The 53,855-nt window shown below is 61.6% G+C and carries 62 protein-coding genes (1 of these 62 running past the window's edge); 31 read left to right on the forward strand and 31 right to left on the reverse strand.

Annotated elements, in window-relative coordinates; all coding sequences use genetic code 11:
- The 6 genes from ACESMT_RS10200 to ACESMT_RS10225 all read right to left on the reverse strand — a co-directional run.
- Window positions 1–618 (reverse strand): Fe2+-dependent dioxygenase (locus ACESMT_RS10200; protein WP_372826474.1); only part of this gene is annotated, 618 nt, incomplete at its 3' end.
- 13 nt (window positions 619–631) lie between these two features.
- Window positions 632–2,950, reverse strand: coding sequence for a TonB-dependent receptor (locus ACESMT_RS10205; RefSeq protein WP_372826475.1), 2,319 nt, complete (start codon window positions 2,948–2,950; stop codon window positions 632–634).
- 410 nt (window positions 2,951–3,360) lie between these two features.
- On the reverse strand, window positions 3,361–3,837 hold the full coding sequence (gene bfr / locus ACESMT_RS10210; RefSeq protein WP_372826477.1) for a bacterioferritin: 477 nt from the start codon (window positions 3,835–3,837) through the stop codon (window positions 3,361–3,363).
- 189 nt (window positions 3,838–4,026) lie between these two features.
- Window positions 4,027–5,598: an alkyl hydroperoxide reductase subunit F gene (gene ahpF, locus ACESMT_RS10215; RefSeq protein ID WP_372826478.1), complete on the reverse strand. Its 1,572-nt coding sequence runs from the start codon at window positions 5,596–5,598 to the stop codon at window positions 4,027–4,029.
- Window positions 5,599–5,695: 97 nt separating this feature from the next.
- Window positions 5,696–6,259 carry an alkyl hydroperoxide reductase subunit C gene (ahpC, locus tag ACESMT_RS10220; RefSeq protein ID WP_372826479.1) on the reverse strand — a complete coding sequence of 188 codons (564 nt, stop codon included), beginning with the start codon at window positions 6,257–6,259 and terminating at the stop codon, window positions 5,696–5,698.
- Window positions 6,260–6,526: 267 nt separating this feature from the next.
- Entirely contained in the window at window positions 6,527–7,300 is a 774-nt protein-coding gene (locus ACESMT_RS10225) for a TOBE domain-containing protein (protein ID WP_372826480.1), read from the reverse strand.
- A 99-nt stretch (window positions 7,301–7,399) separates the two neighbouring features.
- On the opposite strand from ACESMT_RS10225, the gene modA reads away from it, so the two are divergent.
- The 3 genes from modA to modC are packed head-to-tail and all read left to right on the forward strand — an operon-like array spanning window position 7,400 to window position 9,932.
- Complete coding sequence (gene modA / locus ACESMT_RS10230) at window positions 7,400–8,155, forward strand: molybdate ABC transporter substrate-binding protein (protein ID WP_372826481.1); 756 nt, start codon at window positions 7,400–7,402, stop codon at window positions 8,153–8,155.
- Between the two features lie 14 nt (window positions 8,156–8,169).
- A complete protein-coding gene (modB, locus tag ACESMT_RS10235) occupies window positions 8,170–8,859 on the forward strand; it encodes a molybdate ABC transporter permease subunit (protein WP_372826482.1) in 690 nt (229 codons plus the stop codon).
- On the forward strand, window positions 8,856–9,932 hold the full coding sequence (modC, locus tag ACESMT_RS10240; protein ID WP_372826483.1) for a molybdenum ABC transporter ATP-binding protein: 1,077 nt from the start codon (window positions 8,856–8,858) through the stop codon (window positions 9,930–9,932). The genes modB and modC overlap by 4 nt, the downstream gene beginning before the upstream one ends.
- A 317-nt stretch (window positions 9,933–10,249) precedes the next feature.
- Here modC and ACESMT_RS10245 read toward each other — a convergent pair whose 3' ends face one another.
- Complete coding sequence (locus ACESMT_RS10245; RefSeq protein ID WP_372826484.1) at window positions 10,250–11,071, reverse strand: pyruvate, water dikinase regulatory protein; 822 nt, start codon at window positions 11,069–11,071, stop codon at window positions 10,250–10,252.
- Between the two features lie 175 nt (window positions 11,072–11,246).
- On the opposite strand from ACESMT_RS10245, the gene ppsA reads away from it, so the two are divergent.
- The 10 genes from ppsA to dnaB all read left to right on the forward strand — a co-directional run bounded on the left by ppsA (window position 11,247) and on the right by dnaB (window position 20,579).
- The gene (ppsA, locus tag ACESMT_RS10250) at window positions 11,247–13,742 is read left to right on the forward strand and encodes a phosphoenolpyruvate synthase (RefSeq protein WP_372826485.1); all 2,496 of its coding nucleotides are present in this window, start codon (window positions 11,247–11,249) and stop codon (window positions 13,740–13,742) included.
- Between the two features lie 134 nt (window positions 13,743–13,876).
- Window positions 13,877–14,173, forward strand: coding sequence for a hypothetical protein (locus ACESMT_RS10255; RefSeq protein WP_372826486.1), 297 nt, complete (start codon window positions 13,877–13,879; stop codon window positions 14,171–14,173).
- Window positions 14,170–14,760, forward strand: coding sequence for a tetratricopeptide repeat protein (locus ACESMT_RS10260; protein ID WP_372826487.1), 591 nt, complete (start codon window positions 14,170–14,172; stop codon window positions 14,758–14,760). Before ACESMT_RS10255 ends, ACESMT_RS10260 begins: the two co-directional genes overlap by 4 nt.
- A 127-nt stretch (window positions 14,761–14,887) precedes the next feature.
- Window positions 14,888–15,148, forward strand: coding sequence for a DUF4212 domain-containing protein (locus ACESMT_RS10265; RefSeq protein WP_372826488.1), 261 nt, complete (start codon window positions 14,888–14,890; stop codon window positions 15,146–15,148).
- 2 nt (window positions 15,149–15,150) lie between these two features.
- The gene (locus ACESMT_RS10270) at window positions 15,151–17,268 is read left to right on the forward strand and encodes a sodium:solute symporter family protein (RefSeq protein ID WP_372826489.1); all 2,118 of its coding nucleotides are present in this window, start codon (window positions 15,151–15,153) and stop codon (window positions 17,266–17,268) included.
- A 245-nt stretch (window positions 17,269–17,513) separates the two neighbouring features.
- A complete protein-coding gene (gene rpsF / locus ACESMT_RS10275) occupies window positions 17,514–17,882 on the forward strand; it encodes a 30S ribosomal protein S6 (RefSeq protein ID WP_318404947.1) in 369 nt (122 codons plus the stop codon).
- Between the two features lie 46 nt (window positions 17,883–17,928).
- Window positions 17,929–18,240 (forward strand): primosomal replication protein N, encoded by a 312-nt coding sequence (gene priB / locus ACESMT_RS10280; RefSeq protein ID WP_372826490.1) that lies wholly within the window; start codon window positions 17,929–17,931, stop codon window positions 18,238–18,240.
- Window positions 18,241–18,250: 10 nt separating this feature from the next.
- Complete coding sequence (rpsR, locus tag ACESMT_RS10285; RefSeq protein WP_077592883.1) at window positions 18,251–18,535, forward strand: 30S ribosomal protein S18; 285 nt, start codon at window positions 18,251–18,253, stop codon at window positions 18,533–18,535.
- Between the two features lie 10 nt (window positions 18,536–18,545).
- Entirely contained in the window at window positions 18,546–18,998 is a 453-nt protein-coding gene (rplI, locus tag ACESMT_RS10290) for a 50S ribosomal protein L9 (RefSeq protein ID WP_372826491.1), read from the forward strand.
- Between the two features lie 168 nt (window positions 18,999–19,166).
- Entirely contained in the window at window positions 19,167–20,579 is a 1,413-nt protein-coding gene (gene dnaB / locus ACESMT_RS10295; protein ID WP_372826492.1) for a replicative DNA helicase, read from the forward strand.
- A 110-nt stretch (window positions 20,580–20,689) separates the two neighbouring features.
- On the opposite strand, the gene ACESMT_RS10300 is transcribed toward dnaB, so the two are convergent.
- The 16 genes from ACESMT_RS10300 to ACESMT_RS10375 all read right to left on the reverse strand — a co-directional run bounded on the left by ACESMT_RS10300 (window position 20,690) and on the right by ACESMT_RS10375 (window position 31,824).
- Entirely contained in the window at window positions 20,690–21,106 is a 417-nt protein-coding gene (locus ACESMT_RS10300) for an RNA-binding protein (protein WP_372826493.1), read from the reverse strand.
- Between the two features lie 149 nt (window positions 21,107–21,255).
- Window positions 21,256–23,058 carry a M14 family zinc carboxypeptidase gene (locus ACESMT_RS10305; RefSeq protein ID WP_372826494.1) on the reverse strand — a complete coding sequence of 601 codons (1,803 nt, stop codon included), beginning with the start codon at window positions 23,056–23,058 and terminating at the stop codon, window positions 21,256–21,258.
- Between the two features lie 340 nt (window positions 23,059–23,398).
- Window positions 23,399–23,671, reverse strand: a complete 273-nt coding sequence (locus ACESMT_RS10310) for a pyocin activator PrtN family protein (RefSeq protein WP_372826495.1) — start codon at window positions 23,669–23,671, stop codon at window positions 23,399–23,401.
- 13 nt (window positions 23,672–23,684) lie between these two features.
- Window positions 23,685–24,779 (reverse strand): RNA-directed DNA polymerase, encoded by a 1,095-nt coding sequence (locus ACESMT_RS10315; RefSeq protein WP_372826496.1) that lies wholly within the window; start codon window positions 24,777–24,779, stop codon window positions 23,685–23,687.
- Between the two features lie 317 nt (window positions 24,780–25,096).
- Window positions 25,097–25,471 carry a four helix bundle protein gene (locus ACESMT_RS10320; RefSeq protein WP_372826497.1) on the reverse strand — a complete coding sequence of 125 codons (375 nt, stop codon included), beginning with the start codon at window positions 25,469–25,471 and terminating at the stop codon, window positions 25,097–25,099.
- A gap of 64 nt (window positions 25,472–25,535) precedes the next feature.
- Entirely contained in the window at window positions 25,536–26,072 is a 537-nt protein-coding gene (locus ACESMT_RS10325) for a DUF1566 domain-containing protein (protein ID WP_372826498.1), read from the reverse strand.
- Window positions 26,073–26,130: 58 nt separating this feature from the next.
- Entirely contained in the window at window positions 26,131–26,574 is a 444-nt protein-coding gene (locus ACESMT_RS10330; protein WP_372826499.1) for a hypothetical protein, read from the reverse strand.
- On the reverse strand, window positions 26,571–27,161 hold the full coding sequence (locus tag ACESMT_RS10335) for a hypothetical protein (RefSeq protein WP_372826500.1): 591 nt from the start codon (window positions 27,159–27,161) through the stop codon (window positions 26,571–26,573). Before ACESMT_RS10335 ends, ACESMT_RS10330 begins: the two co-directional genes overlap by 4 nt.
- A complete protein-coding gene (locus tag ACESMT_RS10340; protein ID WP_372826501.1) occupies window positions 27,161–27,460 on the reverse strand; it encodes a hypothetical protein in 300 nt (99 codons plus the stop codon). Before ACESMT_RS10340 ends, ACESMT_RS10335 begins: the two co-directional genes overlap by 1 nt.
- A complete protein-coding gene (locus ACESMT_RS10345; protein ID WP_372826502.1) occupies window positions 27,457–29,763 on the reverse strand; it encodes a ParB/RepB/Spo0J family partition protein in 2,307 nt (768 codons plus the stop codon). The genes ACESMT_RS10340 and ACESMT_RS10345 overlap by 4 nt, the downstream gene beginning before the upstream one ends.
- On the reverse strand, window positions 29,760–30,002 hold the full coding sequence (locus ACESMT_RS10350; protein WP_372826503.1) for a hypothetical protein: 243 nt from the start codon (window positions 30,000–30,002) through the stop codon (window positions 29,760–29,762). The genes ACESMT_RS10345 and ACESMT_RS10350 overlap by 4 nt, the downstream gene beginning before the upstream one ends.
- A gap of 8 nt (window positions 30,003–30,010) precedes the next feature.
- A complete protein-coding gene (locus ACESMT_RS10355) occupies window positions 30,011–30,418 on the reverse strand; it encodes a hypothetical protein (protein WP_372826504.1) in 408 nt (135 codons plus the stop codon).
- A 29-nt stretch (window positions 30,419–30,447) separates the two neighbouring features.
- Window positions 30,448–30,831, reverse strand: a complete 384-nt coding sequence (locus tag ACESMT_RS10360; RefSeq protein WP_372826505.1) for a hypothetical protein — start codon at window positions 30,829–30,831, stop codon at window positions 30,448–30,450.
- Window positions 30,824–31,297, reverse strand: coding sequence for a hypothetical protein (locus tag ACESMT_RS10365; protein WP_372826506.1), 474 nt, complete (start codon window positions 31,295–31,297; stop codon window positions 30,824–30,826). The genes ACESMT_RS10360 and ACESMT_RS10365 overlap by 8 nt, the downstream gene beginning before the upstream one ends.
- A 21-nt stretch (window positions 31,298–31,318) precedes the next feature.
- Entirely contained in the window at window positions 31,319–31,600 is a 282-nt protein-coding gene (locus tag ACESMT_RS10370) for a hypothetical protein (protein WP_372826507.1), read from the reverse strand.
- Window positions 31,597–31,824, reverse strand: a complete 228-nt coding sequence (locus ACESMT_RS10375; protein ID WP_372826508.1) for a hypothetical protein — start codon at window positions 31,822–31,824, stop codon at window positions 31,597–31,599. Before ACESMT_RS10375 ends, ACESMT_RS10370 begins: the two co-directional genes overlap by 4 nt.
- A 133-nt stretch (window positions 31,825–31,957) precedes the next feature.
- Here ACESMT_RS10375 and ACESMT_RS10380 point away from each other — a divergent pair, with 133 nt between their 5' ends.
- Complete coding sequence (locus tag ACESMT_RS10380) at window positions 31,958–32,683, forward strand: hypothetical protein (RefSeq protein WP_372826509.1); 726 nt, start codon at window positions 31,958–31,960, stop codon at window positions 32,681–32,683.
- A gap of 18 nt (window positions 32,684–32,701) precedes the next feature.
- Here the strand turns inward: ACESMT_RS10380 and ACESMT_RS10385 are convergent, their stop codons facing one another.
- Entirely contained in the window at window positions 32,702–33,064 is a 363-nt protein-coding gene (locus ACESMT_RS10385; RefSeq protein WP_372826510.1) for a helix-turn-helix domain-containing protein, read from the reverse strand.
- A 27-nt stretch (window positions 33,065–33,091) separates the two neighbouring features.
- Here ACESMT_RS10385 and ACESMT_RS10390 point away from each other — a divergent pair, with 27 nt between their 5' ends.
- Complete coding sequence (locus ACESMT_RS10390; RefSeq protein ID WP_372826511.1) at window positions 33,092–33,469, forward strand: helix-turn-helix domain-containing protein; 378 nt, start codon at window positions 33,092–33,094, stop codon at window positions 33,467–33,469.
- A gap of 68 nt (window positions 33,470–33,537) precedes the next feature.
- On the opposite strand, the gene ACESMT_RS10395 is transcribed toward ACESMT_RS10390, so the two are convergent.
- Window positions 33,538–33,795 (reverse strand): hypothetical protein, encoded by a 258-nt coding sequence (locus ACESMT_RS10395; RefSeq protein ID WP_372826512.1) that lies wholly within the window; start codon window positions 33,793–33,795, stop codon window positions 33,538–33,540.
- A 307-nt stretch (window positions 33,796–34,102) separates the two neighbouring features.
- On the opposite strand from ACESMT_RS10395, the gene ACESMT_RS10400 reads away from it, so the two are divergent.
- From ACESMT_RS10400 to ACESMT_RS10415, 4 genes are all read left to right on the forward strand, one after another.
- On the forward strand, window positions 34,103–34,492 hold the full coding sequence (locus ACESMT_RS10400) for a hypothetical protein (RefSeq protein ID WP_372826513.1): 390 nt from the start codon (window positions 34,103–34,105) through the stop codon (window positions 34,490–34,492).
- Entirely contained in the window at window positions 34,489–34,758 is a 270-nt protein-coding gene (locus ACESMT_RS10405; protein ID WP_372826514.1) for a hypothetical protein, read from the forward strand. Before ACESMT_RS10400 ends, ACESMT_RS10405 begins: the two co-directional genes overlap by 4 nt.
- Window positions 34,759–34,797: 39 nt before the next feature.
- A complete protein-coding gene (locus tag ACESMT_RS10410; RefSeq protein ID WP_372826516.1) occupies window positions 34,798–37,455 on the forward strand; it encodes a VapE domain-containing protein in 2,658 nt (885 codons plus the stop codon).
- 271 nt (window positions 37,456–37,726) lie between these two features.
- Entirely contained in the window at window positions 37,727–38,212 is a 486-nt protein-coding gene (locus ACESMT_RS10415) for a hypothetical protein (protein ID WP_372826517.1), read from the forward strand.
- A 66-nt stretch (window positions 38,213–38,278) separates the two neighbouring features.
- On the opposite strand, the gene ACESMT_RS10420 is transcribed toward ACESMT_RS10415, so the two are convergent.
- The 6 genes from ACESMT_RS10420 to ACESMT_RS10445 form a co-directional block, all read right to left on the reverse strand.
- Window positions 38,279–38,554 (reverse strand): hypothetical protein, encoded by a 276-nt coding sequence (locus ACESMT_RS10420; RefSeq protein WP_372826518.1) that lies wholly within the window; start codon window positions 38,552–38,554, stop codon window positions 38,279–38,281.
- 14 nt (window positions 38,555–38,568) lie between these two features.
- Window positions 38,569–38,976, reverse strand: coding sequence for a hypothetical protein (locus tag ACESMT_RS10425; RefSeq protein WP_372826519.1), 408 nt, complete (start codon window positions 38,974–38,976; stop codon window positions 38,569–38,571).
- A 3-nt stretch (window positions 38,977–38,979) separates the two neighbouring features.
- Window positions 38,980–41,901, reverse strand: coding sequence for a hypothetical protein (locus ACESMT_RS10430; RefSeq protein WP_372826520.1), 2,922 nt, complete (start codon window positions 41,899–41,901; stop codon window positions 38,980–38,982).
- A gap of 135 nt (window positions 41,902–42,036) precedes the next feature.
- Window positions 42,037–42,270, reverse strand: coding sequence for a hypothetical protein (locus ACESMT_RS10435; protein WP_372826521.1), 234 nt, complete (start codon window positions 42,268–42,270; stop codon window positions 42,037–42,039).
- Window positions 42,267–42,656, reverse strand: coding sequence for an ArdC-like ssDNA-binding domain-containing protein (locus ACESMT_RS10440; protein ID WP_372826522.1), 390 nt, complete (start codon window positions 42,654–42,656; stop codon window positions 42,267–42,269). The genes ACESMT_RS10435 and ACESMT_RS10440 overlap by 4 nt, the downstream gene beginning before the upstream one ends.
- Before the next feature lie 132 nt (window positions 42,657–42,788).
- Complete coding sequence (locus tag ACESMT_RS10445) at window positions 42,789–42,989, reverse strand: XRE family transcriptional regulator (RefSeq protein ID WP_372826523.1); 201 nt, start codon at window positions 42,987–42,989, stop codon at window positions 42,789–42,791.
- Window positions 42,990–43,165: 176 nt separating this feature from the next.
- Between ACESMT_RS10445 and ACESMT_RS10450 the strand changes: the two genes are divergently transcribed.
- From ACESMT_RS10450 to ACESMT_RS10505, 12 genes are all read left to right on the forward strand, one after another.
- The gene (locus ACESMT_RS10450; RefSeq protein ID WP_372826524.1) at window positions 43,166–44,011 is read left to right on the forward strand and encodes a hypothetical protein; all 846 of its coding nucleotides are present in this window, start codon (window positions 43,166–43,168) and stop codon (window positions 44,009–44,011) included.
- Between the two features lie 26 nt (window positions 44,012–44,037).
- The gene (locus ACESMT_RS10455) at window positions 44,038–44,520 is read left to right on the forward strand and encodes a hypothetical protein (RefSeq protein WP_372826525.1); all 483 of its coding nucleotides are present in this window, start codon (window positions 44,038–44,040) and stop codon (window positions 44,518–44,520) included.
- Window positions 44,517–46,697: a phage terminase large subunit family protein gene (locus ACESMT_RS10460; RefSeq protein ID WP_372826526.1), complete on the forward strand. Its 2,181-nt coding sequence runs from the start codon at window positions 44,517–44,519 to the stop codon at window positions 46,695–46,697. Before ACESMT_RS10455 ends, ACESMT_RS10460 begins: the two co-directional genes overlap by 4 nt.
- Before the next feature lie 11 nt (window positions 46,698–46,708).
- Complete coding sequence (locus ACESMT_RS10465; RefSeq protein WP_372826527.1) at window positions 46,709–47,083, forward strand: Mor transcription activator family protein; 375 nt, start codon at window positions 46,709–46,711, stop codon at window positions 47,081–47,083.
- 11 nt (window positions 47,084–47,094) lie between these two features.
- Complete coding sequence (locus ACESMT_RS10470; protein ID WP_372826528.1) at window positions 47,095–47,355, forward strand: hypothetical protein; 261 nt, start codon at window positions 47,095–47,097, stop codon at window positions 47,353–47,355.
- Window positions 47,356–47,391: 36 nt separating this feature from the next.
- A complete protein-coding gene (locus ACESMT_RS10475; RefSeq protein WP_372826529.1) occupies window positions 47,392–49,017 on the forward strand; it encodes a phage portal protein in 1,626 nt (541 codons plus the stop codon).
- 89 nt (window positions 49,018–49,106) lie between these two features.
- Window positions 49,107–51,302 (forward strand): ClpP-like prohead protease/major capsid protein fusion protein, encoded by a 2,196-nt coding sequence (locus tag ACESMT_RS10480; protein ID WP_372826530.1) that lies wholly within the window; start codon window positions 49,107–49,109, stop codon window positions 51,300–51,302.
- Between the two features lie 44 nt (window positions 51,303–51,346).
- Complete coding sequence (locus ACESMT_RS10485; protein ID WP_372826531.1) at window positions 51,347–51,853, forward strand: capsid cement protein; 507 nt, start codon at window positions 51,347–51,349, stop codon at window positions 51,851–51,853.
- 31 nt (window positions 51,854–51,884) lie between these two features.
- Window positions 51,885–52,181, forward strand: a complete 297-nt coding sequence (locus ACESMT_RS10490) for a hypothetical protein (RefSeq protein ID WP_372826532.1) — start codon at window positions 51,885–51,887, stop codon at window positions 52,179–52,181.
- The gene (gpU, locus tag ACESMT_RS10495; RefSeq protein WP_372826533.1) at window positions 52,181–52,630 is read left to right on the forward strand and encodes a phage tail terminator protein; all 450 of its coding nucleotides are present in this window, start codon (window positions 52,181–52,183) and stop codon (window positions 52,628–52,630) included. The genes ACESMT_RS10490 and gpU overlap by 1 nt, the downstream gene beginning before the upstream one ends.
- Window positions 52,631–52,648: 18 nt before the next feature.
- Entirely contained in the window at window positions 52,649–52,879 is a 231-nt protein-coding gene (locus ACESMT_RS10500; protein ID WP_372826534.1) for a hypothetical protein, read from the forward strand.
- A gap of 46 nt (window positions 52,880–52,925) precedes the next feature.
- On the forward strand, window positions 52,926–53,855 hold the 5' portion of the coding sequence (locus ACESMT_RS10505) for a hypothetical protein (protein ID WP_372826535.1). 42 nt of this gene lie beyond the right edge of the window; only the first 930 of its 972 coding nucleotides appear in the window; its start codon is at window positions 52,926–52,928; its stop codon lies off the right edge, out of view.

Raw genomic sequence — 53,855 nt, forward strand, 5'->3', positions numbered from 1 at the left:
CTCGTCGTCGCCGTACTTTTGCCTGAGAGCCATCAAACTCAGGTCCATGTCGTACAGATGACGACGGCTTTCCTGATCCTTGACCACGCTCTGCATGAACATGTAGCAGGCCAGGCGTTCACCACGGGTGACCGGTTCCACCTCGTGGATGGACCCCGAGGGATACAGCACCAGGCTGCCCGCAGTCAGCTTGACCTTGTGGGTGCCGCAGGTGTCTTCGATAGACAGCTCGCCGCCGTCGTATTCGGCCGGTTCAGACAGAAACAGGGTGGCCGATACATCTGTGCGCAGGCAACTGCCGTCGGGCAGGTAGCGCAAAGTGCTGTCGGTGTGCCAGCCGTAGCGGTTGGTGTTGCCGGTGTATCGGTTGAAGTTGGGCGGGAGGATTTTGTTGGGCAAGGCGGCCGTCATCAGCGTGGAACTGCGATTCAGGGCACGCATGACGATCAACCTCAACTCCGGTAGGACGTCGGAGTCTTCCGGGATCTGCAAATTGTGTTTGGCCAGCATGGCCTGCGGGCCGGCACTTTGGTGCTGTGCCCAAGCAGCCCGCTGGAGCCGGTCGCGAATGGCGGCCAGCTCCGGCGAGGTCAGCACTTGATCGATGGTGACCAGCACGCTGCGTCAGTCTTTAAAAATCGTGCCGCAGCGTGGCAATGAGTTGGCGCCCGTTGCCCGGAATGCCCTGACCCCCCCCCTCGGCCACTTGCGAGATGTATTTCTTGTCAAAGGCGTTGTAGAGGTTGATGCGCAGTTGCGTCTTTGGCGTGAACTTGTAGGTGGCATACAGGTCTGCGACCGTGTAGTTCGGGATGGCTACCTTGAGTGTTCCCGTGGCGGTGGCCTGCACACCGCTGGTCTGCCTGGCAACGTACTGCAGACCACCGCCCAGCGCCAGTTGCGGCGTGAAGTCATAAGTGGTGAAGACATTGAACGAGTGCTGTGGTGTGCCGCCCAGTTCCTGACCCACGGCAAACGGCCTGCTGGGGGAGGCCAGCACCTTGGAGTCGAGGTAGGTGTAGCCCGAGTAGAGGCGCCAGGCCTTGGTGACCCGGCCGACGGTCAGTACCTCAAAACCCTGGATGCGCAGCTTGCTGTCCAGAATGGAGTTGTCGCCCCCGCTCTGGCCGGGGAAGCGTGCGTTCGATTTGCTGATGCGAAACACTGCAGCATTGACATCCAGATCGGAGCCGACTTCCCACTTGGTGCCCAGCTCGAAGGCGGTGGTTTTTTCCGGCTCGATGTTGAAGGTTTTGGCATCGGCCACTCGTGCAGTCGCCCCGCCGGCCAACTGAATCTGGTTACGGTCAAAGTTTCCCGAGATTTCAAACGCGTTGCCTGCCGACGCGTACAGTGACGTGCTGGGCGTGAGTTTGTGAACCAGGCCCAGGCTGTAGCTCCAGGTGGTGTCGGTGCGCTCCAGCGAGCGGTTGTCGCCGGGTACGGGCAGGTTCTGGCGACCGCTCTCGCTGGCCCTGGCCTTGACCCGGTCCCAGCGCAAACCTGCATTCAACTCCCACTTCGGTGCCAGTTTCACGGTATCGAGCGCATACAGCGCGAGCTCGCTGGTTTCAAAGGCGTACACCGTGCTGTCGTAGGGCGCATTCGGTCGCGAACGTGCCACTGGGTTGTACAGATCGGTCAGAGGCCCATTGACATCGGGGCGGCGACGGTTCTCGTAGGTGAAGCGGCCTATTTCCATGCCGGTCACGACATCGTGTTGCAGGCCGCCGGTGTTGAGCGAGAACAGCAGATCGGTCTGGTTGGAGATGCCCTCATCCTTCTGGTCGCGGGGTTTGAGCCCGCCCCGGACCCGGGCGCCTTCAAAGTTGGGAGACGTCGTTGGAATGTCGCGGATGCGGGGCGACGATGTGATGGAGTCGTTGCTGACGACGCTGTAGCGCGTCTGGTTTTTCAGCGTGCTGCCATTGGCCAGGCGGTGCTCGATGGTGAGGCCGAACTGGTCCACATCGACGTCTTTGTAGTCGTCCACATGGCCGTAGAAATTGCTGAAGTCCAGCCCGGGCGGCAGCAGGCCAGTGCCGCGCGAATGGGCGCTGCGCCGATCCCGGTCAAACGGGAGACCCGCATCGGGCAGGTCGCGTTGCCGGACATGCAGGTAGTCGGCCGTAACCCGGGTCTTTTCCTTGAGACCCCAGGTGTAGGCACCGTAAAAGCCGTACCGCTTTTCGTTCGCGATATCGCGCCCCGGAATGTCGGAAGCGTGTGTCATCAGGTTGAGCCTGAATGCGCTGTTGTCGTCCACCGGCCGATTCATGTCGAGCGTGGCGCGCCGGTAACCATCGCTGCCGAGGCTTGCTTCGACCCGGTTGTACTCTTTGGTCTGTGGCTTCTTGGTGACGAAGTTGATGGTGCCCCCAGCAGAACCTCGGCCGGAGAACGCGGAGTTGGGGCCTTTAACCACTTCAAGCTGCTCCACATAGAAGGGGTCGCGGAAGTAGTTGCCCAGATCGCGAACGCCATTGACATTGATGTCGTCGCGGGCGTTGAAGCCGCGAATCTTGAGCTGGTCGCCGCCCGGCGGGTTGCCCTCACCAGCTTGCAGGCTGATACCCGGAATGTTGCGCATCGCGTCCTTCAGCGAGGTCACGTTTTGCTCCTGGAGCAAGTCAGCAGGGAGCACCGTGATGATGCGCGGTATGTCCTTGAGCTCCCGCGTGTACTTGATGCTGTCAAACTGCGTGCCGCGAAAATCGATCACGTCGACGGTTCCCAGCGTCCTGGCCGCGTCGGGATTCGCTGGCGCCTGTTGCGCGTACGCTGCACCTGATCCGATGATCATCGAAGCGGCCAAGCCACGCGCGCTCTTGCGGAATGCCGCATTCAGAATGACTGCTTGATGATGCTCTATCACCAGCCGGACTTGAGGAGCGACGGCGGTAGCCAGCGATGGCATGGAGAGCTCGGACCGAGAAAACTGAAAGCGCATGATGGGTATTCCTTTGCAAACGGGGGTTGAATGTCAATACCGCGGTTTGGCTTGGAACGAAGGAACACGACAATTGGGATGTCGACAATACGTTCTGGCTGGACAGTCGATGAACCCGTGCAATATAACACGAATGACAATGATTCGTAATAACATGCAAAAGTTGTCGCAGCGCTTTTGCGGCCGCCCAGGGCCACGGTCCCCGCTTCAGGGACTTGGAAATGGCAGAAATACCATCGGAGCGTCATCGCGAGGCTGCAAGGCAGTGGCGATCCTATGCTGGTGCTCCCGAAGACAGTCGATTGCCGCGCGTTAGCCTGTCCTGAGCCAGTTGAAGAGCTCGCAATGACGAAAACAGCTATGTTTGAAGTTTCCGTGTCCCTTAGATATATGCATCTGCAAAGTTGCGTTCAGCTCAGCTCGCCCATCTGGCTTTGCAGGTAGTTCTGGATGCCGACCTTGGAGATCAGCTCGATCTGGGTTTCCAGGAAGTCGATGTGTTCTTCCGTGTCGTCCAGAATGCCTTGAAGCAAATCGCGCGAGACGTAGTCACGCACACTTTCGCAGTGGGCCATGCCGTCCTTGATGGTGGCCTGGGCACTGGTTTCTGCTTTCAGGTCGCAGGCCAGCGCTTCAGGCACGTCTTCGCCGATCATCAGCTTGCCGAGGTCCTGCAGGTTCGGCAGGCCGTCGAGCATGAAAATGCGGTCCATCAGCTTGTCGGCATGTTTCATCTCGCCGATGGATTCCTCGTATTCTTTCCTGGCAAGTTTGTCCAGGCCCCAGTGTTTGTACATGCGGTAGTGCAGAAAGTACTGGTTGATGGCGGTCAGCTCGTTCTTGAGCTGGGCCTGCAGGTGGGTGATGACTTGAGCGTCGCCTTTCATGGCATTCCCTTGTTTGTTGTGTTGTCGATGCCGCATTGTCCCCCTGCATCAGCTTCAACTCAAGCATTCCTGCACACGTGCGGTCTGCTTGCGTGTGAGTGTCATAACTGTTCGTATTGCGCGGGCCGCAGGCGCAAAAACGGCCAAGACCGTCAGGCGACAGGCTTGGCCGGGGAGGCGCAGGGCCGCTCAGTGCGCCGTAGCGGGACTGCGGATCAGGTAGTCAAAGGCACCGAGCGCCGCCTTGGCGCCGTCGCCTGCCGCGATGATGATCTGCTTGAAGGGCACAGTGGTCGCGTCACCCGCGGCGAACACGCCGGGCACCGAGGTCTGGCCGCGCGCATCCACGATGATCTCGCCGTATTTCGAAAGCTCGACCACGCCTTTGAGCCAGTCGGTGTTGGGCACCAGGCCGATCTGGATGAACACGCCTTCCAGCGGCACGGTTTTGAGGTCGCCACTGGCGCGGTCCTTGTAGACCAGGCCGGTGACCTTCTGGTCGCCGGTGATCTCGGTGGTCTGGGCGTTGGTGAGCACCTCGACGTTTTTCAGGCTGACGAGCTTGCGCTGCAGCACGGCGTCGGCGCGTATTGCGGTGTCGAACTCGATCAGCGTGACATGGCCGACGATGCCGGCCAGGTCGATGGCCGCCTCAACGCCCGAGTTGCCGCCGCCGATCACGGCCACACGTTTTCCCTTGAACAGCGGTCCGTCGCAATGCGGGCAGTAGGCCACGCCCTTGTTCTTGAATTCCTGTTCACCAGGCACGTTGATGTTGCGCCAGCGCGCGCCGGTCGAGATGATGACCGACTTGCTCTTCAATGAGGCGCCGCTTTCGAGCTGGATCTCGATCATGTCCTTGCCGGGGCCGGTGTTGGGCACCAGCGCCTTGGCGCGCTGCAAATTCATGATGTCCACGTCGTAGTTGCGCACATGTTCTTCAAGTGCATGCGCGAATTTCGGGCCTTCGGTTTCCTTGATCGAGATGAAGTTCTCGATGCCCAGGGTGTCCAGCACCTGGCCGCCGAAACGCTCGGAAGCCACGCCGGTACGTATGCCCTTGCGCGCGGCATAGACGGCCGCCGCAGCGCCGGCCGGACCACCGCCGACGATCAGCACGTCGAACGGGTCTTTCGCATCGATCTTTTTTGCTTCGCGCTCCACGCCGCTGGTGTCGATCTTGGCGAGGATTTCTTCCAGGCTCATGCGGCCCTGGCCGAACTCGGTGCCGTTCAAAAAGACGGTCGGCACGGCCATCACCTGGCGCTCCTTGACCTCGTCCTGGAAGGTACCGCCCTCGATCATGGTGGCGCGAATCCGCGGGTTCTGCACCGCCATCAGGTTCAGGGCCTGCACCACGTCCGGGCAGTTGTGGCAGGTCAACGAAACGTAGATCTCGAATTCAAAATCGCCATCGAGCGCGCGTATCTGGTCCAGCACAGCCTGCTCGACCTTGGGCGGGTAGCCGCCGATCTGCAGCAGCGCCAGGATCAGCGAGGTGAATTCGTGGCCCATGGGCAGACCGGCGAAACGCGGGCCGTGGTTTTCACCCGGGCGATTGATGGAAAACGAGGGTTTTCGGTAGGGGTCGTCCCGGCTCTCGGTGAGTTTGACCAGTGGCGAAGAATCGGCCACGTCCTTCAGCAGCGCTTGTACCTCGCCCGAGGCCTCGCTGTCGTCGAGCGAGGCGACGATCTCGATCGGCTGCGTGGCGCGTTCGAGGTAGGTTTTTAGTTGGGCTTTGGTGGCTTCGTCGAGCATGGCGGACTCACTTCTCAAGTAAATGTCGGTGCAAAAAGGGAACAAAAAAGCCCGGGGCACACCGAAGTGTGCAGTGCCCGGGCTTGGACGACGGGACTTAGATCTTGCCGACGAGGTCGATGGACGGCGCAATCGTCTTGGCGCCGTCGTTCCACTTGGCGGGGCAGACCTCATTCGGGTGGGCTGCCGTGTACTGGGCCGCCTTCAGTTTGCGCAGGGTTTCCTTGACGTCGCGGGCGATTTCGTTGGAGTGCACTTCGGCGGTTTTGATGATGCCGTCGGGGTTGACCACGAACGTGCCACGCAGGGCCAGGCCTTCTTCAGGGATGTACACGTCAAAAGCCTTGGTCAGCACGTGGGTCGGGTCGCCCACCAGCGGGAAATTGGCCTTGCCCACGGCAGGTGACGTCTGGTGCCACACCTTGTGGGAGAAATGGGTGTCGGTGGTCACGATGTACACCTCTGCGCCGGCCTTCTGGAATTCGGCGTAGTTGTCAGCCGCATCTTCGACTTCGGTCGGGCAGTTGAAGGTGAAGGCAGCCGGCATGAAGATCAGGACCGACCATTTGCCCTTGAGGGATTCGTTGGAAACCTCGATGAACTTGCCATTGTGGAAGGCTTGGGTTTTAAACGGTTGGACTTGGGTATTGATCAGGGACATTTACTGGTTTCCTCTATTGATAAGTTGACAAAAAAGTTGCCGACAAGGGATAGCGTAAGGCCTGCTAGGTGATTAATCCAATTAATTGAGTTTATTCACTTCATTTATTAAGGCTATGACGAAGATTCAGCAATGAGAATTATTCTCATATAATCCTCAGCCTTTTTAGCGGCAGAGTCCCCCGCGCAGGCCAGGAGCCGGCCGTACTTGGGGTGCCGAAAGCGATTTGCAGCCGACGACTCCCAGGCCCGACGGGCTCCTTCACCTTCAGGCGAAGAGGGCGATCACCACCGCCGCTTCGTCGATCAGCGCGGTTACGCGGGTCCCGGGTTTGATGCCGCTGGCCGACGCCGCAAACCCCACAAGTTGCAGCCCGGCATCGAGTTGCAGGGACACTTCGTCGCCTGCGGCGCCCCGGCTGATGCGCACGGCCAAGCCGCCCAGGTGCTGGCGGCCGGCGGCTGGCGCTTGGGTCGGGTCTGCGGCGTTCACCATCACTGCTGTGGCTTTGCACAGCGCCAGCACCGCCAGGCCTTTTTTGAGGCCCAGCAGCTCCGCGCTGGCCTTGGTGATGCGTGACACCAGCAGGGCCTGGTCAGCCATGCGCAGGTGAACCCGCACCATCTGGCTCTGCGCTTCGAGCTTGTGGACCTGGCAGGGCAGTTGGTTGCGCATGCTGGTGCGCACGCCGATAGGGATCAGCGCAGGGACGTCGGCGCCCGAATCGGCGCGGGCCAGCACGTCGCGGCGTGATGCGGCCAGCCGCCCGGCGACCGCCAGCAATTGCCGGCCGGCATCGGTGACGCTGGCGCCGCCGCCGCCTGCGCCGCCCACAGCCCGCTCCACCAGCACACCACCTGACAGATTGGTCAGGGTGTCGATGGCCTGCCAGGCCGCTTTGTAGCTGACCCCGGCCTCACGGGCCGCCTGCGAGATGGAGCCGCTTTCGCCGACCAGGCGCAGGATGTCGATGCATTTGTCGGCCGGCTCGTGGCTCAGGGCACTGCCAAAGAACAGCGTGGCGGAGGCGGCTTTTTTCATGGGTTCATTTTGGCGCGAAGGCGCACCGGCATCGCTATTCTAAAATAGAATAGCGAAAATTTCGACCCATTCTGGCTCGGCTATTTCCAGGAGTCTTCAATGCGTTCAGTTGCCTCGCGTTGCTTCATCGTTGTGCTCGGCCTGCTGTTTGCCGCGCCGGTGCTGGCTGGCGACGTGCAGGTCGCGGTGGCGGCCAACTTCACCGCGCCCATGAAAATAATCGCTGCCGACTTTGAAAAAGACACCGGCCACAAGGTGGTACTGACCTTTGGCGCGACCGGCAGGTTTTACGCGCAGATCACCAACGGCGCGCCTTTCGAGGTTTTCCTCTCCGCCGACGACGACGCACCAAAAAAACTGGAACAGGCGGGCGCTGCCGTCAGCGGCAGCCGCTTTACTTACGCCACCGGCAAGCTGGCGCTGTGGTCGGCCCAGCCCGGCCTGGTCGATGCGCAGGGCGAAGTGCTCAAAAAAGGCAATTTCAGGAAGCTCGCGATTGCCGCCCCGAAACTCGCGCCTTACGGCGCGGCCGCGATGGAAACCATCCGTCAACTCGGCCTGCAGGCCGCGCTGGCGCCCAAACTGGTGACCGGCGAAAGTATAGGTCAGGCCTTCAGCTTTGTTGCTACCGGCAATGCCGAGATTGGCTTTGTGGCGCTGTCGCAGGTGGTTGAAGGCGGCAAGCTCAGGAGCGGCTCGGCCTGGCTGGTGCCCGACAACCTGCACGCCCCGATCAGGCAGGACGCCGCGCTGCTGACCAGAGGCAAGGACAACCCGGCCGCCCGGCAGCTCATGGCCTTCCTGAAAACCAACAAGGCCAGGGCGGTGATCCGCTCCTTTGGCTACCAGCCTTGAAGCGGTACTGACACATGCTTGATGACGCAGCCTGGCAGGCCATTGTACTGACGGCCAAGCTCGCCACCACCACCACCGTGGTCTTGCTGCTGGCCGGCACACCGCTGGCCTGGTGGCTGGCGCGCACACGCTCCTGGCTCAAGGGACCGGTGGGTGCGCTGGTGGCGCTGCCGCTGGTGCTGCCGCCGGTGGTGCTGGGTTTTTACCTGCTGGTGCTGATGGGTCCGCAGGGACCGGTCGGTGCGCTCACACAATCGCTGGGCTGGGGTTTGTTGCCTTTCAGCTTTGCCGGGCTGGTGGTCGGTTCGGTGTTTTATTCGCTGCCCTTTGTGGTGCAGCCGCTGCAAAACGCCTTTGAAGCCATCGGCGAACGCCCGCTCGAAGTGGCGGCCACCCTGCGCGCCTCGCCGCTGGACACCTTTTTGACCGTGGTGTTGCCACTGTCGCGTCCTGCCTACCTGACGGCCGCCGTCATGGGTTTTGCGCACACCGTGGGCGAGTTCGGCATCGTGCTCATGATGGGCGGCAACATTCCGGGCAAGACGCGCGTGATGTCGGTGCAGATTTACGACCATGTCGAAGCGCTCGAATACACGCAGGCGCATTGGCTGGCTGGCGGGCTGCTGGTGTTTTCTTTCTGCGTGTTGCTGGCGCTGTATGTGTTGCAGCCCGGGACCGGACGGCGCCGCGGGCAGGGCGCATGAGCAGCATCACGGCCGCATTCCGGCAGACCTACAAGGATTTTTCGCTGGACGTGGACCTGGCGCTGCCCGGGCGCGGCGTCACGGCGATCTTCGGCGTGTCGGGCTCCGGCAAAACCACGTTGCTGCGCTGCATCGCAGGCCTGGAGCGCGCGCAGAGCGGCCGGGTCGAGGTCAACGGTGTCCTCTGGCAGGACGACGCGGCCGGCATCTTCATGCCGGTGCACCGGCGGCCGCTGGGTCTGGTGTTTCAGGACGCCGGCCTGTTTGTGCATCTGGACGTGAGGCGCAACCTGGACTATGGCCTGCGCCGCGTGCCGGCGGCGCAGCGCCGCGTCTCGCTGGACCAGGCGATCACCTTGCTGGGCCTTGAGGCACTCATGCAGCGCCAGAGCAGCACGCTGTCGGGCGGCGAGCGCCAGCGTGTGGCGATCGCGCGTGCGCTGGTCACCAGCCCGCGCCTGCTGCTGATGGACGAGCCGCTGGCTTCGCTGGATCTTCAGCGCAAGGCCGACGTGTTGCCCTACCTGGAGCGCCTGCACCGGGAACTGGACATTCCCATCCTCTATGTCAGCCACGCGCCGGACGAGGTGGCGCGGCTGGCCGACCACCTGGTGCTGCTGGAGGCGGGCCGCGTGACGGCCGCCGGGCCCACACGCGAACTGATGACCCGGCTGGACCTGCCCCTGGCGCATGGCGATGCGGCTGCCGCCGTGATCGAGGCCACGGTGACACGCCTGGAGCCGCAATGGCATCTGAGCCACCTGTCGTTCCCCGGCGGGGAGGTCAGCCTGCCTGGCCAGTCGCTGCAGCCCGGCCAGCGCGTGCGTGTGCGCATCCAGGCGCGTGATGTCAGCCTGACCTTGTTGCCGCAGGAAGGCAGCAGCGTGCTCAATGTGTTTGCCGCGCGTATCACCGGCCTGTCTGAAGACAGCCCCGGCCAGGTGATGGTGAGCCTGGATGCGGGCGGCAGCACGCTGCTGGCGCGTATCACGCGCAAGTCGGCGGCGGCGCTGCAACTGCAGCCGGGCAGTGCGGTTTATGCGCAGGTCAAAGGCGTGGCGGTGCTGGGTTGAATTGGTTTGATATTTAAAAGATAGCAGCTTACGCAGGTGGAATAAGGGTCGTAGCCATTTCTGCATGAAAATAGTAACTACCCCGCTGCTTGTGCGCCGCTTGCCCTCACCCCTGCCCTCTCCCAGTGGGAGAGGGAGCAAGACGGGACTCGTTCCCCTCTCCCAGAGGGAGAGGGAGTAAGGCGGGACTCGTTCCCCCTCCCAGAGGGAGAGGTAGCAAGACGGGACTGGTTTCTCCCCTCCTTCTGAGAGGTAGTAAGAAAAGGGACTCTTTTCCCCTCTCCCTCTGGGAGAGGGTTAGGGTGAGGGCCCCCGGTTCAGTATTCCAGCCGCTCGGGCCGGATCTCCTGCAGGATGGTCGTGGCGATCTCTTCAATCGACTTGGTGGTGGTCGACAGCCAGCGAATGCCTTCGCGCCGCATCATGGCTTCGGCCTCGTGGATTTCGTCGCGGCAGTTGTCCAGACTGGCGTATTTCGAATTGGGTCGCCGTTCGTTGCGGATCTGCGCCAGGCGCTCTGGCGCGATCGTCAGTCCAAATATCTTTTTGCGGTGCGCCACCAGCGCAGGCGGCAACTGGCGGCGCTCGAAGTCTTCGGGGATCAAGGGGTAGTTTGAGGCCTTGAGCCCGTACTGCATCGCCAGGTAGAGCGAGGTCGGCGTCTTGCCGCTGCGGCTGACGCCCACCAGGATCACGTCCGAGCCGGCCAGGTCGCGGTTGCTCTGACCGTCATCGTGCGCCAGCGAGAAGTTGATGGCCTCGATGCGGTCGTCGTACGCCTTGCTTTTGGACGCGTCCGAGAAGCGACCCACGCGGTGGCTGGACTTCAGTCCGAGTTCGGTTTCCAGCGGCGCGACAAACATGCCGAACATGTCCAGCAACATGCCCTGGCAGTTGGCCTTGAGCACTTCCAGGATTTCCATGTTCACCAGTGTGGTGAAGACAATCGGCTTCTGGCCTTCAAGCTCGGCCGTGTGGTTGATCTGGCGGATCACCTGGTGGGCCTTGTCCACGCTGTCGATGAAAGGCAGGCGGACATGGCGCGGCTTGAACTCGAACTGCGCCAGGATGGCGTTGCCAAAGGTTTCGGCGGTGATGCCGGTGCCGTCGGAGATGAAAAACACGGTGCGGTTGGACATAGGGGGCCTGGTTTGATGGCAAAGCGCCTACACGAACCATGCAGGCGACCTCTTACAATCGGGCAATTATCCAGATTTGCGACACCATGCCCCGCCACGACCCCCTCCAACTACAACAAGGTTGTCCGCCGCGCATGTGTTCCGCCCCGGTTTTTAAACCTCCCGGAGTATTTTTATGTCCAACCTTTTTGAGCCGACCGCCCTGGTCGTACCGTTTGAAAATCTGAGGATGACGGATGTCGAGGCCGTTGGCGGCAAAAACGCCAGCCTCGGCGAGATGATCTCGCAACTGCCTACCGGCCCCGAGGGCGTGCAGGTGCCCACCGGCTTTGCCACCACGGCCCACGCCTTTCGCGCCTTCCTGGCGCATGACGGTCTGGACAACAAGATCAACGCGCTGCTCGATGCGCTCAACACCGACGACGTGCGCGCGCTGGCTGAAACCGGCAGCAAGATACGCGCGCTGGTCGAAGCCCAGCCCTTCCCGAAGGAACTTGAACAGGCCGTGCGCGATGCCTTTGCCACGCTTTGCGGCGCCGATGCCGTGCGCAGCGCCGGGCCGCCCCAAGCAAGCACAGCCCCCTCGGGGGGCAGCGACGCACACGCAGTGGCGAGCGTGGGGGCCAACAATCAGGCCAGTTTTGCCGTGCGTTCATCGGCCACGGCCGAAGATTTGCCCGACGCCTCGTTTGCCGGCCAACAGGAAACCTTTTTGAATGTCGTCGGCATCGAGGACGTGCTGCACAAGATGAAAGAGGTGTTTGCCAGCCTCTACAACGACCGCGCCATCAGCTACCGCGTGCACCAGGGTTTTGCCCATGCCGACGTGGCCCTGTCGGCCGGCGTGCAGCGCATGGTGCGCAGCGACCTGGGCGCGGCTGGCGTGATGTTCACCATCGACACCGAAAGCGGCTTCGAAGACGTGGTTTTCATCACCTCCAGCTATGGCCTGGGCGAGACCGTGGTGCAGGGCGCCGTCAACCCCGACGAGTTTTATGTGCACAAACCCATGCTGAAAGCCGGTAAACGTTGCGTGATCCGTCGCAACCTCGGCTCCAAGCTGCTGCAGATGGAGTTCACCACACCGGAAGAGAAAAAATCCGGCGGCAAGCTGGTCAAGACCACCGACGTGCCGGCCGAGTTGCGCAACCGCTATTCGCTCAGTGATGCCGACGTCGAGCAGCTTGCGCGTTATGCCGTGATCATCGAGAACCACTATGGCCGTCCGATGGACATCGAGTGGGGCAAGGACGGCACCGACGGCAAACTCTACATCCTGCAGGCGCGGCCCGAAACAGTCAAAAGCCAGTCCAAGGGCAAGGCCGAACTGCGTTACAAGCTCAAGGCCAACCAGGGCAAAGGCACGGTGCTGGCTGAAGGCCGCGCCATCGGCCAGAAGATAGGCACCGGCCCGGTCCGCATCGTGCATGACATCAAGGACATGGACCAGGTCCAGCCCGGCGACGTGCTGGTGACCGACATGACCGACCCGAACTGGGAGCCGGTCATGAAACGCGCCAGTGCCATCGTGACCAACCGCGGCGGGCGCACCTGCCACGCCGCCATCATCGCGCGCGAACTGGGCATCCCGGCCGTGGTCGGCTGCGGCGACGCCACCGAAACCCTGAAGACCGGCATGCTGGTGACCGTGAGTTGCGCCGAGGGCGATACCGGCAACATCTATGACGGCTTGCTGGAAACCGAGGTGACCGAAGTGCTGCGCGGCGACATGCCGCCGATAGACATGAAGATCACCATGAACGTCGGCAACCCGCAACTGGCCTTTGACTTCTGCCAGATCCCCAACCACGGCGTGGGTCTGGCGCGGCTTGAGTTCGTCATCAACAACAACATCGGCGTGCATCCCAAGGCGATTCTCGACTACCCGAATGTCGATGCCGACCTGAAAAAAGCGGTCGAGAGTGTGGCTCGTGGCCACGCTTCACCGCGCGCTTTTTATGTCGACAAGGTCGCCGAAGGCGTGGCGACTATCGCAGCGGCTTTCTGGCCCAAGCCGGTGATCGTGCGCCTGTCGGACTTCAAGTCCAACGAGTACCGCAAGCTGATTGGCGGTTCCCGCTATGAGCCGGAAGAAGAAAACCCGATGCTGGGCTTTCGCGGCGCGTCGCGTTACCTGAGCGCTGACTTTGGCGAGGCCTTTGCGATGGAGTGCGAGGCGCTGCGCCGCGTGCGTGACGACATGGGACTGGTCAACGTCGAGGTCATGGTGCCTTTTGTTCGCACCCTGGGCCAGGCCAAAAAAGTCACCGACCTGCTGGGCCAGCATGGCCTCAAACGCGGCGAGGGCGGCCTGCGCGTGATCATGATGTGCGAGGTGCCCAGCAATGCCATCCTGGCCGACGAGTTCCTCGAGTTTTTCGACGGCTTCTCGATTGGCTCCAACGACCTGACCCAGCTCACCCTGGGCCTGGACCGCGACTCCGGCCTGGCCATCCTGGCCGAGGACTTCGACGAGCGCGACCCGGCCGTCAAGGCCATGCTGAGCCGCGCCATCCAGGCCTGCAAGCGCCAGGGGAAATACGTCGGCATCTGCGGCCAGGGCCCGAGCGACCACCCGGACTTTGCACAGTGGCTCAAGGACGAGGGCATCAGTTCGCTGTCGCTCAATCCTGACACGGTGATCGCCACCTGGAAACAGCTCGCGAGCTGACACGGACCCGGGGACAGCGGATACCAAGGGAAACCCCTAGGAGGGTTTCAGCTAGGTCCGCGTGTCCCCGTGGTCGTTTGTAAGAACTTGGTAAGGGCTGGGGCAACAATCAAGGCATTGTTGCCAAAGGCCCTATGCTTTTTACTGTTTCCACGATCAAACTGATAGCCGAGATCGCCTTGCTCGCGCTGTTCGGGCAATGGGTATTGGGTTTGCTGGCGGGCGCCAAAAGAGACACCAACCTGTTCTACCAAATCCTGCAAATTGTGGGCAAGCCTTTTGTGGTGGCTGCCCGCTTCATCACCCCCAAACAAATCATTGACCGCCACGTACCGCTCGTGGCTTTTTTGTTGCTGCTGTTTGCATGGATAGGAGCCACCTTGATGAAAATCCGCATCTGCCTGGAAATCGGGGTGGCCTTGTGCAAATGAACACCGTGCTGGGTTACTGGTATCTCAAGCTGCAGGCCTTGATCCTGCTGGTGTTTGGCCGGGAGGCGGCAGCACTCGGCAAGTTTGACCAGATGCTGCTGCTAAAGCCGAACGACCGTTATGCGTTGGCAAGCCGGGCCCATGTGCTGGCGCAGCAGGGCGACAAAACGGCCGCCATTGGTGCGCTTCAAAGGCTGGTGGCCGGTTACCCCGGGCAGGCCGCAGCCTGGTTCAACCTGGCTTTCATGCTGGAAGACAACGGCGAGCAAGACGGGGCGGAGCCAGCCTTTCGCCGCGCGCTGGAGCTGGAGCCCAAGATGGACCGGGCCTGGTACGGCTTGGCGCTGCTGCTGATTCGCGAGCGCCGCTTCGATGAAGCGGTGCAGGCACTCAAGAAAAATACAGAACTGCAACCCATGAGCCCGTTCGGCTGGTATCAGCTGGCCCGGGTTCATGTAGACAGGCAAGACCCTGATGAGGCGGTGAAGGTCATTCGCCACCTCAAACGGTTTGAGCCTAAAGTGGCCGCCCAGCTGGAACGCGAGACGGGACTGAGCGCTGCTCAGCCGGGAACGCTGACCAACTGAGTGGTTATTTGATGGCCGGGGTCTGAGCCCAGGCTCATAAGACGCGATCTGGCTTGCAGGCCACGCTAGGGGACTGGTGGTGATCGTGATGTGCCCGAAAGGGTGTTGTTGATTGGAGGCAAGTGTTATGCAGTTGACTGACAACCATCGCCGTTATTGGCGGAAGAACCTGAACATCACGGGCATCCTGCTCGTGATCTGGTTCGTCGTGACCTTCGTCGTGAGTTATTTCGCACGCGAGTTGAGCTTTAATTTCTTTGGCTGGCCTTTCAGCTTCTGGATGGGAGCGCAGGGGGCCCTGGTCATTTATGTGTGCATCATCGGGTATTACGCCTGGTACATGGGCAAGCTCGATATTGAGCACGGCGTCCAAGAAAGCGAGGAGTAATCATGGCTGGAATATTTGGTAACGATGCTGGCACCAACACTGCCGCATCCAACGCTGCCTTCAAGAAGGGCCTGGGCAAGGTCTACAAGTGGTACACCGGGGGTTTCCTGTTCTTCGTGGTGGTTCTGGCCATCCTCGAACAGATGGGCTTGTCCCGCCAGTGGATTGGCTTGATCTTCCTGTTGGCCACCATCGGTCTGTATGCCGGCATCGGCATCATGAGCCGCACGACAGACGCGGCCGAGTATTACGTGGCAGGACGCCGCGTACCGGCGGTGTACAACGGCATGGCCGCGGGCGCCGACTGGATGTCTGCGGCGTCCTTCATCGGCATGGCCGGCACGCTCTACCTCACCGGTTACAGCGGCCTGGCCTTCATCATGGGATGGACCGGCGGTTATTGCCTGGTGGCGCTGTTTCTGGCACCTTACCTGCGCAAGTTCGGCCAGTTCACCATTCCCGACTTTCTGGGTGAACGCTACGGCGGTAACCTGCCGCGTTTCATCGGCATCTTCGCCGCGATTCTGTGCTCTTTCACCTATGTGGTTGCGCAGATTTACGGCGTCGGCCTGATCACGGCGCGTCTGACCGGGGTAGCTTTTGAGCTCGGGATTTTCCTGGGCTTGGGCGGTATTCTGGTGTGTTCGTTCCTGGGCGGCATGCGTGCTGTGACCTGGACGCAGGTCGCGCAGTACATCATCCTGATCGTGGCCTACATGCTTCCGGTGGTGTGGCTGTCGGTCAAGCAGACCAGCGTTCCCATTCCGCAAGCGATTTATGGCTTCCAGCTGCAGAAAGTGACCGCCAAGGAAAAAGAGCTGACCGCCAACGCCAAAGAGGTGGAAGTTCGCGACATATTCAAGCAGCGTTCAGCAGCCTTGACTGAAAAACTCAAGGATCCAGCAGCAGCATTGGCAGTTGACAAGGCCGCAGCCGAAAAAACCGTGGCGGACCTGAAAGCCGCGAATGGCGCACTGTCTGAAATTTCTGCCGCTGAAAAATCACTGGCTGCTGTACCGAAAGATGCGGCTGCTGCGAAAGTTGCCTGGACCCGGGCCAAAGCGGCTGCCGACACCAAGGCCAGACCACTGAACGGCATGCCACCCCACGCCCAGCAGTTTGCCGGTGATCCGAATGGCGATGCAGCCGCCCAGAAAGCCTATGACGTATCACGTCGCAACTTCCTGGCGCTGATCTTCTGTCTGATGGTCGGAACCGCCGCGCTGCCGCACATCCTGATGCGTTATTACACGGTGCCCAGCGTGAAAGAGGCACGGCAATCAGTCACCTGGTCGCTGTTCTTCATTTTCCTGCTGTACTTTACGGCCCCTGCGCTCGCGGTGCTGGTCAAGTACGAGGTATTCACCGTGCTGGTGGGGACGCCGTTTGACCAGTTGCCGGCCTGGATTGCGGACTGGAACAAGGTTGACCCGTCACTGCTCTCGGTGGTGGACATCAACAAGGACGGCCTCTTGCAGCTCAATGAAATGTCCATCGGTGGCGACATCATCGTGCTGGCAGCCCCGGCTATTGGCGGTTTGCCCTATGTGGTGTCCGGTCTGGTGGCTGCGGGTGGCCTGGCTGCGGCGCTGTCAACGGCTGACGGCCTGCTGCTGACGATTGCCAACGCGCTGAGCCACGACCTGTACTACAAAATGATCGACCCGAACGCTTCGACTGCACGCCGTGTGACCATCTCCAAGGTCCTGCTGCTGGTGGTTGCGTTGTGCGCCGCCTATGTGGCAGCCCAGAAGCCGGCCGACATTCTGTTCCTGGTCTCTGCGGCGTTTTCGTTCGCGGCTGCAGCGTTCTTCCCGGCGCTGGTGCTGGGGATTTTCTGGAAACGTGCCACGGGTATTGCCGCTTCGCTGGGCATGGTCGCCGGCCTGGGTACCACGTTCTTCTACATGATCACCACCCAGCCCTGGATGCGCGGCCTGTTCGGCATCACTTCGCCGATCCAGCTCTGGTGGGACATCCAGCCGATCTCGGCCGGTCTCTTCGGTGTGCCCGTCGGCTTGGCCGTGATCATCCTGGTCAGCTTGGTCACACCGGCGCCTAGCCGCAAGATCCAGGAACTGGTCGAGCATGTGCGTTACCCGACGCTGCGTGCTGCCTGATGCGGCAGGTCACCGTGAGGTAATCTGACTTTCGTCAGATAGAAAGCCCGGCAACGGAAGTTGCCGGGCTTTTTTCATGGGCGAGTGTTTTTCCATCGGTCTTTCTGATGCTTCGACAAGTTCGGGTCCATCAGAGGTGAAGCGACCGACCGTGGGGACGATATCGCGTGGTATATAATCATGGGCTTCGCCTTGCTGCACCCTTCACGACGCTGGGGCAGCTTTATCAACCACAAGGAGAGTTTATGCGTCATTACGAGATCGTCTTGCTGATCCACCCGGATCAAAGCGAGCAAGTCCCAGCCATGCTGGAACGTTACAAGGGCATGATCACCGCCGGCGGCGGAAAAGTGCACCGGGTTGAAGATTGGGGCCGTCGCCAGCTGGTGTACCTGATCCAGAAACTCGCCAAAGCGCATTACCTGTGCATCAACATCGAAGCCAGCCAGGCCGTGATGGACGAAATTGAGCACGCGTTCAAGTTCAACGATGCCGTGTTGCGCCACCTGACTGTGCTGAAAAAGAAGGCTGAAACTGGCCCGTCCCTCATGATGCGCAACGTCGAGAGGGAAGAAGCCCGCAAGGCCCAGCAGCAGGAGTATGCAGCGTCGTAAGACGCGACACGCTGTTCCACGACGCACTGCCGTGCAATGACCCGCAGTGAACCACGTTGAACTGACCGCCTGTATCGCCGAGGCAAGTCCTCTGCGCTACACACCCGCTGGAATCCCCGCCGTCAATGTCGTACTCGACCACGAATCCGACATTCTCGAAGCAGGCTCCACCCGGCAGGTCAGGCTGACGATGAAAGCGGTTGCCTTTGGCACGCTGGCTGAACAAGCAGGCCGGCTCCCCATGGGCAAGGCCTTCATGTTCACCGGTTTTCTGGTCAATGCAAGAGGCAGCAAGAGTGTCGTGTTTCACATCCAAGCTTTTCAACCAGTTTCTGATCAAGTTCTGAACCCCCTTTAAGGAGTCCATCATGCCCGGACCAAAACGTTTCAACAAAGACAAGCGCCCCAAGCGCAACACCCAATCCCTGCTGTTCAAGCGCAAGCGCTTTTGCCGCTTCACCGCCGCAGGCGTTGAAGAAATCGACTACAAGGACATCGACACCCTGCGCGATTTTGTGGCTGAAAACGGAAAAATCATCCCCGCCCGCCTGACCGGCACGCGTGCGATTTTTCAGCGCCAGATCAACACCGCTGTCAAGCGCGCTCGCTTCCTAGCGATGCTGCCGTACAGCGACCAACACCGCAGCCTGTAAGGAGCCGACCATGCAAATCATTCTGCTCGACAAAGTCGTCAACCTCGGCAACCTGGGCGAAGTCGTCAAAGTCAAAGACGGTTACGCACGCAACTTCCTGATCCCTTCTGGCCGCGCCCGTCGCGCAACTGCCGCAGCGATCAAGGAATTTGAAGTCAAACGCGCCGAACTCGAAAAAGCCGCCGCCGCCAAGCTGGCAGCGTCGCAGGCCCAAGGCGAAAAACTCGGCGGTACCACTGTCAAGCTCACGCAAAAGGCCGGTGTGGATGGCCGCCTGTTCGGCTCCGTGACCAACCATGACATTTCTGCCGAACTCACCAAGCAGGGTTTTCCTGTGCTGAAGAGCCAGGTACGCATGCCCAATGGTCCGCTCAAGACCGTTGGCGACCACCCTGTGACGGTAGCGCTGCACACGGATGTGGCTGTGGACATCACGGTGACGGTGTACGGCGAAACCGCTTAAGAAGCGTCGCTGCTCCCAAAAAAGCCGCTCGCTGAGCGGCTTTTTTCTTGGGGCGTCAATTCACATCTTTTACAGGGTTGCACCCCTGTTGTCCACGACTTATAAACAGACTTGTGCAATGACGCCGAGCGACCCCCGCGCTAGCATCTGGAGCTGTCAAGGAAACCCATGTCTGCCGTACTATCTACCGCTTCCGACCCCCGCTACAGCCCCGACCGGCAAATTGCGCAGCTGCGCATCCCGCCGCATTCAATAGAGGGCGAGTCCAGCGTGTTGGGTGGCCTGTTGCTGGACAACGGCGCCTGGGACCGTGTTGGCGATTTGCTGACGGACGAGGATTTTTACCGCTACGAACACAAGCTGATCTACGCAGCGGTTGGCGCGCTGATCAACGCGACCAAGCCGGCCGACGTGATCACCGTGTACGAACACCTGCAAAACCAGGGCAAGGCCGACGACGTGGGCGGCCTGGGCTACCTCAATTCGCTGGCCCAGTACGTACCCAGCGCCAGCAACATCCGCCGCTACGCCGAGATCGTGCGCGAGCGTTCCATCCTGCGCAAGCTGGTGGCCGCCAGCGACGAGATTGCCACCAACGCCTTCAACCCGCAGGGCAAGGCCGTGGCGATGATCCTCGACGAGGCCGAGCAGAAGATTTTCAAGATCGGCGAGCAGGGCTCGCGCATGAAGCAGGGGTTCCAGAGCATGGATACCCTGGTGGTGAGCCTGCTGGACCGCGTGACGGAGATGTCGGAGAACCCGAACGACGTGACCGGCGTACCCAGCGGCTTTTACGACCTGGACAAGATGACCTCGGGCTTCCAGGCCGGCGACCTGGTGATTCTTGCGGCACGACCGTCGATGGGAAAAACCGCGCTGGCCATCAACATTGCTGAACATGTGGCGCTCAACGAAGGCCTGCCGGTGGCGGTGTTTTCGATGGAGATGGGCGCGTCCCAGCTGGCGGTGCGTATCGTTGGCTCCATCGGACGTATTGACCAGACCCATTTGCGCACCGGCGCGCTGACCGATGAGGAGTGGCCGCGCCTGACAGAAGCCATCGAGAAGCTGCGCAATATCTCGCTGCACATCGACGAAACGCCCGGCCTGACCGTCAGCGAGCTGCGCGCCAACGCCCGGCGGCTTGCCCGTCAATGCGGCAAGTTGGGTCTGATCGTCGTGGATTACCTGCAGCTCATGAGTGTGTCCTCAAGCATGAGCGAGGAAAACCGCGCCACCGCCGTCGGCGAAATTTCCCGCGGCCTGAAGATGCTGGCCAAAGAGTTGCAGTGCCCGGTGATAGCGCTGTCGCAGCTCAGCCGCGGCGTCGAGTCGCGCACCGACAAACGCCCCATGATGAGCGACCTGCGTGAGTCCGGCGCCATCGAGCAGGATGCCGACATCATCATGTTCATCTACCGCGACGAGTACTACACCAAGGACGCCTGCAAGGAACCCGGGGTAGCCGAGGTTATCATCAGCAAGCAGCGTAACGGCCCGACGGGTACCGTCAAGCTGGCGTTTATCAGCCGCATTACCAAGTTTGAGAGCCTGGCGCATGGGGGCAGCGGAGCTTACTAGTCAAATCGGGCTTCAGCCCTTATCTGTCAAGTGTAGTTTGCTATATATTTGATAGCTATTTCCTGGGTGAAAGTTCGCCCTGCAGTCCCGGCGGCGGGTATCGCAGACGATCAGCGGATTGCCGGTTCCAGGTCTTCCATCGCCAACATGTGGTACTTCTGGCCATAGGTGAAGGGCAGGTGGCTAACCGATGCCAGCACCTTCTGGGTGTCCTCGTCGGAAGGCGCGTGGACCATCACACCGTGGTGGCCCTGGCGCGCAAGGGCGATGTACTTGCCGACGGTGTGCCCTTCGGTGCCCACTGATGGAAAGCCCTCGCCCGAATCGCCGTCCACCTTGCCGATGTCGCGCAGGATGGTCGCAGGGGGCACCAGCATGACCGACTCACTGGCAAAGCCGCCAGCCTCCAGGGCCTGTGCGGCCTGCTGAGCTTGATCGGCTTCGGGAAACAGCAAAACGGCGTAACCGGTGGGGTAGAACACGCCGCCCAGAGTCAACATTTTTGGGGTGATTTCAAAGGTCTTCATAGGATTATTAAGCCTTCAATCCCCGCCGCTGGCTGTCAGTCAGCCAGGCCTGTTTTTGTAGGACTTCAGGATTTTCTGACGCACGGCGGTGTGCTCGTTGGGGCCGCCCGCTGATTTGTCAGCGGGCGGAACCGGGAGCCGTCAACGCGTCACGGCAGCTCTTCGGTTTTCAGCGCCGGCTCGGCCATCACGCGCGCGCTGCCAGCCAGGTTTTCGATGAGCTGGTTGGCAAAGTAGCTGCTCTGTGTGTCCGGCTCCAGCGCGGCGATCACCAGATTGGCCATCGGCTGATTCATGGGCACGTAGTAGCTGCCCACGGGCGCGTCAATGACGCCGCGCACCAGCGTGACTTCGGTTTTCACGATCTGCCCTGCGTCGGCGATGCTGCCGCGCACGTCTTGCCGGACACCGGACGAACGGGCTGTCTCCCGATACAAGTCGCCCAGCATGGAGGCGGGCTCTGTGACGCGCAGCACCTGCACGCCATGCAGCCGCAGCCGCTCTACCGCTGTTCTGGAAGACGCCGACAACCAGTAACCGCAGGGCCGTACGCGTGTCTTGATCTTTCGCAGCGTCAGCGCCGAGTTCCACTCCACGCGCAAGGCCTTGTCCGCGCCAGTGACCGGGTCGAGCATGAGCAGGTCGTACGACTCCGGAGTCGGACCCGCTTCAACAGTTGCCTCACCCTTGCAGGCCTGCGCGCTGAGTTCCTTCTCGATATAGGGCTGCAGCTGGCCCAGGTCGCTGGCGCGCTGGGCTGTGCTGGTCAGCACGCTGCTGAGCGCCACGACGTGGGTGTGGACGCGCCGCTGGATGTGCATGCGGCCTATGCCCACGCCGCGGGTTTCGATCAGCAGGCTGACGGTGTTTTTCAGGCCATTGACGTTGCGGCCGGTGTCGGGCTGGGTGCCGCCCATCGAGATTTTTTTATCCGCCAGATCGGTTGAGGTGGTGTAGTACCACTCGGTACTGAGCCCCTGCGCCTTGAGTGAGGCCACCAACGGGCGGCGATACCACTCTTCTGCGGCCTTGGTCAGGAGCTCGGGGATGTTGGCGGTCGTGGCGTATTGCAGCAGCGCGTCGTACTTCTGCACGGCGCCGAACTTCTGCAGGAACCGGCCTACCACGGTGTATTCATGGGAGTCGATCACGACCGTCGGGTGGTAGTCGCGGGTGAGTTTGGCCAGCGCCTGCGCTTCTGGCGTGTTCAGCAGCAGGTGATCGCGGTTCATGTCGAGCCCGCCGCTGGTCGCGCGTTGGCTGTCCGCCGAGCCGTCCGGGTTGGCGCGCGGCACAATGATCACGTTGACGCGATCAAGCACCGGCCGCAGCAGGCCCTGCGTGAGTTCACGCGCGACGATCAACAGGGCCTCGCTGCCGGCGGGCTCGTCGCCATGCTGCTGGCCGACCAGCAGCACGGTGGGGTGGCCGGACGCCGCCAGGCTGGCGGCGTCGGTACCCGCAGCGCGCGTCAGCACCAGCGCCTCCATGGCTTCACCGCGCTGCGACTGGCCGATGGACAGCAGGGCAGCCTTGAGGCCGGGCGCAGACCCCGCAGAGGCCACCAGGTCCCGCAGCCAGCTCTGGATTTCCGCGTTCGAGCTGAAGTTCGAGCGCCCTTCCCGCAGGCCGGGCGTGGTGTAGATGACAGACGGTGCGGGGAAGCGGGCGGCCACGGCGGCGTTGTAGGGCGCCTCCGGCATCGGGGCCGTCACGACGGCGGATCTGGGCGGAACAGCTTGCGTCACAACCGCCGCAGGAGCCACCGTTGCCGGTGTGGACGCGGCTGCGGGAACGGGAGTCGCGGGTGTGCCGCCAGAGGCAGGCCACGGCGGCAGCGGCACGGACGTGCAGGCGGCCAGCGCCAGCGTGAGCAGCAGGGGCAGGGCGCGGCGTGTCCGGCCGGCAAGGAGGGTTGACTTGTTTTGCAGAGACGGGGCTGTCATGGTCATGGCCTGAATGTTGGGGGGCTGAGGCAATGCCAGGGTGGCTTTGGCCTGAGCCCCATTATCCCGCCTGCCCCTTCCCGGCGATCTTGGTGGCTACCCTTTGTGTGTGGCAATCCCCCGGTCGTGGCGCGCACAGAAGGCCCGCATGAGAAACTACGTCCCTCCATGCCTTACTCCATGCCGTCCGAAAACGTTTTACTCCGCAAGCCCGGCTGCTCGCCCGGGCCCTTTCCCGCGCATCGCCTCAGTGTGGCCCCGATGATGGATGGGTTTGAGCTTCGCGGGAAAACTTAGCGTTATCAACAGCTTAGGCCTACAGGCCTTGGACCATGTTGCACTGGCGTTACCCCGGCTGGCCAGTGAGCTGCTTGTGCTCCTTTTGCGCGGCCGCACGCCGCTCGTCGATGTACTTGGCCAAGTCCTGCAGGTGGACTCCCTTGGCGCCCTTCTGTGAGCCTGGCTCGATACGCGTGATGGGTAGAGCGATCTCGCCCATGCCGACTTTGCGCAAGAATTTGTCAACGCTCAGGTGGGGGAAGTAGTCGCGCACGATAGTGCCCACAGGGATAATGGCTTGGGCATCGTATTGGGCCATCAACAAAAATGCGGTGTTCATTTTTTCTCCCAGCTCAATTCGTTGATGGCAGGGACTGCCTGTAAATCTTGGTCAGGTCACCCTTGACCGTGAAGCCACGGCCGCGCAGCACGTTCGCCAGGCGCGCTTGGTCGGTGTGGCTGTGCCTGGCTTGGCGCAGCAGGCCCAGGTGGCTGTTTCCGGCCGTGAAAACGTTTGCAATCGGCATTTGTTGCAGCCTGGTAGTGGCCGTCGCAACGGTGCGCCGGCGCGTGGTGCGGCGCCATGGCTTGATGACGTGGCCAACAAAGTCGATGCCTCGGTCCACCGGCTGCAGGATGGTTTTGCTTGGGTTGAGTCTGGCGCCCAGGTTTGCCGGTAGCCAGGCGTCGATCTGCTGCAGTGCGCTGCCCAGCCATTGGGACGACTTGTGCAACAGGTAAAAGTCATCGACGTAGCGGCCGTAGTGGCGGGCCTTGATTCGATGCTTGCAAAGTTGGTCCAGGCCGTTTAAGTGAACGTTGGCAAAAAACTGGCTGGACAGGTTGCCAATCGGCAGGCCGGTGTCGGGCGGCGCGTTAAGCAAGCGTTTGTGCGGGGGAACAAGGTCCTGCAGGCGCCGGTCGCCGCGCGGCTCGAAATTGGTGCGTGGGTCGTGCATCAACACTGTGTCGGTCAGCCAGCGCCAGAATGGTTCGGTGACCTTGCTGTGGAGCTGGGTCTGCAAGATGCGCTTGTCAATCGCTACAAAGAAGTTGGCCAGGTCACACTTGAGGTAGAAGGCGGGCTGGCTCCAGTTTTGGGTGATGCTGCGCACGTCGCGCTCCAGGCGCTCGGCGGCGTACAGTGTGCCCCGGCCGGGCAGGCAGGCCGCGCTACCGATGTCAAAGCTGGCAATAAAGCGCTGGGCGATGGCGTTGTACAGCAGGTGATGCACCACACGGTCGCGGAAGGCGGCCGCCCACACCTCGCGCGGCTTTGGGTGGCGCACCACAAAGCAGATGCTGCGGCCGGGCTGGTAGGTCATGGCCAGCAGCTCGTCGCGCAAGCTGCATAGGTTGCGCTCGACGTTGGCCGCGAAGGCTTGCGCGCTCTCTGTGGTGTTTTTGTGGCGACGGCAGTCCTGCCAGGCTTGCACCAGGTCTGCCATTGAAAAGGGTGCCCCACCGGGTGATGGGGCGAATAAATCCGCGGAAGGCACGAACCCGCCGCTCGTTGTCCTTGTTGTTCCAGTTGCTGTTGCCGTTGGCGAAGTCCTGGACAAAGGCGTTGTTGCGGGAGTTCTGCGTGTGTACGAGCTATCTACGTCGCCGGGCCGAAGGCTTGCGCCGATCAGCCCGGAAACTGCGCCGGACCATAGCCCGAGCTGCTCTGGCTCGGCGGTCTCCGTGGTGCGCATGGCGGTGGGCAGGCTGCCCAGCGGCTCGACCGGATTCATATCACGCACGGGCATGTGGGCCTTGACCGTCATGCTGCAGGCGCTGCGGAAAGGGTGGCCCCGGTGTGGTTGCGCCAGCCGCCGGCCTGGGCGCCGACGGCGTCCAGGACTTCGACAGAGCGTGCCCACAGCGTTTGTGGAATCACTTTTTTGAGGTAGCCGACCCGCAGCAACACGCGCACGATGATGAGGCGTTCTTGCATGAGATCGATGCGCTCAATTCGCTTTTCGCCACGCATGGTATTGGCGGCAGCGATGTCCACGATCATGGCCGTACACAGCTTGGTGATCTCGTCGCTTAGGCTGCGCCTGAGTTCGCGTTTCATCTGCATGTGTACATCCAGAGACAGCGAGATCAGGTCGCAGCCCAGGGTATAGATCGGCAGTTCTGTGTAGATGGCCATAGGTCAGGAAAATCGACGGGCCGGCTTCGCCGGTCGTGGGGTCAAGTGTTTAAGTGTTGAAGGGTTAAAGCTGAATCCAGCGGAAGGCACGAACCCGCCGCTCGAGGTCCTTGAGGAGCCAGCCGCTGTAGCCGTCGGCGAAGTCCTGGACAAAGGCGCCGTTGCGGGAGGTCTGCGTGCTGGACAGATACCAGCCTTCGGTGTTGAAGTGCTTGGGGGTGTGGGCGTAAGCCATCAACAGGTCCACACGGCTGGGTAAGTGAAAGTCGATGTGCCCGTCGGCTGTGTAGCTGCGTGCCCACGCGGCGGCTGTGTGGTCGTCACCCGCTGCAATCAGCGCGTCGGTGTTGGCGGGGCCGTTGAGCTGGCTGGTGGCGCCGGGCACGTCGATGTAGGGGCCGTAGATCAGGTCCTGGTTGTCTGCATCGGCAGCGGCTGCGATGAGGTGGCGCGCTGGCAGGCCCAGGGACGCGGCCATCGTGTAGATGTAGATACCACCCTGGCCGGGCCAGTATTCACCGTGTGCCGGTGGCGTGTTTGCGTCGGCTTCGGCCGGGTTGGTGGCTGCCGGCGCGCTTGCTGTGTCTGTTGCGGTTTTCATAGTTGCTCCTGGTGGTTTAAGCTGGTGAGGGTGCTGGTGAAGGTTTGCGAGTGGGTTCTTAGGTCGTGTCTCTCCCTTCCGGCCCGCGCTTTATTGGCTTGGGCTTTGGAAAAGGGTTTAGGGATAACGTCGCCGCTGCGGTGCCCGGAGGCTTTGCTGGCTGCATGGGCTTGACCAGGTAGTTCCAGATGCCCAGGGCGCTTGTGACCACAAAGCAGATCTGCAGGACCAGCAGAAAGGCGTGGCCGTTGCGCATGGCAAAGATGATCAGAGCGACGTTGCTGCCCAGGAAGGCTATCCAGCCCAGCGCGGCATACTGCCCGCGCCTGGCGAGCATGTAGGCGCCGGCAAGGCCCAGCGCAGAGCCTATGGCTTCGTCAACGTTGGCCTGCAGGTAGATCTCGCTGCGAAGGGCGAACAGCTGCAGGTAGAGCCAGCAAAGCTCAAGCAGGCTGCTGGTGAGGCCCATGATATTGGCCACGAAGCTGCTGCCGTAGCTCATAAGAGGTTCTCCTGGACAGGTACGGGGAGGGAATCGGCAGCCATCGTGGCCGTGGCCGCTGTGGCGCGTGGGTCGCGCTTGGCGGTTCTGAGGGCTGCGTGGTACTCACTGACTGCCAGCTGTTGCAACTGGTGGTCGTGTAGAAACAGGGCGGTGTCCAGGGCGCCAATTTCGTCAAAGTAAAGCGTGGTGCAGCGGCCCCAGTCAGATCCGCGCGCGCCGGCTTGTACGCGGCGCCAGACGGCGTCGAGCGCGTTGCCAGCGGCCGCCAGGTGTTCATGGATGCCACGCACCACGCCCTGGGTCTCAATGGCGTTGGCGGCGCACACCAGGTCAGACAGGTGGACCCATTGCTCCTGGGTGGCCACGCCCTCGCGCAGGGCCTTGAAAGCGGCCTGCGCGCCCTGCAGCACCTGGCCGCGCTCGGTATCGGTCAGCCTGGTGGCGCGCAGGGTGACTACCTCGATGGCATTGGCCATGATGGGTTTGGGTCGTCTTGCAAACGCATGCACTTTTCGGGTGGCCCGTTTGGCCTGGCGGCGCTGCGCGCGGTTTGCCACTGAGACTTGCTGGAGTTGGGTTTGCATCAATGCACCTGATGAATGACTGGCAGCGGATCTGCGGGTGTGAGTTGGGCAAGCCGCGCGAGCATGGCTTGAACTTGCCCATGCCCGACGTCGGCCTCCATCGCGCCTATGGCGCTGCTAAAAAAGGCGCTCCAGACCTTGGTGCGCAGTGTTTCTTTTTCGAGCGATGTAACGGCTGACAACAGAGCGGGAATGCACGTATCGAAGATCGAGCAGCCTGCGGCGTGAACTTTCTCCAGAGTCGCAATGTCATCTGGCGTCATGTGGTCAGCGGGCAGGCTGTAGCGGTCGGCGCTCATGGCCGGGCCTCTCGTGGTAATGGCCAGGCGTCCACCTTGGTGCTGGCGGGGATATCCAGGCTTGTCTGGTTTGCCGTTGGATCTGACTTCTTGGACCCGGCTTTCTTGCCTGCTGCGGGCTCGGCATCAATCTCATCGAACTCGGCAACAGCCAAATCTTTCACGCCGTCAATCTGCACCGTGTATTGACCACACGACACGCTGTCGATCACGCCTGCCTTGCCGCAGCACTTGCGGAAGTGGCCTGCCGGACCTTTGAGGCCTTGCCTGAACCGAACGCGGTCACCGATTGCAAACTCAGAGGCTGTGGCGTCTGGCGCGGCTGTAACGGCCTTGGTGGTCTTCTTTGCGGCCGGCGCCGCTTTCGACTTCGCCTTGTCGGCCTTGGCCTTCACCGCAGCGCGTGCAGCGGATTGCAGCTTGGCCTTGATGGCCTTGCCGTCCACGCCCAATAGCGCGCTCATCTCGTCCAGGTTGGATGTGCGTGGCGTGCAGTATTGGGCAACGTGCAGCTCGCCGGTGATGCAGGCCGCGATGATGAACTTATTAAAGTCGGCTTCGCTCAAACCTTTAAAGTGCTTGATGGCCTTGTCATGTTCGTCGTAGCCGAAGTATGCGAACGGCCAGCCCAGCATGGCATGCAGCCGCTTGGTGTTGTCGTGGTCCAGTCGCTGATACAGGCGCGCTGCCATGGGCGTCAGCAGGCGCTCAAACAGATCTGCCTGGTCCAGCGCGCCGGCCTTATCCAGCAGCTGTGTGGCCCAGGTCTGGCGAAACTCGCGTTCTGCCTTGTCCTTTTTGTTTTGCTCGCTCTGTTTGACGGCGTAGTCATCGCGGCCCACATCCTTGGAATTACCGATGCCGTGTTCCTTGAAGAGGCGCTTCACGTCAGCGGTGAGCAGGGCCTCGATAAAGCCAGGGCCGTGTGGGTTGTCGATCAGTGTGGTGCCGGGCATGTTCTTGCCCAGCAGCTGCTTGACGGTCTTGCCGTCCAGGCCGTCGCCGTATTGTCTCTCGCTGATGGCTGTGTAGCCGCCTTGCAGGTAGGTGGGGCGGTGGGAATAAGGGACGATCTTCTTTGCGGCGGCGCCGCTGATGACGGTTTGACCCTTGGCCTTGGCTGCCTCTGCCAGAGCAGTGTGATGCGCGTTGCTTTTTTTGCCGTAGCAACTGCGGTCCAGGCAGGTGTCTGGCGCTTTCTTGCCTTCGTCAAACAGATCGGACGCGTTGCCGCTCATCTTTGGGCATTCACCGCAGGCCGGTGCGTCGGCCAGGGTGATCTTGATGTTGAAGGGCGCGTCTTTCAGCTCCAGGCGGTGGGTGTTGCGGACGTACTCAGCCGCCTCACGTTGGCTCAGGGTGCGATCAACCACGTCGGCGTTTGTGCCGGTGCGTGCCAGGCCGGCAATGTGCCTGGTGGCCTCGATCTGGCCAGCCTCGTTGCCGATGGTTGCCACCTGCAGGGCGGTGGTGCGGTCCAGCTTTTTCTCAAGAAAGACCTTTTGCGCAAAGTTACAGAGCTGCAGCAGCTGCATGGTCTGGTAGATGTACCGGGTGCTTTTTTTGACGGCGCTGGCCATATCTGCAACGCGGTCCGCCATGGGACGCTCTGCCTGGCTGGGCAGGTCCAGGATGCGGCGGTAGCCCTGGGCTTCTTCCAGAGGGTGTAGATCCTCGCGCTGGACGTTTTCAACCAGCTGCATGCGCAGCACCTGCTCATCGGTCAGGTTGCGCACCAGCACCGGCACAGAGCGCACGCCGGCCATGCCACAGGCGCGGTAACGGCGCTCGCCGGCAACAATCTCGTGCGTAGGGCGCGGGTCGGTGCTACGGCGGTCGTTGAATGTCTCTTCCAGGCGTGAGCCGGGCAGCGGCCGCACCAGGATGGGCTGCAGCAGTCCGTCGGCCTTGATGTTCTCGGAAAGGCTCTGCAGCGCTTCGGGGTCGAAGTGGCTGCGCGGGTTGGTCAGGCTGGGGACGATCAGCGTCAGCGCCAGCACGTCAAACGCATAGGTCACGGTGCCTGGCACGGCGCGCTTGTCGGCATGCATGGCGCCGCTGGCGGCAGCGGGCGCAGCGGCGTTGGGCGCTAGTGCAGCTTGCGCGGCGGGCGCCAGATCATCGGCCGACAGGTTGGCTACGGGCATGCCTGGCACGTCAACAAGGTGGCGGCCTTTGGAGGGCGTACCGACAATGAGCCCACGCTTGCCGCACTGCGGCATGGGGTCGCCGTTGGGTTTGCTGGCGGTGGCTTTGATGGTGACGGCATCGCCGTCCTTGAAAGCGTTTGCAACTTTGGTCATTGCGATGTCTCCAGGGTGGGGGAATGGGCTTGTGCTTGCACCAGCTCACCGGCCAGCGTGGCGCTGCATGCGCCGTACTGTGTGGTGGTGGCATGGGTGGCGCAGATCCGCAGCAGCTGGTTGGCCAGCTCCTGGGCGGCGGTGCGGGGGTGGCCGATGGCGGGCGGCGCGCTGTCAGTCAGCACGGCGCAGCCCTTGCCCTTGGGCAAGGTGCGGATCACGATGGTGATGGTTTGCATACGCCGGGTCAGATCCATAGACCGGGGCGATGCACCGCAATGCGCTCGATCTGCTCGGGCGTGAGTGTGACGCTGCCGTCCTCGTTAGGGTCAAGGCCCTGCAGGGTGATGTCGCCATCTGGCCATGCGCTGATGACCATGATGTCCTCTGTGTATGGCGTGGCGGGCAGGGTGGTGCTGAGCGTGCCCGCAATGTATTGACCCGTGCCCAGTGACCACTCAAAGGCATTGCCGTTTTTGGTGGCTTTCAACAAGCCGGCCTCGACAGACTTTTTAAGCAAGGTGGCTACGCTGGCGGGGTTGGCATCAAATTTCTTTGCAATCTGTGCTGCGCTGATGCTGCCGCCCTTGGTTTGCAAGTGTTGGATAACGCGGGCGGGGATAGAGCCGTCGCGTGGGGTGTAGCTTGTGGTCATGGTTGGGCCTTTGATGAGGGGTAAAAAGATCAGGCGCTGACGGGCTGCAGCTCTGCGGGCGCGGGGGACGGTGCGGGAGCAAAGAGATCGGGTGCGTCGCTAACGTGCCGGACGTGCGACACGCCGTTTGCAACCAGGCGCAGGGCTTCAAGGCCGACGTGGAAGCTGTACACCTGGCCCTTGCGCATGCGGGCGGCAGCGACCTTGCATTCGTCGTCATGGCCGACTGGGAAGAACTGCTGCACGTCGATGTGTTGGCCCAAGGCCATGACCACGGAAAAGCAGAGCGTGGGCGCGAAGTGGCCCTGGTGGTCGGTAGGGCGCTGCGCAGCGTGCGCGTTTTCGACAAGCCGGCCCTCATACTGCAGGGTGCAGGTGGCTGTGGGCGCCACGGCCAGCAGCGGCTTACCCATGGTGAAACTCCACGCCATCTAAGGCGGCGGCAGTGGCCTGGCAGTTGCGGGGCGGCGCGGGCGTCAGGCACTCCCTGACCAGGTGGGGGATCTGCTCAAGCAGCTCGCGCGGCATCTTGTCGTAGTGAACGCAATGCAGCGGACGCAAAAGCCGGTAGGCGGCTGAATTTTTTGGTGTGTCGGTGATCTGCACCAGGCTGTCTACCTTGCATATGTCGAACCACTCGCCGGCAAACAGGCTGTCAATGGTGGTTTGCGCCACCAGGCGTTTTGTCTCGGGCAGTTCCGCCAGTGAGTTGCTCTTGCCGGATGTCAGCAAGCCAAAGGCGGCAGAGTTCTGGCCAGAGCAGGGTAACGCCAGCGTTGTGGCCTCGGGCAAAAGCCAGGGCTCGCTCCGCCTTGAGGAAGATCCGGCCGAGCCCGAAACCCGCGAGTGCGCCCGCGAGAAAAATGAGGATAGCGACATCGAAGTACTCCATTGCGGTGGTTAGGGATGCTTTGGTGAGGGGTGCGGGCGCCCGCGCTTGTCAGTGCAGACAATGCCGCCGTCGGCTGTGGCGATATAGCTGGTGTTGTCAAACTCATGGCGGGCACAGCGGGTGCGGGCGATGGCTTCGGTTTGGGCGACTTCGCCGGCCGCTTCGGGCGTGTAGCCGTAGCTGCCATAAGTACGCTCCCTGTCGAGCTGGGGGCCTAGCCAGCCCAGGGCCAACGCGATGAACGCCACCCCGGCGAGGGTTTGGACGCCTCGGACAAGCGCCGCGCTCATGGCTGGTAGTCCTTGCCCCACGAGGCAAACTCTTCGCGCTCTGTGGCGGCAATGCGCCCCATGGTTTTGAGGCCAGCAAGGTTGTGCCCCCAGGCCACACACGTGGCTTCTGGCGTGTGCAGCGCATAGGGGCCTTGGGCGTGGTTTGGGCGAAGCTCGTGCAGGCATCGCTGCAAGGCGCTGATTGCGCCTGTGGGCGCGGCTGGGTTTGGAAGTGCTGGCATCGGGCCTCCGTGTGGTTGGTGCCTGCATAATGCATCAATGCATTACTTGATGTCAATGCATTGATGCATTAAAAAGTGAAAAATCTTTATCTTTTTGGCTGTTGCGGGCATATTCACCCCAGAGGAGTCAGTGATGAAATCAGCCTTGGTGCTTATTGTTGGTTTTTTTGTTTCACCAGCGGGGGTGTCGCAACCTAACGCGTACGTGGTGCCGCAACTCGACGTTCATTTCTCCAACTCGTGGTGTCCCCGTCCTGAAGAACGCGCTGAATTGGCGCAGATACTCGCGCTGACGATGAATGGATGCTGCATTGCGCACGGGACGCCGAGCAATGAAGGCAACCACTTCGCAGCGCTTGCGAAGTGGCGGGCTTGGATCGTCGAGAAGCCTCCTTACGCTGTGACTTGCAAAGGCGTGGTGGTTACAGCCGAAGAACAAGCCGACCCGGCGGTCTACTCAAAGCTCCTCGCCGATAAAGCGAACGTTTTACGCGCTGCACGCCAAAAGGTGCAAGCGCAGGTAGCGCCAACTATGCTGCGTGAAATGAGTGAAGATCATTTTTGCGAGTCTTATGGCCGCGCACTACGCGGTGATGCCCTCCCGGCCCTTGACGATCTCAAAGATACCAAGGGGTTCGTAAAGACTGAATCGCGTCGCCGTCGGCTCAATATCAACGATTTAAGGGCAACAAGCCGTGAGCTTAAATTGGGCGACTCACAGTGCCAGCTATATGCTTCCAAGGGATTTCCGCAGAAGACCAACCGCTCTGTTGGCTCGTGGGGCGTGCACATTCAACACGTTTATAGGACAGTGCTGGTCTATACAGAAAACGGACGCGTGTCGGCATACCAGGATTAGCCGCCGAGCAGGTGCCCATCATCCATTCGTACCGTTGTTTTTTGTTGGTTCAGTAAGCGAAGAGCTTGCCGCTACCAAGACATCCTTCTTGTACTCAGGCATTTGCTGCATTGCAAGCGTGACGACACGTATTTTCGTATCCGGCTCAAATGGCACCTCCCCGATCAGTTGTGACAGGGTTAACGAAAAGTGTTGGGCTAGGGCCTGGAGGTGTGAAAAGTCTAGCGTGGCTGTCTCGCCCTTAAGGAATCGGTTCAGCGTCGTCTGAGACATGTTGCAGTCGAGCGCGAGCTGTCGTTCGCTTGGTATGCCGTGGTCCGCGATGAGCCGCTTAATGATCTTGCGCGTATGGTCATGCATCGCACTATTTTCGGCAATCACTTGAGTTCAGTGATGCATTGATGCATTATGATACTCAATGCAACATTGCATCAAATTATGTGGCCTGAAATTATTCAACTTCTTAAATCCCGTGGGTATAGCCAAAAGCGACTTGCAAAAGCAACGGGCGTTGATCAATCGACGATCTGTCGATTGGGCGATGGCCGCGCGCCAGAGCCGAGATACAGCGCGGGTGCGGCATTGATCGAACTGGCAGGGGGCGCGGAGGCGCTCGCATCAGCGCACGGCATTGACGTGGCTGCATTCTTTGGTCGCACGCAGGCCGGTGTGTTTTGCGACCCGCTAACGCCGGATACCTATGAGACAAAACAGCCCCCAGCCCTTACCGGACAAGCGCAAGCAGCTATACAAACCATAGCAAAAATGGGGGCAATCAATGTCTGAGAAAAATGACGGGCGTGCGATGGACGCTGCGACGGGTCCACGCAATCGCGGCAGAACCGCAGTGCAGGTTATCGACGAACTGAGGCGGCTTCGAGATCCTGCTCGGTCGGAAGGATTGCGCGCTCGCTGGTGGTCAAGCCTGTTACGAACTCTTCCGAATGGCTCCCGGCGAGCGCAATTCCTGAAAAGGTGTCGAGCTGCTTGGCTACTGTGTCGTAAGCAAGTTTGGGGTTGGGGTGGCAAAGGATGAGCGCTCTTACTGCTGCCATTGCCGCAACTACCTGGCCTTCCAGTCTGTTGACGCGTCTGGTTGTTTCGGTGTCCATGTGTATGAGTGACCCCTTCAGTGGCGGTGGTGGTGCGATAGCCGCATTGTCTGCTGACTGTGGGCGCTTGCCTTTTCTCTTTTGCTCCCCGGCTGTCAGAGGCCCGGCGGTTGCACTTTGCCGACCAGGCGCGGGCCGTGCTACCCGTGGCGCCGGGACGTTTATTAGCTTCTCCCCTGGTGTCGTCGGCGTTTTTTGTTCGTTTGAGCTGCATGCTTGCAGTCTCTTTTTTTTGCAAAAAAAAGTCTGTCCCCGCTTGTCCCCTAATTGGGGACGACCGGGGACAGCGTTGTTTTAGGAGGTTCGGATGGCCACGCAATTACCAATTCCTGAGTGCTTCGACAAGGTAGAGGACGCCTTGAAGGCGGCCGTTATGGCTATGGGTGGCTTCAAGGCTGTGGGCCGGTTGATGCGGCCGGACTTTGATAACGCGGCCGAATGGCTGCGCAAGTGCTTGAGCGATGACCGGCGCGAGCGCCTGGACCCGAGCCAGGTGATGTGGATCTTGCGGGAGGCAAAGCAGCAGGGCTTCCACGCGGCGATGGACTTCATCGCCGGGGATGTTGGCTACAAGGCCGCGCCGGTGGATGCCGAGGCGCAGATCCAGAGCCTGCAGGAAACCATCGCGGCAGGGCTGCTGCAGCTTAATCAACAGATGGCGCGCGTTGCCCATCTGCAGGAAAGGAAGGCCCAATGAGCCGCCCAGCAAGCCCTGAGCGCACCGCGCTGCGGCGGGTGCTGGAGCATGGCTTTACGGGCACCTGTGAGGCGCTGGCAGATCTGGCCGGCGTACCAAAACACAAAGCGCAGGCCGCGCTTAAAGAGCTGAGCCGCGAGGGTGAGGCCCGCGCCAGGGAGCGTCGGCGCATTGCCGGCAGATCTGGCGCGGCGCTGGTGATCTATGAGCCAAGCCGGCGTGCCTCATTCGATTCCCTGGGCTTTGCGCTGCAGGCATGGCGGTAGGCCGCAGCCTGCGAAGCAAAAACAACGGAGCAACCCCACATGCCAGGAAGCAGCCCACCGGGCGCAGGCAAGCGCGGACTAGTGCCGCGCATAGATTTCAAAAAGCTGGCGGCTGAGCTGCTGGATCGTGCTGAGCAGCTGGTGCCCAACTGGATCAGCGGCGGCAAGATCTTCCGTGAAGGCAGCAATGGGCCAGAGTACAAATGTGCCGGCCTCGATGGTGGGGCCGGCCGCAGCTGCAGCGTCAACCTCAAAACTGGGCAATGGGCCGACTTTGCTTATGAGGGTGAGCAGGGCGGGGATCTGCTGAGCTTGTACGCAGCGATAACCCACGGCGGTGACCAGTTAGCGGCGGCAAAGGATCTGGTGGAGCAATTTAACCTGGGGTCGGCTGTTGTTTCCATGGAGCCCATGCGGCCCAAGCCTGCTGGCGGCAGCGATACGTCGAGCGACGACGACTTGCCGGCCAAACCTGCGCCGGTGGCCAGAGTAAAAAAGGAGGGCGCTTCGCGGACGGAAAAGGGTGAGTTCACGCCCATCGTGCCAGTACCGGCACACGCGCCACCGCCAAAAGCAAAACACCCTTTTCGCGGTGCGCCTGAGCGCGTGTGGACGTACACGCGCGACGGCGAAACGCTGGGCTATGTTTACCGCTTTGTCACCAGCGACGGAGGCAAAGAAACCATCCCTCTGGTGTGGGCCCAGTCGCTGGCTGACAGCACGCAAAAATGGGTGTGGAAGACCTGGGACCAGCCACGCCCGTTGTACCTGGCCGGCGGGCGGCTGCGGCCGGGTGTGGTGCGCATCATTGTCGAGGGCGAGAAGTGTGCCGACGCGTTGCATGCGCTGATCGGCGAAGAGTTCGACGTGGTGAGCTGGCCAGGTGGCAGCAAGGTGCCGGATCGCGCCAGCTGGGATTGGCTGCTGCCTGCGGGCGGCGATGAAGCGCCGGGCAAGGTGCTGATCTGGCCAGACTGTGACAGCCAGCGCCGCAAGCTGACGCCCGAAGAAAAGGCGGCCGGCGTTGACAAGGACACGGTGGACTTTCTGCCGGCCAAAAAGCAGCCTGGTGCATTGGCGGCCGCGAAGATTGCGCAGATCCTGGACGCCCTGGGCCTTAAGGTGTGGGTGTGCCCGGTAGAAGAGCCTGGCAAACTGGTAAGCGGCTGGGACTGTGCAGACGCCATTGCCGAAGGCTGGGACGCTGAGCGCTGCAAGACCTACCTGCGCAGCGGCAAGGCCTTCACGGCCGTAGCGCCCATGGTTGATGATGAGGTTGGCCAAGGCTCCGCTGGCGCGAGCGATGAATCGGGCGATCCGCCCAAGCGCAGCGCCTGGCGCATCGGCTTGATACGCAATGAAGACGGCGCGCCCAGGGCGGTGCGTGAAAACGTGGTGCTGGCCCTGCAGAGCCTGGCCGACGTGCGCGGCAAGATTGCGTTCAATGAATTCTCCAACGACATCATCAAGCTCGCTGACATGCCCTGGGGCAGCCCGGCGGGCCGGTGGACGGAGGTTGACGAGCTGCTGATGGGTGAGTGGCTGGTGCGCAAGCACAGCCTGCCCAGCATGCCGCGCACCACGCTGGAAGAGGGCATGCGCATGGTGGCCACGCGCAACCAGTATCACCCGGTGCGTGAGTACCTGGCGGCTACAGTGTGGGACGGCACGCCGCGGCTCGATGACTGGCTGATAAATGCGGTGGTTGGTCGGCCTGAAAAATTGGGTACGCGCGAGCGCAAATACCTGCAGCGTGTAGGCGCCTGGTTTTTGATGGGCATGACGGCACGCGCCATGCGACCGGGCTGCAAGTTTGACTACATGCCGATTTTTGAAGGCCCGCAGGGCATGCGCAAAAGCACGGTGTTGCGTGTGCTGGCCGGCGACTGGTTTGCCGACACAGGTTTTGTGCTGGGTGACAAGGACAGCCTGCAGATGCTGCAGGGGCGGTGGCTATATGAGATCTCGGAGCTGGACGCGATGGCGCGGGCAGAGGTCACGAAGATCAAGGCCTTTATTGCCAGCCAGCTGGACTGGTACCGGGCCTCTTTTGACAAGCGCCCACGGGAGTACCCGCGTCAGCTGGTGTTCGCGGGAACGACCAATGAACACCAGTACCTGATCGACGGCACGGGAAACCGCAGGTTTTGGCCTATCGACGTGACGCGGGTGATCGATACCGACTGGGTGGCGGCCAATCGCAACCAGCTGTTTGCAGAGGCCTGGGCGCGTGTGGCGCAGGGTGAGCGGTATTTCCCGAACACCAGGGAAGAGCTGGAGCTATTCTTGCCGCAGCAAAACGCCCGCATGATCGAAAGCCCGATTGAGTCGCGGCTCATGGACTACCTGGTCAACAACGCTGAGGGCATGCTTAAAAATCAGATCCAGATTGTGCAGGCGTTGGCCGGCATTCAGATCGACATCACCAAGCTGGGGCCGGGTCGCTTTCACGAAAAGCAGGCCGGCACGGCGTTTAAAAAATTTGGGTGGGTGCGCGCCAGGTCAAGCCTGCCGAACCGGCCCTGGGTGTACACCAAGCCCGACAACTGGCCAGACTGCATGAAGCTGGACGACCTGGACGATCCGCCATCGGCGCCAGGCGCGAAAGCTGCACCAGCGCCGGCCGCAGATGTGCCAGACACCATTCCTGCCCTTGAGCGGGGCATTTTTTCAGCAGGCGACGATGAGCCGTTTTAAGCCAGCGATGGGTTCTCACCCGATAAGGCTGCGGTTCAGTGAAACGCGTGTGGACGTTGGAGGCGTGATCGCGCCGCCCACCACGCGGGGACGTTGCCTGGGCCTGCCTATGCCGTAGCGCTCCAGACCGTCCCTGTCCCACTGTCCCATGGGGCGCAGTGATTCCCTGGTGGGCCATTGATCCCAATGGCATCGCGTGGAATAACTCGGCCTTTTTTTGAAGCGGCGTTGCAGCGCGCCGGCGGGCGGTTTTGATTGGACTGGGCTACATATGAGCGCGCCCGGATGTGCAGGTGGGCGTGATCGTGATCGCGCGCGTAGGCCCCTCGCGCCTCTTTTATCCCTGTGGGACATTAGGACAAAAGAAATGAATAAGTTGCAAAAAAAATCTGAATTGGACGTTCAGGCCTATCTCAACCCAAAAAAAGCAGCGGCGGATCTGGCAAAAAAAATGTGTGTCAAGCTGGCGTCATCGGCGACGACGCCAGCACCAACTGCAGCGGCAGCAAAACCGGCCACAAAGGGCTGGCTGGCTGCTGCCATGCCGGAGGCGGCCCTGGTGATGGTGCAACTCAAGGAATCGCTGGGCCCGCTCTACGCCGATGTGCTGGCGAACCTGAAAAACGGCAAAGGCTTCTTGGTGGACGAAACCACCAACATCGCTATTGGCAACCCGCCGGCAGAATGGCAGCGCGGCAAGATCGAGGACCGCGACGGCTTCAAGATCATGCGGGTGCGCCGGCGGGCTGCGGATTGAGGTCTTGCACCCCTTGAGGTTTGGCCCGAGGTCTTGCACCCCTGGGTGTTTTGCAAACGCTTGCAGTTAGCTGCCTAGATCCCACGGTCGGTCCTGCAGATCGCGCTCCATGTAGCCCAGCAGCACCTGCAGCGTGCCAGGCAATGGGCGCGCGCAGCGCTCCATCTGGCGCAGGTTGTCGGCGCCGTTGGCGCCCCACAGGCCCAGGCGCTGGGCCATGTCGCTGACTGACAGGCCCAGTGACTTACGCAGGCCCTGCAGGCGCCCTGCCAGGGCGGGATCGAGGTCTTGCACCCCTGGCCGCTTGGCCATGTCTTGCGGGGGTGTCGGTTTGGCTGTCATGGCCGCATTCTCCGTCATGTCCGCGTCCTGGGCCATGCGGCATCCTCAATGCTTCGGATCAGCTTGGAGCGGGTCGACAGCTTGCGGCTGGCTGGCTGGTCTAGCCTCACGTCTGACAGATGGCCAGCCTTGAACGTGGCGCGCCAGCGTTTGCCGTGACATTCCACAATGACCAGATGCACAGAGGCCAGGACGGTGGCGTCCTTATAGGCCGAGACAATCGCATGAACCTCGCCGCCTGGCCACATGTCATTAAAACCCCGGTGGCTACCCGCCGGCAGACGCTCCGGCGCGTCCATGGCCGCGCCCTCCTCAGTCTGCCAGTCGATGAGGTAACGGGCGTCCATCTTTGCCCATGGGTTGCGGTGGCCGGTCAGGTGGTGAATCTTCACGGCCGGCTGCTGGTTGATGTTGGTTTTCATGGCTTAGGCGTAGGAGCTGTAAGAGTGTTTGCGATACAAGGGCGCGCCGTTGGGCAGCTTGCTGATGATTTCCAGCGGGTAGGCGTAGCCGCGGGAAAAGCCGGCCACGCGGATATGGTCGCCGCTGGTGACCTTGGCGCGCTTGGCCTCGCCGGTGAACACGCCAGGGCATGGCACACAAATACCAGTCATATCGCCGGTGGGCTGGCGTTCGCAATCAATGGCGCGAATCGCCACCATGCGCCGGCCAATAACGGCCGTGACCTGGTAGTAATCAATATTCGTTTGGTCATACCCCCAGCTGTGGACCAGCACGGCGCCAACGGTCAGGCCGTGCGGTTTAGCCAGTTCGGCGCGCCTGCTGTCGGCGTGTTCTTGGCGCGCGGCGGCGGCTTGTTCGGCAGCAATTGCAAGCGTGCGGAATGCCTGCATCCGGCGCCCGGCATCGTGGAAGTGAAAATGCTTTGTTGGCTTGAAGGCCTTGCCCTGGTAAAAAACCATGTTCAGCTTGCCGGCTTTTCCTGGGTAAAACCACGCCTCCCATGCGCCGGACTTGCTGGCCAGGCGCTGGCCCAGCGCTGGCACGATGGCGCGCGTCTGGCGGGCTTTGGCTGGCGCTGTGGATGCGTTTTGCTCAAGGTCTTGCACCTTAGGTGCTTTGGCCGGTGCTGCTGCGGCCTGCGCGTCGAGGTCTTGCACCCCTGCAGTTGCCGGCGCTGGCGTGGCGATCTGCTGGGCCAGATCCTGCGCCGTCGTGCCGCGGGCCCAGCCCTGGGCCAACTCAAAGGCGCGGGCCTCTACGATCCCGGCCGCATCGCTGTGGGGTATGCCGGCCATATCTGCCACCAGTTGCACAATTTGAGATTGCCAGGCGTCCCAGCTGCCAGCCGCGGGCCCTGCGGCCGCTGCGGCATCTGCCTGGGCTGCGGGCGCGGCCGGGCCGAGGTCTTGCACCCCTAGTACTGCGGGTACGTCCTTTTTGAGGTCTTGCGCCCCTGCTGCTGCGGCCGTGTGGTCCAGGCCTGCCAGGCGCTGCGCTGTGGTCATGCCCTGGTGGTTGCGATACGCTTGCCAGGCGCCGACGGTGGGACTCCAGCGAAACCCGGCGGCCTTGAGCTGGTCGCGTATGTCGGCCGCGGGCTTGCTTGGGAAGTACAGGCGCACGCGGTTAGCGGGTGGGTCATCTTCAAGGCGGATACCGTCGGCGCCGTCCTGCTCTGTGATGGGTGCGGCCTGGGCGCGCTCGATCTGCTCCAGGCGGGCGCGCATGCTGCGGATGTTCGCGTTGTTGTTGGTCAGCTCGTAAGCCTGAAAGCCACAGCCGCGGTATGGGCGGGCCAGCAGGGCGCGCGCAGGGCCTTCAAGGTAGCCCAACTCCATCAAAGCGGCCACCTGGTGATCGGTGCCGGCTTTGGCATTTTTTCGGATGGCTGCATTGGCCAATTTCATGCACTTTTGGACGTATTCGGCCTGGGCGATTTTGACGGCCAGGCGTTCGGCCGCGTCTGCATCGCCGGCCATGATGGGCCGCAGATCCGGCCGCAGGTTGCGCACCACAGCGCGCCGGGCTATCTCGCGGCCGTCCAAATATTCGCCAAGTCTTTTGTGTGCGATGTCGGCGCGCTTATTCATGCGCGCGGCAGGGAAGTTTGACGGGCCGGCAATGAATGACGACACACACCGGGAAGAGCTGGCAAGGTAAGCGCGATACCTGCCGGCCATGCCGTCGCGATAGCGTGCAAATTCTGCAGGCAGCTTGTCCAGCGTACCGCCCTTGATGGCCTGGGCGTGGAAGTAGGCGTAATCCTCTGCCAGGGTGCCGGCGTATTCAGCGCGGGCGCTATCCCCTCTGCGCTCAGGTGAAAAGCTGATCCCCTGGTGGGCAGATCGTGCCAGGGCGTGCGGTATGTCGGCCAGCATACCGGCCGCGTCAATCGTGGCCGGCGGCGCCTGGTCCAGGTCTTGCACCCCTGGGCCCGTCAGGCGCGGCGCCTGTTGGCTGGTGGCAGGGCCTGACGTACTGGCGCCGTCGTGGGCCGCCTGGTGGCCTGCAGCATGGCCAGCTGCAGGCGCGCTGCCGGCGCCGACCGTGTCGCCCTGGGCGCGTACTGTGGCAGGCTCTGTAATTGCAAGCGCCTGCACTTTGCCCAAGTGCAGATTAATGGCGGCTTCGTTCGCGTAGAAGATTTTGGCCAGGCTGACGGGTAACCCGTTGTAGGTATCGTTGCCGTCATAACGCGCGTGCTCACGGTCGCGGCGCCATACGCCGGCGCCGTCATCGTGCCAGCTGTAGCCTGTGCATGGCCCATAACTTGGGTGTTCGTACACGCACAGCGTCCAGAGCGTTTTGCCGATTTTCTCGGATTCGCTGCACCACTTCACGCTAGAAAATGCGGTCTTTGTGGCGGGCGCTTGGGCGGCATTGGCCAGGGCCAGGGCGGTTGCCACCACGGCAGCGACTGCGGCCGCTGCTGAGGCGTCTGTGTCCTCTATGGCGTCAAAATCGAGCGCACCATTTTCGTACAGCGTGCAGGGCTTGGCATTCAGTGGCTCAAAAAATGCATCAATCGTCACTTTGCAGCTGGCGGCACTTTTCCCCCATCCGTCACTATTCGCCATCGCGAATTGTTTAACGTAATCGCGCGTGCTCATGCCCGTGGAAAAGCGGGGGAACTGTTGACCGGACATGCGACGCGCTGCAGGCTTGCGAATCTTCTTCAATGCGGTAACCATGGCAGCGGCCCGGCCGGGCTTGGCTGACAGTTTGAGCATGACGCGCCCGATGCGTAAAACTTGCGTGCCTGCAGTTTCGTCCTCAAGGGCTGGGCATCCTTCGATAGCTTCGATTAGCTGCTGGGTCTTGGCCGCTTCGCGCGCGGCATATGTGGCGGCAAGGCGTTTGGTGATGCTGGTTTGCTTAGTCATGGTCTTTACTCCAAGTAGTCGGGCCTGTGGCCCTGGTGGCGGATTAAACGACCGTTTAACCCTTGCGTGAATTATAGGGCCATTGGCCCTATTGTGCAATACCTTACAAATAATAAGGGCCATCGGCCCTAGTCTTTATTTTCTGCGGGCCGCGCGCGCGGCTTTTTTCTCCATGCGCTGCAGCCAGACGCGGGCCTTTACAGCTTGGTGCCATAGCCCGGACAGCTCTACAGTTTCCCGCTGCCGGGTGCCTTTAAGCCGCAGCTCCAGGCACCCGCCGGCGATGGTGGCCACTACGGCGCGCACCCTGCCGCCATCGCGCACAAAGGCGGATGTCTCGCGCGTTACCGGCTTTGTGCTGGGCGTCATGCTGGCACCGCCTGCAGCGCGTCGGTCTGTGTCACGTCAAATACTGGGATAGCCTTAAAGAACATGCCGGGCCCGTGCTGTTCGGCGCCGTCGGTGGATTCACCTGGTGCCGCATCGGCACCGGCTTTGCGGCCCTTGGGGCACGGGCGCAGAATGTAAATTGCTTTCTCACCCTTGCGCACGGCGCGGCCGTGTGCGATCCATTGGCGAAACCCGCCGATGATGGTTATCGCGCGGTCAGCTTGCAGCGTCACAAGGCACGTATTACGCGGGCTAATAACGTGCTGCTCGATGGTCACAACGGGGAAGCGGGCCGCAATCGCCGCGCGCTGCGCGTCCGTCATTTTGGAAACTTGGGCCGCAAGGGTTTTCATCTGCTCATTCATCGCGCTGACTCCTGGTGTGGCGGGCCTGTGGCCCTGGTGGCGGATTAAACAACCGTTTAACCCTTGCCTGAATTATAGGGCCATTGGCCCTATTAGGCAAGACCCGGCGGAATATAGGGCTATTGGCCCAGCTTATGGCTGGGCTTGCCCTGTCTTGATTAGGTACAGCTCCCAGCTAGCCAGCGGCATCGCCCTTCCGCTTTCAAAGCCTGAGCCTAGCTCCCAGCGGCGCCAGGTGCGCCCGTCGGTATGCACCAGTGTGCCAGCCTGGGCCGCGCTGTGGCCGGCGGCAGTTCGTGCGGCTTTGATCTGGTCGGTAGTGGGTTGATCCATGAGCGCATTGTAGGGCCATCGGCCCGCACCCCTGCCGCTTTCCGTATAGCTCCAGTCTATCGACGCGCCCGGTCCAAAAGGTACTCCCTAAGGTGCAGCCAAGGGGGTAAATTCGGCCCCGTGTCTTCTGGAGCTAGAGGGTATTCGCAGGGGGGTTATATCGGGTGTGGGGTAGATTGCACACGTTTGCGATTTACCACCTATCAATTTTTTGTGATATTAGCGCGCGACAAGTGCTCGCGAAAATCACAATGAAACTCAAATTTGACGTCGATTACAAGCTCACGGCGAATACCTTTCGGTCTACCGCGTCCCAGGTGCCTTATGCGGCCGCGCTGACGCTGACCAAAATTGCAGGCGACGCGCGCGACGCGATCACGAAGCAGTTGCCGACGGCGTTTGACCGGCCTACAGACTTCACACTGCGCGGCGTGTACACGCGCTCGGCCTCCAAGGCAAAACTGGTGTCCGAAGTTTATTTTCCTGAAAGCGTGGATGAGCTGGGCAAAGCCAAACGTGAGTACATCCGCCCAGGCGCGCAGGGCGCTGGCCAGCGGCGCCAGAAAAAAACGGAATATCTGCTGACGCGAATGGGCGCACTGCCGCGTGGATGGTTGACCACGCCGGGCAAGGGCGCGAGCCTAGATTCCCACGGTAACGTTCCCGGCTCGGTTTACAAGCAGATTACCAACGTGCTGCAGATCCGTGTGCAGTCCAAGCCGGTGAGCCAGCGCAGCCAAAAAGGCGCGAAACGCCTGGGCGTGGCGGCGTTGTTTTTTTTGGTTGCGCCTGGCGCAAACACGATGTCGAAGGGCGGCGGCTGGCTTCCGCCCGGCGTTTGGAAACACCTGCCAGGCGGCAAGATCACGCAGATTCTGAAGTTCGTCAAAAAGGCCAGCTATCAGCCGCGCATTGATGTCCGCCAGGTAGCGATGAGGGCGCTGGTCCTCAACCTGCACCGTCGCTGGCAAGAATCGGCCGATACCATCACCAAACGGTTTTCGCGGAGCGGGCGGCGGTGATGGATCTAAGCAAGCCATGCACTCAAGTGGACTTTGCCGCTCTGGTCGGTATCTCGCAGCCGGCCGTCAGCGATCTGCTGACGCGCGGCATCCTCAAAGGCAGCCAGCCGCTGGGTGTGTGGCTCAAGGCGTACACGCACCAACTGCGTGAACAGGCCGCAGGCCGCGGCGCTGATGGCGAACTGGCTATCAACCGCGCCGCTGAATCAAAAACGCGCAATGCGTTGTTGGAGATCAAACTCAAGAAAGCGCAAGGCGACTACACCGAGGTGGCCCTGATTGAGCAAGTGCTGTCACACATCGGTAGGCAGATTGCGAGCCAGCTGGAGCCGCTGCCGGCGCGCATCAAAATGCTGTGCCCGCAACTGACGGCCGAAGATCTGCAAGGCATTGATGCGGCGATTACCGAGGCGCGCAACCTCGCGGCCCGCGCCGCGCTGTCCATCCTTGCAGAGGTCGATCCCGACGCTGACGATCTGGATGATGCCGTGCTGGAGATCGACGCGTGAGTGACGCCGGCGAGATCATCAAGATCCTTGCAGCCTTGCCGGCGGAGCTGCGGGCGTCAATCGCAACCAGCGCAGCCCGCGGCTTGGCTGCGCTGAAAAAGCCGCCGGATCTGTCGCTGGCGCGGTGGGCGCATCGCTACTTTTACCTGTCGGGCGAGTCTAGCCTGCGTGAAGAAAAGTGGCGCGCGTGGCCGTTTCAGATCGGCATTCTGGATTGCATGGGCAACGACTGCATCGAAGAGTTCACGTTTTTCAAGTCTGCCAGGCTGGGGTACACCAAGTGCTTACTGGCGTTGCTCGGTTACACCGCGCAGCACCGGCGGCGCAAACAGTGCATCTGGCAGCCGACCGAAGCGGACAGCGACGACTTTGTAAAAACCGACCTGGACCCCATGCTGCGCGATGTGCGAATCATGCGCACCGTGATGCCGCGCATCCTGAACACCATCAAGGAAAGCACGCTCAAGGCAAAGACCTTTTTGGGCTCGATACTCAAAATGCGGGGCGGCAAGTCAGCCGGCAACTTTCGGCGACTCACGCTGGACCTGGGCGTTGCCGACGAGCTGGATGGATTTGACCAGAGCATTGAAAAGGCGGGGCCGCCTGACGGCCTGATCCGCAAGCGGGTGGAGGGCGCCACCTACCCGAAGTGCGTTTTTGGCAGCACCGGGCGGATGCGCGGCCTGAGCCACATCGAGCGGCTTCACAAGGCGGCCGATGTCCGCATGCGCTTTTGTATCACCTGCCCGCATTGCCAGGCAGAGCATCCTCTGGAGTGGGGCAGCAAGAAAACAAAATTCGGCATTAAGTGGGACGTGGAAGATCCCGAGGCAACCGTACGCCACCATTGCCAACATTGCCACGGTGCTATCACCCAGCCTGAATACCTGCGCCTGGCCAAGGAAGGCTGCTGGGTCAGCGACTGCGGCGCGTACCGGCTGAGCCACTGGTGGGACGAGGTCGGCGAGCCATGCTCTGAGTGGACGCTGGCCGACGGCACGCCCTGCCTGCCGCCACGCGTGGTGGCCATGCACTGCTGGACGGCCTACAGTCCGCAGGTAACGTGGGGCAAAATCCTGCGCGAGTTCCTGGACGCCTTCAAGGCCATGAAAGAAGGCAACAAGGTGCCCATGGTCGCCTGGGTGAATGAAACCAAGGGCGAAACCTACGAGGAAGAGTCAGAGCAAGCCGATGTCAACGCATTGCAAACGCGTGCAAAAGCCAGCGGCAACCCTATGCGCATCGTCCCGGCGGGTGGTTTGTTGCTGGGCGCCGGCGTTGACGTGCAAGACAACCGCTTTGAAATCGTCGTGTGGGCCATCGGTCGCGGGCAGCAGACGTGGGCAATTGACTACGTCGTGATCGACGCCAACCCGGCGCTTGAGTCAGACTGGGTAAAAGTGTGGGAGTGCCTGCAAAAAAAGTACAGGCATGTCAATGGCGCCTGGATGAGCCTTGCCGGCGCAGCCGTAGATACCGGCTATGGCAACTACACCCATGAGGCCTACTCGTTTGTGGCCAGGTACGCCGACCGCGCCGACAACTTCAAGCTGCGCGCCGTCAAAGGCAGCAGCAACGACGGCGACCCGATCAAGGCCAGGGCAGCCCGGTGGATGAATATCAACGTCAAGGGCCGGATCGTGCGCCGCGGCGTCAAGCTGTGGATGGTTGGCACCGACACGGCAAAGGATCTGTTCTACGGCCGCCTCAAGGTCGAGGTGCCTGGGCCGGGGTACGTGAATTTTGCAAGCGACTTACCGGCCGAATTTTTCAGGCAGTACGGCAACGAAAAGCGCATCAAAGTGCGCCTGGCCGGCAAAGAGGTCAGCCGCTGGTATCACGCATCAGGTGCCAATGAGGTCATTGACTGCACGGTCTACACCATCTTCATGTTTGAGGTTTTGGAGGTCGGCGGCTTCACTGAAAAAAAATGGCAGCAGCTCGAAAGCCAGGTGGCGCCGGATCTATTCGATAGCCGTGATGTTCCTGAAAACGCAGCGCTTCCGTTGGCGCTGGAAGCTGAAACCATGGCAGCGCCTCAAACGCCGGCCCAGCCCGTGTCAGATCTGCCCAAACCATTACCACAACAGAGGCCGCAACCAGCGGCCCTACCGTCAGCCTCTGCGTTATCCGCGTCAAATCCGTTTGCGTCAAGCGAATGGCTTGAGCGTGGTTGAACACGCAAACCATGAACACCACCAAAGATGACAAACCCGCCGCCGCCAAAGAACATGAGGCCGCCTTTCTGCTGCAGGCGGAGCTGGCGGCCGGCCTGCAGCATGAATTTGGCCTTAAGCCCGAGTTCTCTCAGGTGTGGGCCGCCAGGCTGACCGGCTTTCTTCGCATCCGCTTGGGCGCGCAAGAGATCTACATACCGGCCCCAAGCAAGGCAGAGCGTGACGCGGCCATTTTTCGCGAGTTCGACGGCACCAATGCCGCCGCAGTCATGCAGCGCCATGGGGTCAGCCGCAGCCGGCTTTACCAGATCTTTGAAGAGCAGCGCGCCATGCAATTGGCGGTCAGTCCAGTTTCTTCCTTGAAAACTGGACAGGACAGCGCATAACGTGCAAGCCCATGGCCACACTCGCAGCTCAACTCACCGCCGCCCAGTTAAAGCTGGCGGAGTACAGCGCCGCAGAGTCGGTCGCCCTGGACGCCCAGCGTATCCGCTTGACCAGCCCGTCAGGCATGGACCGGGAGGAAGAGATGGCCAACCTCAACGCGATTCGCAAAGGCATCACCTACTGGCAGGGCATTGCCAGCGGCCTTGAGGCGCGCATTGCCGGCGCTCCCACGCTTGGCGGCCGCACATTTTCAGTAGCCGACTTCAGCTAGGGCCTTGCGCCCGGTCCTTTCCACCGGAGTCCGACCATGAGTCTTGAACCCACAAGCAGCAACAAGTCCACCTTGGGCGACTTGCTCAACCCGATTGATAGAGTCCTCGCCTGGCTCAGCCCTGCAGCCGGTCTGCGGCGCATCCAGCAGCGGCACGGGCTTGACCAGTTACAAGCGCGTTCTTATGACGCGGCATCTAGTACGCGCTTGCGCAAATTTGCCTTTGATCGGCAGGGGCCCAACGCGATTGCGCAGCAAAGCGCGATGGCGATCCGAATCCAGTCGCGGCACTCTCACCGCAACCATGACATCGCCCGCGGCATCACTCGCACGATGGTCAACAACGTCATCGGCGCCAACGGCATCGGCATTGAGCCCACGCCCCGGCGCGCAGACGGGACGATCCACGACGAATGCGCCGCACTGATTTCCAAACTGTTTGATGCATGGATGAAGCGGCCGGAGGTTCAGCGGCGATTCCACTTTGCCAAGTGCCAGCGCATGATGGGCGGCCTGTGGATGCGTGACGGCGAAGCGTTCAGCCAGAACATCACAGGTTTTGTGCCCGGCCTGCGCCACCACACGGATGTTCCGTTTTCCATCGAGCTGATCGCTGCGGACTTTATCCCACTGGACTACAACGAACCAGCCAAGGGCATCATCCAGGGTGCAGAGCGTGACGCCTGGGGCGAAATTAAGGCATGGCATTGCTACAAGAGCAACCCGACCGAGTTACAGACGCCCATGATGGGCTGGTCAGACATCAAGCGGGTGGACGCTGGACGCATCCTGCAGCTGGCCTTCCTAGACGATCCTGGCCAAGTGCGCGGCATCAGCGAGTTTGCCAGCATCATCACGCGCCTGGCAGACATCAAAGACTATGAGGAAAGCGAGCGCATCGCCGCCAAAGTCGCCGCCAGCTTGACCGCTTTTATCAAAAAAGATGGCGGCCAGGAAGGTTACAGCGACGAGGGTGTTGAGAAAGACGAGAGGGGCCGTCCCAAGCCACGCGACATGAAGTTTTCTCCAGGCATGATTATCGACAACCTGGCAGTCGGCGAAGAGATCGGCTTGATCGACAGCAACCGGCCCAACCCCAACCTCATCACGTTCCGCCAGGGGCAGCTGCGTGCAGCTGCTGCAGGCATTGGCGCCAGTTACTCCAGCATCAGCAAGAGCTATGACGGCACTTTCAGCGCCCAGCGCCAGGAGCTGGTGGAGCAATATGTGAACTATGCCGTGCTGACCGATGAATTCACGGGGCAGTGGCTACAGCCCACTTATGAGGCCTTTATTAGCGCAGCGCGCCTGGCCGGCATCTTGAAGCTGCCCCGCGACGTGGTGCCCGAATCCCTGGACGACGCGCTTTTTACCGCCCAAGCCATGCCCTGGATAGATCCCCTCAAAGAAGCTGGCGCCTGGGTGATGTTGGCCCGCGCCGGCTTTGCAAGCGAGATCGAGGTGCTGCGTAAGCGCGGCGTCAATCCGCGCGACTTCCTGGAGCAGTCCAAGCAATGGCGGGCAAAGACAAAAGACGCCGGTCTGGTGTTCACCAGCAACGCCGAAAACGGTGCCACCGTTGAGGCGCCCAACGGCAGCGACGCCAAGCCGCCTGGTGCGGTTGATGCGGCAGATCCGGAAGAGGGCGCGAGTAAGACCTGATCGTGCATTTAGTCCAAGTTTTCCCTTAAAAACTGGACAGCATCCGGTTGACCATCGCTGCCATCGCAAACAAATTGCAAGGGCAGCAGATGAAAACGAAAGCCACCTGGTACAGCATTCGCCGCAAGACGGCCATTGCAGCTGCACTCGCAGCCGGCGTGGTGGCCGCAGCCGAGATACACATCTACGGCGACATCGGCGAAAGCTGGTGGGGGGAGACTGTTTCAGCAAAAGACTTTGTTGCAGAGTTAGCCGAGCTGGACGTGGAGGCCATCACCGTTCGCATCAACAGCATTGGCGGATCTGTCCCGGACGGCCTGGCCATCTACAACGCAATCCGTCGACACAAGGCCGCCGTCACCATCGAGGTGGACGGCATGGCGTTCTCAATCGCCAGCTTGATCGCCATGGCTGGCGACAAGGTCAACATGGCCAAAAACGCGATGCTGATGATCCACGCACCGTGGACCTATGCCGGCGGCAACAGCAAAGAACTGCGCGAGCTGGCCGACACGCTGGACACCTGGGCCGCTGCCATGTCCACCAGTTACGCGGCCCGCACCGGCGACCAGCCGGCAATGCTGGCCCTGCTGACCGACGGCAAGGACCACTACTACACGGCAGAGCAGTGTCTGGCCGAAAAATTTATTGACGCCATCACCGACGACGTACCGCCTGCCGCCATGGCCAGCGCTGCGGCGGCCTTTGGCGTCAATGCCCGTTACCGCGACGTGCCAGCAGATTTTCTGCAGGCAGGTGGTGGTGAGCCCGCTGCAGCACCTGCTGCTCAAACTTCTGTGGCAGACGCCACGCAAACCCAGGAATCTGACATGAAAAAATCCCTACTCGCCCTGGCTGCATTGCGGCTGCTCGCTCCCGCAGGCGCTGGCGGCTCTGACACCGGCGGCACCGGCGCCGGTGGTGCCCCTGCGGCACCCTCTGCCGAGGAAGTCCGCGCAGCTGCAGCCACAGCGCGCACCGAAATCCTTGCCGCTGATCGCACCCGTCGCGCCGGCATCGAAGCCTCCTTCAAGCCACACATGGCCGTCGCTGGCACCAGCGAGCTGATGGCCCGCCTGCAAAACGACGACGCTATCACCGTGGAAGCCGCTGGCCTGCAACTGCTGGCTAATCTGGGCGCTGGCGTCACTGCCGTTGCTGGTGGCGGCCAGATCCGCACCGTCGAGGATGAGCGCGACAAGTTTCGCGCCGGCATGGAGCAATCCATCCTGGCACGCGGCTCTATCGTGCTGGACAAGGCCAAAGGCGCGGTGCGCGCCGATGCATCCAATCCCTACCGTGGCGCCAAGCTGCTCGACGTGGCCCGCGCCTGCCTGGTGCAAGCCGGCATTCGCACGGACGGCATGGACCAGATGCAGATCGTCGGTGCGGCCTTCACCCAATCCACCAGCGACTTCCCGGTGCTGCTGGGCAATGTGATGCACAAGACGCTGCTGGCCGCCTACGCGATCCAGCCTGATACCTGGACTCGCTTCTGCGCCCGTGGTTCGGTCAGCGACTTCCGTGCGCATAACCGCTATCGCACCGGCAGCCTGAGCAACCTGGATGTGCTCAACGAGCTGGGTGAGTTCAAAAACAAGGCCATCCCTGACGGTGAAAAAGGCACGATCACCGCCGCCACAAAGGGCAACATCATCAACATCAGCCGCCAGATCATCATCAACGATGATCTGGGCGCATTCCTGAGCCTGGCCACAGCATTCGGCCGCGCCGGCAAGCGCACAGTTGAGGCTGATGTGTACGCCTCCCTGGCCAGCAACGCGGGCCTTGGCCCAACGCTGGTGGACGGCAAGGCCATGTTCCACGCTGACCACCTGAACACCGGCGCTGGCGCTCCCACGGTGGACAACTTCGACGCTGGCCGCGTGGTGATGTCAGCGCAAAAAGACGTTGGCGGCAACGACTACCTGGCCCTGACCCCCAATGTCTGGCTGGGCCCTGAATCCCTCAGGGGCAACGCCTTGGTGGTGGTTAATAGCGCCTATGACCCCGATGCAGCCAACAAGCTGCAGCGCGCCAACAAAGTGGCCAACCTGGTGGGTGAGGTTGTTGGCACACCGCGCCTCACGGGCCTGCCTTGGTACTTCTTCGCAGATCCTGCAGTTGCTGCAGTCATGGAAGTTGCCTTCCTCGACGGCAACGACACGCCTTACCTTGAAATGCAAACCGGTTTCGACCAGGACGGCGTTCGCTGGAAGGCGCGCCTGGACTACGGCGTGGCCGGCGTTGACTACCGCGGCGGCTACCGCAGCACCGGCGCATAAGCGCACGGCATTCAACCTCACAACTCACTGAAAGAAGGTTTCCCATGAAAAGCTCCCTCAAGTTCGGCCTCTTCCTGGTAGTGGCGGCCCTTGCCGTTGGCGTCCAGGCCGCAGGCATCGACATCGCGGCGATGATTCCACCCGAGGTGGGTCTAGGCCTGGCAGGCCTGGGCGCCTTTGGCACCACAAAGTACAGCCACGACGGCAAGGTCATCGACTACGTGAACACCACGGGCGCCGCCATCGCTTCCGGATCAGTGGTGGCCATGGGCAACACACTGGGTGTTGCCCTGGTCGATATTGCGATTGGCGGCACCGGGTCTGTCGGCTTCGGTGTGTTTCGCGACATACCCAAGGTCACCAATGCCGTCTTTGTGCAAGGCGGCAGCCTGACCTGGGATGTGTCCGCTGGCAAATTTGACGACAACGCCGCCGTTGCGGCGACCGGCGACATCACGGGCGCCACTGCGTTTGCGGCCGCAGCAGGCGCCAATGCCGAGACCACCTGCGCCGTGTGCTTCACCGGCGTGCCTGGCGACCTCACGGCCTAAGCCCGGCCGACAAATCACCCTGGACCCAGCCATGACCTTTGCGCAGCGCCAAGCCCGACTCAATGCGAAAGTGTTGCGCAGGTTTGGCGTTGCGCATGTGGTCAACGGTGTTACGGCCCAGGGCGATTTTGTCTTGCCTGGCAAGACCTTCGCGTTCAACGATGGCATGGAGATGCAGGCCCGCGTGCCCACGCTTGTCCTGGCTGACGCCGACGTGCCCACTGCCCCCGTCAACAAGGCCGCGCTTTGTGACGGCCTGGCCTACACCATTCAGGAAGCCAGGCCCGACGGCCACGGCTTGACCGTGCTTGATCTGGAGCTTGCGTAATGGCCGGTACCCGTCACCGCCAGATTCGCAACGCCGCTGTTGCCGCGCTGTCCGCCATCATGCCGGCGCTGGCCGATGGTGGCGTGATTCCCGGCCGCCGCGGCCGCCCGGTGCCTGAGCAGTTCAAGCGCCAGGTGCATGTGTACCTTGATGCCTCGACCATCGAGCGCGCCGAATTTTCAGGCCAGCCAGACGACTGGATGACCCGCCTGCGCATTGAATGCGCCGCCCGCGCAAATGCCGGCCAGACCGGCGAGGACAACGCCGACGACCTGGCCAATGAGATCTACGCCGCACTCATGGCAGACCCCTCCCTGGGCGGCCTGGCCATGGACCTGGTACCCCTGGGCATCAACTGGGACACCGAAGAGGCTGACGCCTCCCTGGGCGTCACGCAGCTCGCTTTTGACGCCAAGCACCGCACGCCAGCCAACAGTATTTCCGCCTAACCCAACTGGAGAAAACCCGTGAGCAAAACCAACACCACGCAATTGCATGCGCTTGCAAAACCCGACCCCGAGGCAGAGCGCCTGGCCGGCATGGGCGGCAGCTACCGCCTGTCCAAAGGTGGGCAAACCACCCTCGTCAGCCGCACCGACACCAGCGACGCATTTAGCCGCAAGGCGCCGCTGACCGACAAAGACGGCAGTCTGGTCGACACCCCCGCCACGCCTGGCGCTGAGCCCGCTCAGGCTTGAGCCTGCCGCCCGGTAGATCCCAACACCCCCAAAACTGGAGATTTCCATGACACGCTACATCCGCGACACCGTCATCCTCGGTAAGATCGAGACCACCTACGGCGCCGACGCCCTTGCCACTGGCGCTGCCAACGCAATGCAGGTGTCTAACGTCCGCATCACGCCGCTCAACGCCCAGTTTGTCAGCCGCGATTTGCTGCGCAACTACTTTGGCATCAGCGAGCAGTTGATGGCCAGCTTCAACAAGCTGGTCACCTTCGACATTGAGGCCGTCGGCTCGGGCACGGTGGGCACCGCGCCAGCATGGGGCGCCATGGTTCGTGCCTGCGGTTTCCAGCAGGTGGAGGTCGCATTGGAGCGCGTTACCTACACCCCAGTGACCAATGGTCAGGAGTCCGCCACCCTCTGCGTTTACGACAGTGGCGTCCTTCACAAACTGTTGGGTGCGCGCGGCGCCATCACCTCTGCGGCCATGCTTGGCAACATCCCAACGCTCAGTTTTGCATTTGTTGGCCTTGACGGCGGCGACAGCGCGGCGCTGCCATCCGGCGTGTCATTTGCAGCCTTCCAGCTGCCACAGGTGGTGCAAGACGCGTTTACCGGCGACTTGACGCTGGGCGGAACCTTGTCGGCCAGCAGCGTACCCGCAATCACAGGCGGCACCTCCTACCCCAGTACAGGGCTGGAAATCGATATGGGCATCAAGGCAGAGCACATCCCGCTGCTGGGCCAGGAGTCTGTGGACATCACCGACCGCCAGGCCAAGGGAAAAATCAAGCTGTTCGCCACGGCAGTGCAGGAGGTGGCGTTTTACGCAACCATCAAGGCCGGCACCACCCAATCGGTAGGGCTCATCCACGGCACCGTGGTTGGCCGCCGTTTTGGCATGTTCGCGCCAGCGGCGCAAATCATCACGCCAGCCAAGGACGAGCAGTCCGGCAAGCGAATGATGGGTTACGACCTGGTGCTTTCGCCA

It is taken from the genome of Polaromonas sp. (assembly GCF_041689105.1).
Classification (GTDB): Bacteria; Pseudomonadota; Gammaproteobacteria; order Burkholderiales; family Burkholderiaceae_C; genus Polaromonas.

Coding starts and splice junctions, on each gene's coding strand:
- ACESMT_RS10205 (WP_372826475.1), bottom strand. CDS start 2,950: ATGCGCTTTCAGTTTTCTCGGTCCGAGCTCTCCATGCCATCGCTGGCT.
- bfr (WP_372826477.1), bottom strand. CDS start 3,837: ATGAAAGGCGACGCTCAAGTCATCACCCACCTGCAGGCCCAGCTCAAG.
- ahpF (WP_372826478.1), bottom strand. CDS start 5,598: ATGCTCGACGAAGCCACCAAAGCCCAACTAAAAACCTACCTCGAACGC.
- ahpC (WP_372826479.1), bottom strand. CDS start 6,259: ATGTCCCTGATCAATACCCAAGTCCAACCGTTTAAAACCCAAGCCTTC.
- ACESMT_RS10225 (WP_372826480.1), bottom strand. CDS start 7,300: ATGAAAAAAGCCGCCTCCGCCACGCTGTTCTTTGGCAGTGCCCTGAGC.
- modA (WP_372826481.1), top strand. CDS start 7,400: ATGCGTTCAGTTGCCTCGCGTTGCTTCATCGTTGTGCTCGGCCTGCTG.
- modB (WP_372826482.1), top strand. CDS start 8,170: ATGCTTGATGACGCAGCCTGGCAGGCCATTGTACTGACGGCCAAGCTC.
- modC (WP_372826483.1), top strand. CDS start 8,856: ATGAGCAGCATCACGGCCGCATTCCGGCAGACCTACAAGGATTTTTCG.
- ACESMT_RS10245 (WP_372826484.1), bottom strand. CDS start 11,071: ATGTCCAACCGCACCGTGTTTTTCATCTCCGACGGCACCGGCATCACC.
- ppsA (WP_372826485.1), top strand. CDS start 11,247: ATGTCCAACCTTTTTGAGCCGACCGCCCTGGTCGTACCGTTTGAAAAT.
- ACESMT_RS10255 (WP_372826486.1), top strand. CDS start 13,877: ATGCTTTTTACTGTTTCCACGATCAAACTGATAGCCGAGATCGCCTTG.
- ACESMT_RS10260 (WP_372826487.1), top strand. CDS start 14,170: ATGAACACCGTGCTGGGTTACTGGTATCTCAAGCTGCAGGCCTTGATC.
- ACESMT_RS10265 (WP_372826488.1), top strand. CDS start 14,888: ATGCAGTTGACTGACAACCATCGCCGTTATTGGCGGAAGAACCTGAAC.
- ACESMT_RS10270 (WP_372826489.1), top strand. CDS start 15,151: ATGGCTGGAATATTTGGTAACGATGCTGGCACCAACACTGCCGCATCC.
- rpsF (WP_318404947.1), top strand. CDS start 17,514: ATGCGTCATTACGAGATCGTCTTGCTGATCCACCCGGATCAAAGCGAG.
- rpsR (WP_077592883.1), top strand. CDS start 18,251: ATGCCCGGACCAAAACGTTTCAACAAAGACAAGCGCCCCAAGCGCAAC.
- rplI (WP_372826491.1), top strand. CDS start 18,546: ATGCAAATCATTCTGCTCGACAAAGTCGTCAACCTCGGCAACCTGGGC.
- dnaB (WP_372826492.1), top strand. CDS start 19,167: ATGTCTGCCGTACTATCTACCGCTTCCGACCCCCGCTACAGCCCCGAC.
- ACESMT_RS10300 (WP_372826493.1), bottom strand. CDS start 21,106: ATGAAGACCTTTGAAATCACCCCAAAAATGTTGACTCTGGGCGGCGTG.
- ACESMT_RS10305 (WP_372826494.1), bottom strand. CDS start 23,058: ATGACCATGACAGCCCCGTCTCTGCAAAACAAGTCAACCCTCCTTGCC.
- ACESMT_RS10310 (WP_372826495.1), bottom strand. CDS start 23,671: ATGAACACCGCATTTTTGTTGATGGCCCAATACGATGCCCAAGCCATT.
- ACESMT_RS10315 (WP_372826496.1), bottom strand. CDS start 24,779: ATGGCAGACCTGGTGCAAGCCTGGCAGGACTGCCGTCGCCACAAAAAC.
- ACESMT_RS10320 (WP_372826497.1), bottom strand. CDS start 25,471: ATGGCCATCTACACAGAACTGCCGATCTATACCCTGGGCTGCGACCTG.
- ACESMT_RS10325 (WP_372826498.1), bottom strand. CDS start 26,072: ATGAAAACCGCAACAGACACAGCAAGCGCGCCGGCAGCCACCAACCCG.
- ACESMT_RS10330 (WP_372826499.1), bottom strand. CDS start 26,574: ATGAGCTACGGCAGCAGCTTCGTGGCCAATATCATGGGCCTCACCAGC.
- ACESMT_RS10335 (WP_372826500.1), bottom strand. CDS start 27,161: ATGCAAACCCAACTCCAGCAAGTCTCAGTGGCAAACCGCGCGCAGCGC.
- ACESMT_RS10340 (WP_372826501.1), bottom strand. CDS start 27,460: ATGAGCGCCGACCGCTACAGCCTGCCCGCTGACCACATGACGCCAGAT.
- ACESMT_RS10345 (WP_372826502.1), bottom strand. CDS start 29,763: ATGACCAAAGTTGCAAACGCTTTCAAGGACGGCGATGCCGTCACCATC.
- ACESMT_RS10350 (WP_372826503.1), bottom strand. CDS start 30,002: ATGCAAACCATCACCATCGTGATCCGCACCTTGCCCAAGGGCAAGGGC.
- ACESMT_RS10355 (WP_372826504.1), bottom strand. CDS start 30,418: ATGACCACAAGCTACACCCCACGCGACGGCTCTATCCCCGCCCGCGTT.
- ACESMT_RS10360 (WP_372826505.1), bottom strand. CDS start 30,831: ATGGGTAAGCCGCTGCTGGCCGTGGCGCCCACAGCCACCTGCACCCTG.
- ACESMT_RS10365 (WP_372826506.1), bottom strand. CDS start 31,297: ATGTCGCTATCCTCATTTTTCTCGCGGGCGCACTCGCGGGTTTCGGGC.
- ACESMT_RS10370 (WP_372826507.1), bottom strand. CDS start 31,600: ATGAGCGCGGCGCTTGTCCGAGGCGTCCAAACCCTCGCCGGGGTGGCG.
- ACESMT_RS10375 (WP_372826508.1), bottom strand. CDS start 31,824: ATGCCAGCACTTCCAAACCCAGCCGCGCCCACAGGCGCAATCAGCGCC.
- ACESMT_RS10380 (WP_372826509.1), top strand. CDS start 31,958: ATGAAATCAGCCTTGGTGCTTATTGTTGGTTTTTTTGTTTCACCAGCG.
- ACESMT_RS10390 (WP_372826511.1), top strand. CDS start 33,092: ATGATACTCAATGCAACATTGCATCAAATTATGTGGCCTGAAATTATT.
- ACESMT_RS10395 (WP_372826512.1), bottom strand. CDS start 33,795: ATGGACACCGAAACAACCAGACGCGTCAACAGACTGGAAGGCCAGGTA.
- ACESMT_RS10400 (WP_372826513.1), top strand. CDS start 34,103: ATGGCCACGCAATTACCAATTCCTGAGTGCTTCGACAAGGTAGAGGAC.
- ACESMT_RS10405 (WP_372826514.1), top strand. CDS start 34,489: ATGAGCCGCCCAGCAAGCCCTGAGCGCACCGCGCTGCGGCGGGTGCTG.
- ACESMT_RS10410 (WP_372826516.1), top strand. CDS start 34,798: ATGCCAGGAAGCAGCCCACCGGGCGCAGGCAAGCGCGGACTAGTGCCG.
- ACESMT_RS10415 (WP_372826517.1), top strand. CDS start 37,727: ATGAGCGCGCCCGGATGTGCAGGTGGGCGTGATCGTGATCGCGCGCGT.
- ACESMT_RS10420 (WP_372826518.1), bottom strand. CDS start 38,554: ATGACAGCCAAACCGACACCCCCGCAAGACATGGCCAAGCGGCCAGGG.
- ACESMT_RS10425 (WP_372826519.1), bottom strand. CDS start 38,976: ATGAAAACCAACATCAACCAGCAGCCGGCCGTGAAGATTCACCACCTG.
- ACESMT_RS10430 (WP_372826520.1), bottom strand. CDS start 41,901: ATGACTAAGCAAACCAGCATCACCAAACGCCTTGCCGCCACATATGCC.
- ACESMT_RS10435 (WP_372826521.1), bottom strand. CDS start 42,270: ATGACGCCCAGCACAAAGCCGGTAACGCGCGAGACATCCGCCTTTGTG.
- ACESMT_RS10440 (WP_372826522.1), bottom strand. CDS start 42,656: ATGAATGAGCAGATGAAAACCCTTGCGGCCCAAGTTTCCAAAATGACG.
- ACESMT_RS10445 (WP_372826523.1), bottom strand. CDS start 42,989: ATGGATCAACCCACTACCGACCAGATCAAAGCCGCACGAACTGCCGCC.
- ACESMT_RS10465 (WP_372826527.1), top strand. CDS start 46,709: ATGAACACCACCAAAGATGACAAACCCGCCGCCGCCAAAGAACATGAG.
- ACESMT_RS10470 (WP_372826528.1), top strand. CDS start 47,095: ATGGCCACACTCGCAGCTCAACTCACCGCCGCCCAGTTAAAGCTGGCG.
- ACESMT_RS10475 (WP_372826529.1), top strand. CDS start 47,392: ATGAGTCTTGAACCCACAAGCAGCAACAAGTCCACCTTGGGCGACTTG.
- ACESMT_RS10480 (WP_372826530.1), top strand. CDS start 49,107: ATGAAAACGAAAGCCACCTGGTACAGCATTCGCCGCAAGACGGCCATT.
- ACESMT_RS10485 (WP_372826531.1), top strand. CDS start 51,347: ATGAAAAGCTCCCTCAAGTTCGGCCTCTTCCTGGTAGTGGCGGCCCTT.
- ACESMT_RS10490 (WP_372826532.1), top strand. CDS start 51,885: ATGACCTTTGCGCAGCGCCAAGCCCGACTCAATGCGAAAGTGTTGCGC.
- gpU (WP_372826533.1), top strand. CDS start 52,181: ATGGCCGGTACCCGTCACCGCCAGATTCGCAACGCCGCTGTTGCCGCG.